This window comes from Gordonia sp. YC-XJ4 (assembly GCF_059511865.1).
On sequence record NZ_CM183447.1, the window covers coordinates 3,050,304 to 3,106,234 of the forward strand.

52 protein-coding genes, 6 pseudogenes and 1 other annotated feature (2 of these 59 cut by a window edge) are annotated in these 55,931 nt (G+C 65.4%); of the genes and pseudogenes, 23 read left to right on the forward strand and 35 right to left on the reverse strand.

Annotated features, from left to right (window positions below):
- From AC5ZH6_RS13375 to AC5ZH6_RS13385, 3 genes and pseudogenes are all read left to right on the forward strand, one after another.
- Positions 1-433, forward strand: a pseudogene (locus tag AC5ZH6_RS13375) (response regulator transcription factor); it begins 268 nt to the left of the window's first position.
- Positions 423-1,655 carry a sensor histidine kinase gene (locus AC5ZH6_RS13380; protein WP_006438349.1) on the forward strand — a complete coding sequence of 411 codons (1,233 nt, stop codon included), beginning with the start codon at positions 423-425 and terminating at the stop codon, positions 1,653-1,655. The pseudogene AC5ZH6_RS13375 and the gene AC5ZH6_RS13380 overlap by 11 nt, the downstream one beginning before the upstream one ends.
- 47 nt (positions 1,656-1,702) lie before the next feature.
- Positions 1,703-2,083: a BlaI/MecI/CopY family transcriptional regulator gene (locus tag AC5ZH6_RS13385; protein WP_006438350.1), complete on the forward strand. Its 381-nt coding sequence runs from the start codon at positions 1,703-1,705 to the stop codon at positions 2,081-2,083.
- 38 nt (positions 2,084-2,121) lie between these two features.
- Here the strand turns inward: AC5ZH6_RS13385 and AC5ZH6_RS13390 are convergent, their stop codons facing one another.
- The 6 genes and pseudogenes from AC5ZH6_RS13390 to AC5ZH6_RS13415 form a co-directional block, all read right to left on the reverse strand.
- Entirely contained in the window at positions 2,122-2,451 is a 330-nt protein-coding gene (locus tag AC5ZH6_RS13390) for a hypothetical protein (RefSeq protein ID WP_006438351.1), read from the reverse strand.
- A 27-nt stretch (positions 2,452-2,478) separates the two neighbouring features.
- Entirely contained in the window at positions 2,479-2,922 is a 444-nt protein-coding gene (locus AC5ZH6_RS13395) for a hypothetical protein (protein WP_288338211.1), read from the reverse strand.
- A gap of 1,333 nt (positions 2,923-4,255) precedes the next feature.
- Positions 4,256-5,515, reverse strand: coding sequence for an IS256 family transposase (locus AC5ZH6_RS13400; protein ID WP_163376561.1), 1,260 nt, complete (start codon positions 5,513-5,515; stop codon positions 4,256-4,258).
- Positions 5,516-6,180: 665 nt separating this feature from the next.
- Positions 6,181-6,507, reverse strand: a pseudogene (locus AC5ZH6_RS13405) (transposase); the annotation flags it as partial.
- The gene (locus AC5ZH6_RS13410) at positions 6,488-7,837 is read right to left on the reverse strand and encodes an IS30 family transposase (RefSeq protein WP_422393741.1); all 1,350 of its coding nucleotides are present in this window, start codon (positions 7,835-7,837) and stop codon (positions 6,488-6,490) included. The gene AC5ZH6_RS13410 and the pseudogene AC5ZH6_RS13405, both read right to left, overlap by 20 nt.
- A 139-nt stretch (positions 7,838-7,976) precedes the next feature.
- A pseudogene (locus tag AC5ZH6_RS13415) lies at positions 7,977-8,671 on the reverse strand (IS3 family transposase); the annotation flags it as partial.
- Positions 8,517-8,648 (reverse strand) — a sequence feature (AL1L pseudoknot). It overlaps the preceding pseudogene by 132 nt.
- A 96-nt stretch (positions 8,672-8,767) precedes the next feature.
- Here AC5ZH6_RS13415 and AC5ZH6_RS13420 point away from each other — a divergent pair.
- From AC5ZH6_RS13420 to AC5ZH6_RS13430, 3 genes are read left to right on the forward strand one after another with little or no spacing between them, the layout of a single operon-like run.
- On the forward strand, positions 8,768-9,889 hold the full coding sequence (locus AC5ZH6_RS13420) for a tyrosine-type recombinase/integrase (protein WP_496167486.1): 1,122 nt from the start codon (positions 8,768-8,770) through the stop codon (positions 9,887-9,889).
- On the forward strand, positions 9,886-12,144 hold the full coding sequence (locus AC5ZH6_RS13425) for a tyrosine-type recombinase/integrase (protein ID WP_496167484.1): 2,259 nt from the start codon (positions 9,886-9,888) through the stop codon (positions 12,142-12,144). Before AC5ZH6_RS13420 ends, AC5ZH6_RS13425 begins: the two co-directional genes overlap by 4 nt.
- 40 nt (positions 12,145-12,184) lie before the next feature.
- The gene (locus tag AC5ZH6_RS13430; protein ID WP_496169215.1) at positions 12,185-12,589 is read left to right on the forward strand and encodes a DUF6262 family protein; all 405 of its coding nucleotides are present in this window, start codon (positions 12,185-12,187) and stop codon (positions 12,587-12,589) included.
- On the opposite strand, the pseudogene AC5ZH6_RS13435 reads toward AC5ZH6_RS13430, so the two are convergent.
- The 4 genes and pseudogenes from AC5ZH6_RS13435 to AC5ZH6_RS13450 all read right to left on the reverse strand — a co-directional run.
- Positions 12,585-12,851: pseudogene (locus AC5ZH6_RS13435) on the reverse strand (transposase); the annotation flags it as partial. The gene AC5ZH6_RS13430 and the pseudogene AC5ZH6_RS13435 overlap by 5 nt on opposite strands.
- A complete protein-coding gene (locus AC5ZH6_RS13440) occupies positions 12,803-14,188 on the reverse strand; it encodes a hypothetical protein (protein ID WP_288338062.1) in 1,386 nt (461 codons plus the stop codon). The gene AC5ZH6_RS13440 and the pseudogene AC5ZH6_RS13435, both read right to left, overlap by 49 nt.
- Positions 14,189-14,204: 16 nt before the next feature.
- Entirely contained in the window at positions 14,205-14,570 is a 366-nt protein-coding gene (locus AC5ZH6_RS13445; RefSeq protein WP_006368700.1) for a helix-turn-helix domain-containing protein, read from the reverse strand.
- Positions 14,567-15,718, reverse strand: a complete 1,152-nt coding sequence (locus AC5ZH6_RS13450; protein WP_006368699.1) for a tyrosine-type recombinase/integrase — start codon at positions 15,716-15,718, stop codon at positions 14,567-14,569. The genes AC5ZH6_RS13445 and AC5ZH6_RS13450 overlap by 4 nt, the downstream gene beginning before the upstream one ends.
- 712 nt (positions 15,719-16,430) lie before the next feature.
- On the opposite strand from AC5ZH6_RS13450, the gene AC5ZH6_RS13455 reads away from it, so the two are divergent.
- The 3 genes from AC5ZH6_RS13455 to AC5ZH6_RS13465 all read left to right on the forward strand — a co-directional run bounded on the left by AC5ZH6_RS13455 (position 16,431) and on the right by AC5ZH6_RS13465 (position 19,411).
- Positions 16,431-17,546: a tyrosine-type recombinase/integrase gene (locus AC5ZH6_RS13455; RefSeq protein WP_020171202.1), complete on the forward strand. Its 1,116-nt coding sequence runs from the start codon at positions 16,431-16,433 to the stop codon at positions 17,544-17,546.
- Between the two features lie 19 nt (positions 17,547-17,565).
- Entirely contained in the window at positions 17,566-17,895 is a 330-nt protein-coding gene (locus AC5ZH6_RS13460; protein ID WP_035734495.1) for a helix-turn-helix domain-containing protein, read from the forward strand.
- 82 nt (positions 17,896-17,977) lie between these two features.
- On the forward strand, positions 17,978-19,411 hold the full coding sequence (locus tag AC5ZH6_RS13465) for a site-specific integrase (RefSeq protein ID WP_020171200.1): 1,434 nt from the start codon (positions 17,978-17,980) through the stop codon (positions 19,409-19,411).
- Positions 19,412-19,422: 11 nt separating this feature from the next.
- Here AC5ZH6_RS13465 and AC5ZH6_RS13470 read toward each other — a convergent pair whose 3' ends face one another.
- Positions 19,423-19,788 carry an Rv2640c family ArsR-like transcriptional regulator gene (locus AC5ZH6_RS13470; protein WP_014362249.1) on the reverse strand — a complete coding sequence of 122 codons (366 nt, stop codon included), beginning with the start codon at positions 19,786-19,788 and terminating at the stop codon, positions 19,423-19,425.
- A gap of 102 nt (positions 19,789-19,890) precedes the next feature.
- On the opposite strand from AC5ZH6_RS13470, the gene AC5ZH6_RS13475 reads away from it, so the two are divergent.
- Positions 19,891-20,385 (forward strand): ArsI/CadI family heavy metal resistance metalloenzyme, encoded by a 495-nt coding sequence (locus tag AC5ZH6_RS13475; protein ID WP_020171233.1) that lies wholly within the window; start codon positions 19,891-19,893, stop codon positions 20,383-20,385.
- Between the two features lie 18 nt (positions 20,386-20,403).
- Here AC5ZH6_RS13475 and AC5ZH6_RS13480 read toward each other — a convergent pair whose 3' ends face one another.
- From AC5ZH6_RS13480 to AC5ZH6_RS13535, 12 genes and pseudogenes are all read right to left on the reverse strand, one after another.
- Complete coding sequence (locus tag AC5ZH6_RS13480; protein ID WP_020171198.1) at positions 20,404-20,814, reverse strand: arsenate-mycothiol transferase ArsC; 411 nt, start codon at positions 20,812-20,814, stop codon at positions 20,404-20,406.
- Entirely contained in the window at positions 20,807-21,895 is a 1,089-nt protein-coding gene (gene arsB, locus AC5ZH6_RS13485) for an ACR3 family arsenite efflux transporter (RefSeq protein WP_020171197.1), read from the reverse strand. Before arsB ends, AC5ZH6_RS13480 begins: the two co-directional genes overlap by 8 nt.
- On the reverse strand, positions 21,892-22,257 hold the full coding sequence (locus AC5ZH6_RS13490; RefSeq protein ID WP_288338061.1) for an ArsR/SmtB family transcription factor: 366 nt from the start codon (positions 22,255-22,257) through the stop codon (positions 21,892-21,894). The genes arsB and AC5ZH6_RS13490 overlap by 4 nt, the downstream gene beginning before the upstream one ends.
- Before the next feature lie 219 nt (positions 22,258-22,476).
- Entirely contained in the window at positions 22,477-22,809 is a 333-nt protein-coding gene (locus AC5ZH6_RS13495; protein WP_079932148.1) for a type II toxin-antitoxin system PemK/MazF family toxin, read from the reverse strand.
- Positions 22,806-23,015 (reverse strand): antitoxin MazE-like protein, encoded by a 210-nt coding sequence (locus tag AC5ZH6_RS13500; RefSeq protein ID WP_026920098.1) that lies wholly within the window; start codon positions 23,013-23,015, stop codon positions 22,806-22,808. The genes AC5ZH6_RS13495 and AC5ZH6_RS13500 overlap by 4 nt, the downstream gene beginning before the upstream one ends.
- Positions 23,016-23,315: 300 nt before the next feature.
- Entirely contained in the window at positions 23,316-23,513 is a 198-nt protein-coding gene (locus AC5ZH6_RS13505; protein ID WP_265076472.1) for a PIN domain-containing protein, read from the reverse strand.
- 139 nt (positions 23,514-23,652) lie between these two features.
- Positions 23,653-23,832, reverse strand: coding sequence for a hypothetical protein (locus AC5ZH6_RS13510; protein ID WP_014362243.1), 180 nt, complete (start codon positions 23,830-23,832; stop codon positions 23,653-23,655).
- A 97-nt stretch (positions 23,833-23,929) separates the two neighbouring features.
- The gene (locus tag AC5ZH6_RS13515; protein ID WP_006368694.1) at positions 23,930-24,721 is read right to left on the reverse strand and encodes an ABC transporter permease; all 792 of its coding nucleotides are present in this window, start codon (positions 24,719-24,721) and stop codon (positions 23,930-23,932) included.
- A gap of 46 nt (positions 24,722-24,767) precedes the next feature.
- A complete protein-coding gene (locus AC5ZH6_RS13520; RefSeq protein WP_288437826.1) occupies positions 24,768-26,036 on the reverse strand; it encodes an APC family permease in 1,269 nt (422 codons plus the stop codon).
- Between the two features lie 134 nt (positions 26,037-26,170).
- A pseudogene (locus AC5ZH6_RS13525) lies at positions 26,171-26,395 on the reverse strand (HAD hydrolase-like protein); the annotation flags it as partial.
- Positions 26,396-26,450: 55 nt separating this feature from the next.
- Positions 26,451-26,852 (reverse strand): HAD family hydrolase, encoded by a 402-nt coding sequence (locus AC5ZH6_RS13530; RefSeq protein ID WP_240523935.1) that lies wholly within the window; start codon positions 26,850-26,852, stop codon positions 26,451-26,453.
- Between the two features lie 117 nt (positions 26,853-26,969).
- Positions 26,970-27,554, reverse strand: a complete 585-nt coding sequence (locus tag AC5ZH6_RS13535) for a TetR/AcrR family transcriptional regulator (RefSeq protein ID WP_210739670.1) — start codon at positions 27,552-27,554, stop codon at positions 26,970-26,972.
- Between the two features lie 83 nt (positions 27,555-27,637).
- Here AC5ZH6_RS13535 and AC5ZH6_RS13540 point away from each other — a divergent pair, with 83 nt between their 5' ends.
- Entirely contained in the window at positions 27,638-28,576 is a 939-nt protein-coding gene (locus AC5ZH6_RS13540; RefSeq protein WP_006368689.1) for an aldo/keto reductase, read from the forward strand.
- Between the two features lie 39 nt (positions 28,577-28,615).
- On the opposite strand, the gene AC5ZH6_RS13545 is transcribed toward AC5ZH6_RS13540, so the two are convergent.
- A complete protein-coding gene (locus tag AC5ZH6_RS13545) occupies positions 28,616-29,227 on the reverse strand; it encodes a class I SAM-dependent methyltransferase (RefSeq protein WP_006368688.1) in 612 nt (203 codons plus the stop codon).
- Between the two features lie 114 nt (positions 29,228-29,341).
- On the opposite strand from AC5ZH6_RS13545, the gene AC5ZH6_RS13550 reads away from it, so the two are divergent.
- The 3 genes from AC5ZH6_RS13550 (at position 29,342) to AC5ZH6_RS13560 (ending at position 32,352) form a co-directional block, all read left to right on the forward strand.
- On the forward strand, positions 29,342-30,103 hold the full coding sequence (locus AC5ZH6_RS13550; RefSeq protein ID WP_006368687.1) for an alpha/beta fold hydrolase: 762 nt from the start codon (positions 29,342-29,344) through the stop codon (positions 30,101-30,103).
- Positions 30,104-30,273: 170 nt separating this feature from the next.
- Complete coding sequence (locus AC5ZH6_RS13555; protein WP_006368686.1) at positions 30,274-31,245, forward strand: alpha/beta hydrolase; 972 nt, start codon at positions 30,274-30,276, stop codon at positions 31,243-31,245.
- A 9-nt stretch (positions 31,246-31,254) separates the two neighbouring features.
- Positions 31,255-32,352 (forward strand): helix-turn-helix domain-containing protein, encoded by a 1,098-nt coding sequence (locus AC5ZH6_RS13560; protein ID WP_231386662.1) that lies wholly within the window; start codon positions 31,255-31,257, stop codon positions 32,350-32,352.
- Between the two features lie 60 nt (positions 32,353-32,412).
- Here AC5ZH6_RS13560 and gdhA read toward each other — a convergent pair whose 3' ends face one another.
- Positions 32,413-33,762 carry an NADP-specific glutamate dehydrogenase gene (gene gdhA, locus AC5ZH6_RS13565; RefSeq protein ID WP_006368684.1) on the reverse strand — a complete coding sequence of 450 codons (1,350 nt, stop codon included), beginning with the start codon at positions 33,760-33,762 and terminating at the stop codon, positions 32,413-32,415.
- Between the two features lie 121 nt (positions 33,763-33,883).
- Complete coding sequence (locus AC5ZH6_RS13570) at positions 33,884-34,312, reverse strand: type II toxin-antitoxin system Rv0910 family toxin (protein ID WP_014362233.1); 429 nt, start codon at positions 34,310-34,312, stop codon at positions 33,884-33,886.
- A 124-nt stretch (positions 34,313-34,436) separates the two neighbouring features.
- On the opposite strand from AC5ZH6_RS13570, the gene AC5ZH6_RS13575 reads away from it, so the two are divergent.
- Positions 34,437-36,077, forward strand: a complete 1,641-nt coding sequence (locus AC5ZH6_RS13575) for an alkaline phosphatase D family protein (protein WP_006368682.1) — start codon at positions 34,437-34,439, stop codon at positions 36,075-36,077.
- Positions 36,078-36,140: 63 nt separating this feature from the next.
- Here AC5ZH6_RS13575 and AC5ZH6_RS13580 read toward each other — a convergent pair whose 3' ends face one another.
- From AC5ZH6_RS13580 to AC5ZH6_RS13595, 4 genes are all read right to left on the reverse strand, one after another.
- Positions 36,141-36,653: a hypothetical protein gene (locus tag AC5ZH6_RS13580; RefSeq protein ID WP_496169159.1), complete on the reverse strand. Its 513-nt coding sequence runs from the start codon at positions 36,651-36,653 to the stop codon at positions 36,141-36,143.
- A 183-nt stretch (positions 36,654-36,836) separates the two neighbouring features.
- Positions 36,837-42,329 carry an ATP-binding protein gene (locus AC5ZH6_RS13585; protein ID WP_496169160.1) on the reverse strand — a complete coding sequence of 1,831 codons (5,493 nt, stop codon included), beginning with the start codon at positions 42,327-42,329 and terminating at the stop codon, positions 36,837-36,839.
- Positions 42,330-42,638: 309 nt separating this feature from the next.
- On the reverse strand, positions 42,639-43,184 hold the full coding sequence (locus AC5ZH6_RS13590; protein WP_006370063.1) for a YceI family protein: 546 nt from the start codon (positions 43,182-43,184) through the stop codon (positions 42,639-42,641).
- A gap of 71 nt (positions 43,185-43,255) precedes the next feature.
- Positions 43,256-44,215: an arsenic resistance protein gene (locus AC5ZH6_RS13595; protein WP_035727934.1), complete on the reverse strand. Its 960-nt coding sequence runs from the start codon at positions 44,213-44,215 to the stop codon at positions 43,256-43,258.
- 249 nt (positions 44,216-44,464) lie between these two features.
- On the opposite strand from AC5ZH6_RS13595, the pseudogene AC5ZH6_RS13600 reads away from it, so the two are divergent.
- Positions 44,465-44,629, forward strand: a pseudogene (locus AC5ZH6_RS13600) (cation-transporting ATPase); the annotation flags it as partial.
- On the opposite strand, the gene AC5ZH6_RS13605 reads toward AC5ZH6_RS13600, so the two are convergent.
- On the reverse strand, positions 44,621-45,064 hold the full coding sequence (locus AC5ZH6_RS13605; protein ID WP_014362225.1) for a PPOX class F420-dependent oxidoreductase: 444 nt from the start codon (positions 45,062-45,064) through the stop codon (positions 44,621-44,623). The pseudogene AC5ZH6_RS13600 and the gene AC5ZH6_RS13605 overlap by 9 nt on opposite strands.
- Before the next feature lie 136 nt (positions 45,065-45,200).
- On the opposite strand from AC5ZH6_RS13605, the gene AC5ZH6_RS13610 reads away from it, so the two are divergent.
- On the forward strand, positions 45,201-46,553 hold the full coding sequence (locus AC5ZH6_RS13610; protein WP_006370059.1) for a VWA domain-containing protein: 1,353 nt from the start codon (positions 45,201-45,203) through the stop codon (positions 46,551-46,553).
- A gap of 57 nt (positions 46,554-46,610) precedes the next feature.
- Positions 46,611-47,564, forward strand: a complete 954-nt coding sequence (locus AC5ZH6_RS13615; RefSeq protein ID WP_006370058.1) for an alpha/beta hydrolase — start codon at positions 46,611-46,613, stop codon at positions 47,562-47,564.
- 22 nt (positions 47,565-47,586) lie between these two features.
- Here the strand turns inward: AC5ZH6_RS13615 and AC5ZH6_RS13620 are convergent, their stop codons facing one another.
- Genes AC5ZH6_RS13620 through AC5ZH6_RS13630 form a run of 3 tightly spaced genes read right to left on the reverse strand, consistent with a single transcriptional unit; the run spans position 47,587 to position 49,352 of the window.
- Entirely contained in the window at positions 47,587-48,201 is a 615-nt protein-coding gene (locus tag AC5ZH6_RS13620) for a hypothetical protein (protein WP_496167344.1), read from the reverse strand.
- A gap of 21 nt (positions 48,202-48,222) precedes the next feature.
- Positions 48,223-48,480 carry a hypothetical protein gene (locus AC5ZH6_RS13625; protein WP_496167346.1) on the reverse strand — a complete coding sequence of 86 codons (258 nt, stop codon included), beginning with the start codon at positions 48,478-48,480 and terminating at the stop codon, positions 48,223-48,225.
- Complete coding sequence (locus AC5ZH6_RS13630; protein ID WP_006370056.1) at positions 48,477-49,352, reverse strand: GNAT family N-acetyltransferase; 876 nt, start codon at positions 49,350-49,352, stop codon at positions 48,477-48,479. Before AC5ZH6_RS13630 ends, AC5ZH6_RS13625 begins: the two co-directional genes overlap by 4 nt.
- 154 nt (positions 49,353-49,506) lie before the next feature.
- Here AC5ZH6_RS13630 and AC5ZH6_RS13635 point away from each other — a divergent pair, with 154 nt between their 5' ends.
- Positions 49,507-49,950, forward strand: a complete 444-nt coding sequence (locus tag AC5ZH6_RS13635) for a Fur family transcriptional regulator (RefSeq protein WP_014362220.1) — start codon at positions 49,507-49,509, stop codon at positions 49,948-49,950.
- 114 nt (positions 49,951-50,064) lie between these two features.
- The gene (katG, locus tag AC5ZH6_RS13640; protein WP_020171175.1) at positions 50,065-52,215 is read left to right on the forward strand and encodes a catalase/peroxidase HPI; all 2,151 of its coding nucleotides are present in this window, start codon (positions 50,065-50,067) and stop codon (positions 52,213-52,215) included.
- A gap of 79 nt (positions 52,216-52,294) precedes the next feature.
- Here the strand turns inward: katG and AC5ZH6_RS13645 are convergent, their stop codons facing one another.
- Positions 52,295-52,828: an FBP domain-containing protein gene (locus tag AC5ZH6_RS13645; RefSeq protein WP_006368022.1), complete on the reverse strand. Its 534-nt coding sequence runs from the start codon at positions 52,826-52,828 to the stop codon at positions 52,295-52,297.
- Positions 52,829-53,163: 335 nt separating this feature from the next.
- Here AC5ZH6_RS13645 and AC5ZH6_RS13650 point away from each other — a divergent pair, with 335 nt between their 5' ends.
- From AC5ZH6_RS13650 to AC5ZH6_RS13660, 3 genes are all read left to right on the forward strand, one after another.
- Entirely contained in the window at positions 53,164-53,757 is a 594-nt protein-coding gene (locus AC5ZH6_RS13650; protein ID WP_006368023.1) for a class I SAM-dependent methyltransferase, read from the forward strand.
- A gap of 130 nt (positions 53,758-53,887) precedes the next feature.
- A complete protein-coding gene (locus AC5ZH6_RS13655) occupies positions 53,888-55,180 on the forward strand; it encodes a GTP cyclohydrolase II (protein WP_006368024.1) in 1,293 nt (430 codons plus the stop codon).
- Positions 55,177-55,931: the 5' portion of a URC4/urg3 family protein gene (locus AC5ZH6_RS13660; RefSeq protein WP_050955230.1), read on the forward strand. Its footprint extends 490 nt past the window's final position; the window shows 755 of its 1,245 coding nt (coding positions 1-755); its start codon is at positions 55,177-55,179; its stop codon lies beyond the right edge, outside the window. Before AC5ZH6_RS13655 ends, AC5ZH6_RS13660 begins: the two co-directional genes overlap by 4 nt.

Consider the following 55,931-nt stretch of genomic DNA (forward strand, 5'->3'; position numbering starts at 1 on the left):
AGCCGACGACTACCTCACCAAACCGTTTCGTCCTCGTGAGCTGATGGCGCGCATCGACGCCATGCTGCGCCGTCCGCGCCCGACCTCGGCGGTAGACACAGCACACCCGCGGACACTGGGGGAGCTGACCCTGGACCCACAAGGCCGTGAAGTGCGGGTAGAAGACACACTCGTGGAACTGACCCGCACCGAATTCGACGTTCTGGAAGCCCTGAGCCGACGGCCCGGTGTGGTGTTCAGTCGAGAACAACTGCTCACCGAAATCTGGGGACCCAACTGGGTCGGCGATGCCCACGTTGTCGAAGTTCATATCGCCAGCCTGCGCCGCAAACTCGGCGACAGCGCCGCGGCCGGTCGATTCATCCGTACCGTGCGCGGCGTGGGCTACCGGATGGGTGACGGCCAACCTCGAGGAGACAGCCATGAACGGTGATCGACGACGGGCACGTATCCCGGGCAGCTTCGGCTCCCGGTTGATGCTGGCCCAGGCCATCGTGATCGGCGGCGGCGGCATCAGCGTCGCGATCGTGGCACTGTTCGTCGCGCCGCACACCTTCCACGATCACCTCGGCCAGTCCAGCCTCGAACCGGGATCAGCACAGGCCGAACACGTCGAGGCCGCATTCACCTTCTCCATCGTCGTCTCGATGACCGCAGCCCTGGTCACCTCGACGATCCTGGCCACGGCCGTCAGCTGGTTCCTGGCTCGCCGCGTACAACAGTCAGTCGCCAGCGTCGCGCGCTCGGCTGTGGCGATCGGCGCAGGCAACTACCGCACCCGTGTTCCCGATCGCCAGCTCGGCACTGAGTTCACCCAGCTCAGCCGAGCCATCAACCAGCTGGCACAACGTTTGAACTCCCAGGAAGACATCCGCAAGCGGATGCTGTCAGACCTCGCCCACGAACTGCGCACCCCGTTGACCACCATCGGCGCGATCACCGACGCCCTCGAGGACGGTGTCCGCGCGCCCGACTCCCACACCTTCGACGTCGTGCGCACCGCCACCACCCGGTTGCAGCGCCTCGCCGAGGACATCGCGACCGTATCCAGCGCCGACGAGCACCAGATGCCATTGCAACCCTCGACGATCACTGTCAATGAACTACTCATCGCGACCTACGAAGAAGCCGCCGAGCTGTTCACCGACGCCGGCGTCACGCTGGGCATCGTCACCACCGCCGCGCGCGTACACATCGATGTCGATGCCGAACGAATGAGCCAAGTACTGCTCAATCTGCTCACTAACGCGCTGCGACACAGCTCCCCGGGCCAGCGGGTCGTAGTGAAAGCCGACACCGCCCCGGCACACGCGGTGCGCATCAGCGTCGTCGACTGCGGGGACGGGATTCCCGCTCAACACCTTCCACACATCTTTGACCGCTTCTACCGCACCGACTCCTCACGGACCCGAGACGCCGGCGGCAGCGGTATCGGACTCACCATCGCCCGCTCCATCGTCGAAGACCATGGGGGCACCTTGCTCGCCGAAAGCCTGGGAACCGGGCACGGAGCCACCTTCACCATCACGTTGCCGACCACAACACGACGTCACATCCACCGCAGCACCCCTGGAACCGAATTCTCCGCAGCCATCGAACACCGCCCGCCTCGCGGCGCTGCCGATGCGCTCCAACGGGACCGAGCTACTAACTGAGGTAGTCCGTCGTAAGATTGACCCGCATCTAGAGATGGTGGGTGAAAATGACTGGGCTGGGTTCGCTGGAACGCGCAGTGATGGACGTGCTGTGGTCGGCCGGTGCGGCGATGTCGGTGCACGACCTAGTCGAGGAACTCCACGACCGCGAACCGGCCTACACCACAGTGCTCACCGTCGTCACCAACCTGCACAAAAAAGGGTTCGTCGGTCGAGAAAAAGTCAGCCGCGCCTACCGGTACTTCCCCATGCAGACCCGCGAGGAGGCCACCTCACGCACCTTGCGTCAGGTCCTCGACGCCAGCGGAGACTCCGCGGCAGTACTGATGCACTTCGCCCAGACCGTGACACCCGCCGAGCGGGAAGTGCTCAGCGAATACCTCAGCCGCAAACCTCGCCACACCCGCGGCGGCGGCACCAAAGCCTAAGCCACAGAAACGTTCCAAGAGTCGAAATCCCGGCCCGACTACTCAACCGGCGCGCGCCCCTTGACTGCGGGAAGTAGATGCGCCGCCAGCGCACCGGCCACACCCGCAGCGAAGGCCGCAGCACTCAGCGCCGACACCCAGTCGTGCACATCCACCGCGGTCAGCATCCGCAGCTCGACCTGATCACCGCGCCCGACTCCTGACGGGTCGGATGGCACGAGATCCGACGTTCGGAGCAGCATCACCAGCCAGAACGCGGCAACCGCCTCAAACATCACCACGGCAAGGCCCACCGCACGAGAGATCGTACGGGCAGGACCGCGCGGGCCGAACCGATCCGTACGCGGCACCTCGACACCGTCAGTCATGCCCACCACCTCCTCCGCACACTCGCATCACGCCCCACTTCTACTAACCACCTTCGTATTTTGTGGGAATCGGGCGTGGGCGCCGGGAACGAGGGCGTCGAAGCCATCACCGCGGGAGGCCGGCCGGGCCAGGCGGAAGACTATCGCGGCCACCAGACCGAAGATCGCGATCACACTGCCTGTGCGGGACCACCTCGGGGTTCGATTGAGCTCCGCCCTCAACGCCAGCTCGGCGATCGGATCAGCAGGCACCGCGCCAATCTCGATCGGCGCGCCCGTGGCGGCGAACACGATGAACACCCACATCGCCGAGGCCATCCACACGAGCGGGTCAACCATTACAGCCAACGACGTACCGTGCAGATGAACAGAAAACAGCACGAGCGCCCCAACACAGAGCATCACCAACACGATCGCCGACGAGAAATCGCCCTGGGGAGCAACCACCATCACGCCGACGGCCGCACTCACGGCCACCGCACACGAAACAAGCGCCCGCCACGCCTCCCCACCTCGATCCGGCTGGCGGGCAGCGGCGACACCACACGCTACGACCGCACCGAACAGTCCCAGGAGTGTCCCTTGGGCCACAATGTTTGCGATCACCACGCCTCCAACAGCCAACCTTGAAACTATGCTAGATAGTAGTTTAGGTGGGCTGGAGGGCGCTGACGGAGGGGGAGTAGCTCTATCTTCTTCGTCGGTGGGACCGCCGCCTGCATCGATGAGTTGGTCCTCGCCCCCGATTTGGAAGCCTGGGACATCGAACTCGACCACGAATCATGGCTCACGACGCGTTCAACCCGCTGCCACCCGCTACGCGCTGACTTCGTTCCTAGCCCGTCCTACCTCACGATCAACGTTTTTGCGACGTCTCCCCGCGGAGCTGTGACGGCTACGGTTAAGCAATGTCGTCGACGGGCGTTGTGCGGGTATGGCATTTCAGTAAAGGGTGGGGTGTGTTCGACTCACCGGACACTCCCGGCGGGGTGTACGCCGACGCTCAATCGCTCAGACTCCTAGCGGTAGCCGATCTGAACGATCCACTCGCTTCGATGGGTTTGCGTCCGGGGACGGAAGTCGAGTTCGTTTGGTCAGATGCTGCGGATGACCCGCTCGAAGGTTTGCGCTACGAAGTACAGCAGGCGTGGCCGATCGGCGTGGCCGCTACTCCGCCGTCGCCGCCGGCCGGGGCGTTCTCCACCACCTTTTGGACCAGCGAGGGTGACGCCGGCCCAGATGGTTTGACATCGATGCGCGAGCACCGCCACGAGCAACACTTCAGGTCCCCGCGATCTCTCGATGTTATGTAAGGAGCGCTTGAAAGATACTCTCCCCCAGTGATTTACTACTGGTAACCACTCGTATCACTTTGTCTCGTGTCACACACGGAACCCGACATTGGCCCAAGACCATCGGCTGAGCAGTTCGTTCTTGAGCCGACGTGGGACACTGCTTGCGTGCCCCCAACCGCGGCGAAGTCACCGACGATCGATCCAAGGCGATCTGCCGTAGTCGACTGCGCGGCCATCGCCGTCGGCGCGGTCCTCGGCGTTGCGGTCGGACTTGTCCTTCCTTTACCGTTGTCGATTTTCTTGCGTCACTGGCTGGGCTTTCCCCCGACCGATGCCACCCCTGGCCCAAAAGCTCTGACGGCGACCTACTGGCTGCCCTGGGTGCTGAGCTGGCTGGCCGCGAACATTGCTGGGGTCGTCCTGGTTTTGTGGCCACGTGCCCGCCTCGTGGGTCTCTGGTATCTGATGATAGTGCCCCGTGATGTGGTGGGAATCGGTTCCGCGTCTGGTCAGTCGCAGTGATCAACGAGTTCCGTGTTTTGATCATATCCGTTGCTGGCGTTGAGGGCGTGCTGCTTGGCGGCGATGACGGCTCGGAGTTCGCCCATGGAGCTCTCTGAGAGGTAGCGGCGACCGACTTGCCATTCGTCGTGTTGGTCGATCACCACCGAGGTCGCCAGCCGCAGGAAGGCCTCCGGGTTGGGGAAGATTTCTACGACGTCGGCGCGGCGTTTGATCTCTTTGTTGAGCCGCTCGATGGGGTTGTTGGACCAGATCTTCTGCCAGTGTCCGCGGGGGAACGCGGTGAACGCCAGCACGTCCGTTTTGGCCTCGCGCATCATCTGGTGCGCCTTGGGGAACGAGCCGGCGAAGGTGTCGGCGACCTGGTCCCACTGCGCGGCCACATCCTTGGGGTCGGTGTGGGCGAAGATCGTCTTGACCGCCGCGGTCACCGCGGGTGCGTGCTTTGACGCCACCGTGCCGTGCAGGTTGCGCATGAAGTGCACCCGGCAGCGCTGCCAGGAGGCGCCCACAAACTGCTTGGCTACGGCCGCCTTGAGGCCCGCATGGGCGTCGGAGATGACCAGGTGCACCCCGGATAGCCCACGGGCCTTCAGGGAGCGCAGGAAGTCATTCCAGAACTCGTACGACTCACTGTCCCCGACCGCCGTGCCGAGCACTTCGCGGGTGCCATCAGCGGAAACGCCAGTGGCCACGACCATGGCATGAGATACCACGTGCGCACCGATACGGACCTTGCAGAACGTCGCGTCAGCGAACACGTACGGGAACTCGGTGTGGGCCAGCGTGCGGGTACGGAACGCCTCCACTTCGGCGTCGAGCTCGGCGCAGATGCGGGACACCTCAGACTTCGAGATGCCAGTGTCTACACCGAGAGCCCGTACGAGATCGTCCACTGCACGTGTAGAGACCCCGTGTACGTAGGCCTGCATGATCACCGCGTACAGGGCCCGGTCGATGCGCCGGCGCCGCTCGAGCAGAGCGGGGAAGAACGACCCCGATCGCAGCTTCGGGATCCGCGCCTCGATATCGCCGGCCGGGGTCGAGACAGTCTTGTTTCGGTACCCGTTGCGGTGCGTGGTGCGGTCCTCGTTGCGCTCGTACCTGCCGGCGCCGATCTTGGCTGAGGCTTCAGCCTCGATCAGCGCCTGCAGGCCGGCCCGCACCAGTTCGGCGAACATCGCCTGCGGATCGGCGGACAGGAGTGCATCCAACTGGGCGTGTACGCCAGAATGGGAGTGGGTCATCGCGTGGTGTGTCCTTCCGTGAGCTACTTGGTCGTAACTCATTGACCACTACGCGATGGCCCACCCCCTTGGCGGGCCGCCACACCGTCGTCAGCCCAAACCCCGGCCCCCAAACCCCACCACTCCAGGGGACTTACCCGTATCTGATCGCGTCCGTGCCGATCAGCACACTGATCACTTTGTTCTACTTCGGGCTCGACTACTACGGGTTCTCACCAGACTGATTGAGCCCATCTCTCGTTCGTGGCAACCACCAGCGTCGTTCCTCAAGGTGACATCGCAATGGCGTTGCCGTTCTGGCTGCCTTCGGTGAAGGGGTGCCTCGGTTTCAGCCTGGGTACGTTAGGTACGTACCCGGTAACCGGTACGTACCTTGTATCCTCCGACTGCGGTCGGAGGGAACGCAATCACGACCCCCGATTTCCGGCGGACTTGGCCGTCAATACGGTTGTCGATCAGGAGTTCGCTTCTGGTGCCCGCTCGGCAACGTAGGCGCCGAATTCACTTGAGCCGCGGAGTGCGTGCTGGAGAGCGGTATTCGGATGTATGCCGAGCGCGTCGGCGAGTATGGGCGGTGGCGATGTCTGTGTGATGGTCTGCCATGTTCCCAAACGCGTTTCAAGGGAGGGAAATCTGAACCGTCCTGGATCGGATGGAGACCTGGTTTAGGCCACCTCCGCTTTGGAGGCGACGGTGTCACGGTAGCGCGTCTCGTATTCGATGGGTGGGCAGTAGTCCAGAGACGAGTGCAGTCGCTCTGTGTTGAACCAGTGGACGTAGGCGGCGGTCTCTCGTTCGACGTGGCCCCGATCGGTCCAGGTGCGGCCGGTGTCGATCAACTCGGTCTTGTAGAGGCCGATCGCCGATTCCATGAGCGCATTGTCGAGAGCATCGCCCACCGATCCGATGGAACCGGTGATGTTGGCCTCGGTCAAGGCGGCGGTGAACGCCAACGACGTGTACTGGGCGGGTTCAATCGGTCCATGCAACACCGGGTTGTTGTAGTGAGTGTAACTGTCCTTCAAAGACTTCGGCGGGGGTCTTCCAGCCGAGGGCCTTTCGGGGACGGTTGTTGAGGGTGTATGCGATGGCTTCGAGGTCGTTTGCAGACCACCGTGACAGGTCAGTTCCCTTCGGAAAATATTGGCGCAGCAGCCCATTAGTGTTCTCGTTGGACGGTCGCTGCCACGGCGAATGCGGATCGGCGAAGAACACCTGCGTTCCGGTATCCATCGCGAACTGGGCATGAGCGGACAGTTCCTTACCGCGATCCCACGTTAACGTCTTGCGCAACTGCTGCGGCAGCGCCGCTATCGACGCCGTCAGTGCCGCGTTCATCGCGATGGCGCCGTAGCCACCGAGTGCCGGCCCGTTCTTCACCGGCGGTTGCTCACCCCACCCTTGCAAGCGTGGGAGATGGACTAGAATCGTTGCGCGACTGCGCCGTTCGACAATAGTGCCGATAGCCGACCGACCCACACCGATGATGAGATCACCCTCCCAGTGGCCGGGGACAGCACGGTCGTGGGCCTCAGGCGGGCGCTGGCTGAGGACGACATCGGAGGTGACGTGACCCTGCGGCTTGTTGCGTGAGCGAGCACGGGGCTCCCGCAATGCCCGCCCGGTCCGCAGGCACGCCACCAACTCGCGTTTGAGCGCGCCACGGCCCTCGATGAACAGGGATTGATAGATTGCCTCATGACTGATGCGCATGGATTCATCATCGGGGAAATCGACCCGCAGGCGCTGGGAGATCTGCTCCGGACTCCATGCCAGAGACCACCGCCGGTCGGCCCGGTGCGGCTTGTTGAGCCCCTTCCACGGCGGCGGCGTGGGGCCGGCGACGATCGTGCCGTAGGGGCTACGGACAGTGCCCGCCAACCGCTCCTGCACGTACTCCCGCAACTCGACGTTGGCCACGAGTTTCGCTGTTTTCGGGCGCTTGGCGGCCTGCTCAGCTTTCCACTGCGCCACCGAGGCTCGATACTCGAGTTTCCCACTCCTGGTAGCGGAGTTGCGGCGCAACTCACGCGAAATCGTTGCCGGACTGCGTCCGATCTGCCGAGCAATCTCTCTCACACCACACTGTTGGGCGCGGAGCAGCGCGATCTCTTCCCGTTCAGCGAACGACAGGTAACGACCCGCCGGCTCGTCCAGACTCAGTGGCGTCATTCCGCCAGCGTGGCGGAACCACCGCGACCCCACCGGCACCGACACGCCGACCGCCACCGACGCCTCCGCCGTGCTCATCCCCGTCGCGATCAACCCCCAAAACTGACGTCGCACCGCCCGCGACGGCTCGGGCCGGCCCGGCGAACGCATCGCCGGCCGCAACGCACGATCAGCTCGCCACTGCCGACGAACCCCCGTGGGCGCATCGCTGGTCTTCTTGCTCCAGTCTGCTGTAGCCAAAGCCAACACCTCCAAGATCAAGGTGTTGCGACGACCAGTTGAATTCACCCTGACTTCCCGCATCGCTGTGATGCACCAAACCCGTTGAAGTAAAAGCGAATCCGGACCTCCGTCGAGTGAACAGTGCTTGTTCGACCACACTGGTCACCAACGGTGTGTGCTTGCTGGTCATGACCCGCCATCCGAGGATGCGCCGTGAGAACACATCGACGAGGAACGCCACGTAGACGAACCCGGCCAATGTCCACACGTAGGTAAAGTCGGCGACCCACCACTGATCGGGATGTGTGGGTGTATTCCACTGCCGCTCAACATGATCAGGGAAGCGCGGTGCCGTCTCGTCGCGACGGGTCGTAGTGATGCGATGCGAGCCACGAACCGCGCCGGAGATTCCGCAGATCCCCATCAGCCGGCCGATCTGGTCGCGTCCCATCATATGACCGGCACGCCACATCGTGTGATACATCTTGCGCACCCCATACACACTGCGGTTCTTCTCAAACTGCTGGTAGACGGCGTGCGCGGCATACGCCTCGGACAGTGTCGCTGCCGAGATCGTGCCCCGCTGTTTGTGGGCGTAGTAGGTGGACGGGGCGATCTGCATTCCGTACTCGGTGAGTACCCGGCAGATCGGATCGACCCCGAACCGGTCGCGGTGAGCGTCGATATACTCGACGATCAACGAAGTCGGCGGTCGATCTCCGCCGCGGCGAAAAACGCCGACGCTGTCTTCAAAATCTCATTGGTTATCTGAGGCCCGACCAAGGTAGTCAAGGATGTAAACGACACGCCGGTCGAGATGCCGGGAAGTGTGCCGTAGACAGGTTATCTTTGGTGTCCATGACGAGCCGTAGTCTGCGAGTGCAGTCGGTGGCGATGCCATTCGGCGATTCGGAATCGTGGACGGTTGTCGATCGCGATTCATCGGTGGTGGCACCGATCGAGGGGTTCTTGTCGCATCTGCACGCGATCGAACACTCACCGAACACCGTCAAGGCCTACGCGTATGACCTGCGGGACTGGTTCGAGTTCCTGAACCAGCGCGCACTGGTGTGGTCGCGGGTGCACCTCGAGGATGTGGGCCGTTTCGTTGCGTGGCTGCGACTGCCGCTGGTGGCACGGGCGGCCGGCGTGGCCGCTTTGCCGACCGCGGAGAGCGTGTGCTCGGAAGCGACGGTGAACCGGAAACTGTCCGCGGTGTCGGCGTTCTACGAGTTCCATCAACGTCACGGCGTGGATCTGGGTGATCTCCTGACAACCTGGCAACGGCGCGAAGTGCACGGTGGGTCATGGCGTCCGTTGCTGGCGCACTTGGGATCTCGACTGGAACGTACCAAACGGATCCGGCTGCGGGACGATCGGAGCATTCCCGACACGCTCGACACCGATCAGGTCTCGGTGATCGTGGCCGCGTGCGATCGGCTGCGGGACCGGTTCCTGCTCGTCCTGCTCGCCGAGTCCGGGCTTCGGGTGGGTGAGGCATTGGGGTTGCGGCACAGTGACATCGACGCTGCATCTCGGCTGGTGTCGGTGGTGCCGCGTGTGAACGTGAATCGGGCGCGGGCCAAGAGCGGACGATCCCGGCAGGTACCGGTACCAGCCCGAGTGATCCGCCTCTATGCCGACTACCTGCACGGCGAGTACGGCGACCTGGACAGCGACTACGTGTTCGTCAACCTGTGGTCCGGTCGGATCGGGTATCCGCTGACCTATCCCAGTGTCTACGACTTGGTCTGCCGGATCCGGTCTCGGACCGGAATCCGATTCGGTCCGCACACCTTTCGTCATTCCTATGCGACGGAGTTGTTGCGTCGCGGGGTGCCGGTGGAGGTGGTACAGCATCTGCTCGGACATGCCTCGATCGCCACCACCAGCGACGCCTACGCACACCTGAAAGTCGAGGATGCGCGGCGAGCGTTGGTGGCAGTGGGCTGGCTTCCGGAAAAGCAGGAACAACAATGAGTGCCGAGGCGGCGGCGAGGACCCTCGTTCCCGCAGCGGCGCGACAGTTGACGTCCGTGGTACGCCCGGAGTTCCGCGTCGATGTGTTGGTGCCGGCAGTCGGTGATCCGATTCTCGGCACGCCCGCGTGCATGGTCCGGGGATGCGTGCACTCGAGCCGTTACGGCGGGCTGTGCCTGGCGCATCGTCATCGGTGGACGCGTGCCGGCCATCCGGACCGACAGACCTGGGCAGCCACCGCGGATCCCGAGGTGACAGGCCATCGACCGCTGCAGTCGTGTTCGATCACCGAATGCGGGTTCGGTCAGCATCGGTATCAGCTGTGCTACAAGCATTCCCGAGACTGGGACAAGGCAGGACGACCACCGGTGGCGCAGTGGCATCCGCACGTGGACGGCGAACAGACTACGATCTGCGCGATCCCGGAATGCCGCTTGTGGGCCGAGTTGGGACAAGGCTGGTGTCGTTCCCACCATGTCCGCTGGCGCCAACGGGGCCGCCCACCTGTCGACGAGTTCATCAGCTACTGCGCCCACTACGGCGAGGACCGATTCGATCTGCGAGCGATGCCACCGCACCTGCGGCTCGAGATCCAGTACACGCTGCAATGCCGGGTCGATACGCACCGGACCCGCACCACACCACGCTCGATCAAACCACTGTTGGACCATCTGGCCACCTCCGGTGTCGAATCGCTGCTCGAGCGTTCACTGACCGAGTGGCTCGCCGGGCTACCGGCCTCCGCCGCGACCAACTCGCCTCGAGCATTTCTCGGCTTCGCGATCGAGCGACTGCACGACCTGCGCGACGACACCGGATGGGACGGTGAATACCGGCGAGATGTGTGGCTGCTACGGCGGCTCGGCATCGCCGCCGGGGACGATGCTCGATGCGATTTCACCCCTGTGCACCCACCATGGCTCCGTGAGCTGGCCAAACGCTGGTGCCGCTGGCGGATATCGTGTGGGCTCGGGGTGGGTCAGCTGCGCAAGGACCGGATCGCGCTGGTGCGACTGTCACAGCTGACACCCGGGTTGACCACGGCGCCCGGCCCGGCGCATCTCGATCGGGCAGCGTTGGAGGGATACCTGGCCCGACTCGCTGTCGAGGTTCCCCACCCGAAGACCCGCAGTAGCGACATCAGTTCCGTCGCCGGGTTTCTGCGTGCTGTCCGTCAGCACCGTTGGGCGTCGTTGTCGGCCGACGCCGAGTTGTATCCCAGTGACCATCCTCGCCGCGACGAGACATCCCGGCCACGGTTCATTCCCGAGTTCGTCATGAACCAGATCGAAAGCACCGACAACCTCGACCGGATCGCCGACCCTCGGATCCGGCTCCTGGTGGAGATCCTCATCCGCACCGGCCTGCGTGTAGGCGATGCGACCCGGTTGCCTCTGGACTGTCTGATTCGAGACCGACAGAGCGCGGTCTATCTGCGCTACCGCAACCACAAGATGCGACGCGACGCGATCGTGCCCATCGACGACGAGCTCACCGCCATGATCGAGGCGCAACAGGCACGCACCCGGCAGCGGTTCCCGACCACCGCGGTGTTGCTGCCGCGCACGACATCCAACCCCGACGGCCGGTTGCCGATGCCCACCGCCACCTTCGTCCGCCAGCTCGGACTCTGGCTTGAAAGTAGAAATATCACAGACGAACTCGGAAGTCCGGTGTATGTCACCGCACACCAGTTCCGGCATACCTACGCGACTCGACTGATCAACAACGAGGTGCCTCAGGAAGTGGTCCGGCGTCTGCTCGATCACACCAGCCATACGATGACCGCGGTCTACGCACGCCTGGCGGACACCACCATCCGTGAGCAGTGGGAACGCGCCCAGAAGATCAACATCCGCGGCGAACCCGTCGACACCACCATCGACGGCCCACTCGCCGATGCCGAGTGGATGAAACAGAACCTGTCCCGAGCCACCATGGTCCTTCCGAACGGCTATTGCGGTCTGCCACTACAGAAATCGTGCCCGCATGCCAACGCGTGCCTGACCTGCCCACTGTTCGTCACCACCGCCGAGTTCCTACCGCACCATCACAAACAACTCGACGACACCCGAACGCTGATCGCCCGCGCCGACGCGGACGGCCACACCCGTCTCGCCGAGATGAACCGCACCGTCGAAACCAACCTGCTCACCATCATCACCACCCTCGAAGGTGACAGTCACTGCCGCTGCGGTGAGGACCCCGCGACCGATACATCCTGCTGCCGAGAGGGATCATCCGATGCCGACTGACAACAGTCACCACCTCGTCGCAGCCGCCCAGCGACGCCGAATGGACACTCTTGCCCGTGCCCGACGAACCCTGCATGAGCTCAAGGAGACCGGGAAAAGGTTCACTGTCACCGACATTGCCGCCCGCGCCGGAGTCTCCCGGGCCTGGCTCTACAACCAGGCCGAGTTCCGCGATGACATCCGTCGCCTCACCACCTCGCCGGCGGTCCCGGCCGCCACCGTCGGTATCGAGCGGGGGTCGGATGCCTCACTGCGGCAGCGTCTCGCTCTCGCGCACGTTCGCATCCGCGAACTCGATACCGAAAATCGTGAATTGCGCGACCAAGTCGCCCGGCTCCACGGCCAACTCCGCACTCATCGCCTCGAAGCAGGCAGTGTCATAGACACTGTTCATGACACGAACTCCCTGTTCAACCATTCAAACGACCGAACAGACCTGAGATAACGTTGGCTCTGCGTAATTCGGCGTTCTCCCGCCGAAGTTCACGCAATTCCGCGTCATGGGCGGCCACCGTCGTCCCCGATCCGGAGACGATCGGAGTGTCCTTCTCGATCCAGTTGCGTAGCGTCGCCGGATTGATGTCGAGCAACTCCCCGACATGACGACGCGCTCCTGACTTGGACTCGCCGGGCTCGGCAAGCCGATCCCGATACATCCTCACCGCCCGCTCACGGGTCTCCTGGTCGAACTTCCGTGGTGCTCCCATATCCGTATTCTCCTGGTGAGATCACGGTCTCCACCAGACCCAGGACGGTTCAATCCGAGAGCCTTGAGCCGCAGTCGCAGGTGGCTCTCGTTGAGATGATTGCCGGGCTGATAGCCGGGGAACACCCAGGGCGATTCGGTGTGTGCTGCGGTTTGCCTGTTGGTGGTTGCTGCGGCGACTTCGGCGACGAGCTGCTCGAGCGGTGACTCCAAGGTGATCGGGTGCGTTCCGAGGGTGATGGTGCACGGCTCCTCACGCCAAATCTGATCCCATCGCAGTGACGCTACTTTGTGGGTGGGTTGCCCGAACACGACGACCAGTGCAGCGGCAAGTCGATCCCGCGGAGTGAGCTCCTCGTTGGAGAATAGGCGAGTGAGTTGTTCGACTTGCTCGGCGTTGGTCTTGGCCGGGGCGGTACCACGCTGATGCGGCGTTATCCTCAACGGCGGCAACTGGTATGTGGCGATTGCCCAGGGGAGAAATCGAGTGAGGAGTCGGTTGGTTTCGGTACCGGATGCGATGAATGTGTCGACCTGGGATTGGTCGACGTCGCCGATGGGGATCTCGAGAATATCGAGGAAGTTGAGGAAATCGATTGCCACGGTGACGCCTTGCTTGGCCGCGAGAAATGTTCCGTTGGTGCAGGTGTCGTCGAATCGCCGCGACAGGTGCCACCGTATGTAGCTGCGCATCACGAGCTGATTGTCGGGACTGGTCAGTGTTGCGAGCTTGTCGTCGGCCCAGACGCTGAATCGGGTTCGGTAGTCGAGGCGGGCGCCGGCGATTCCGTGCTCATCGAGCAGCGCGCGGATATGTGTGGCTGATCGGTTTACCGGCAGCGAGGCCAGCAGGTGCTGATCGATAGCGTCGGCGGCGGCTATCTGGCGGAGCACGGTGCGCACTGTTGGGCTGCGCAGCCAGGTGACACCGCTGTTCGGGCGTGGCATCTGCTTGATCGCCTGGGCCAGGCCGATCAGGTGTGGGTTGATGGTGCCTGTCTGCGGATGGGTGAGCAGCTCGTCTACCTGGTGGGCCAGTTCGCATCGCCAGCAGTGCCCGCGCCGGTAGAGTTCGGCCTCGGCACCGCATTCGGCACAGTCGACGTTGAGTCGGATCCCGCTACAGCCACGGCACAGATATCGGCCGGTCGGTGTACGGCCCGGAACGATACCCACATGACCGCACTCAACACATTGTCCGACAACACGTTTGGCTTGGTTGTAGCAGTAGCAGCAGATCGGGGTGTCTTGCCACCACGCCGCGGTCAGGTAGGCCTGTCCGCACCGTTCGCACGGTTCGTAGCGATCAGGTTCAGGTGCGGGCTTGGGTCGTGCCATCGACCATCACCGTGCGCTACGCATGGTCTGGACCCTCGTCGGACTCCACCACACGGACCCGACGAACCCCGGGAGCCCGCTTCGGCCTGGCGTCCCCAGCGGGCACGATGTCGGGGGCCGATGCGGTGGCTCGTCCCTGCATGACGACCACGGGCTCGAACAACTCGGCGGGGGAGCAGTCGAGGATGTCGCAGAGCGCGGCGAGCACCCGGCTGTTGATGCGTTCCGGTTTGCCCGTCATCAACCGGTAGGCCTGGGGTTGGGACAACGTGACCCCGCGGCTGCGCAGCAGGGTGACCAATTCTGTTGACTTCCAGAGGTTACGCTCGGCCATGAGTTTTCGGAGGTTCCAATGGAAATCGACGCGCTTCTGAACGTTCATGCGTGGCTGCTTTCGCCGTAGGGGATGTCTGCGGAAGCCAGGCGCTCCCGGATCATGCGCTGCAGGGTTTTCTGCCGGTAGTCCGAACTGACTTGGGTGTAGAGCGCAGTGGTCGATGAATGCTCGTGGCCCACTTGCTGTTGCACGAACAACGGGTCGTAGCCATCTTCGATCAGGTGAGTGACGTAGGAGCGGCGAAATCCGTGCAGCGACAATCCATCTGATAGTCCGGCACGTCGGCGATAGTTGGTGAACCGTGTGGCGTAAGAGTTCAGGGTCAGTTGCTGACCGCGTTCTGACGGCCACAACCAGGGCGAGTCGTCCGCCTGGCGCATCAGTTGCCGACAGCCCTGGGGACCTGCCCAGGCCTCGAGGACGTCGGAGGCCCAGTCCATCAGCGGTACCGTCAACACGGTGCGACGCTTGTGTGCCGATCCTCGTGACCCTTTGCCAAACCGAACATAGACGGCGCCATACGCTTTATATTGTGGCACATGTGGATTCGGGCCAAAGTCGTGGATCTGTAGACGCAAGACCTCCTGACGGCGCAGGCCGTAGGCGTAGGCGACCTTGGCGATACAGGAATCCCGCAGAGTGGTCAGCCATGCCTTGCTGTTCTGCGCGTACAGTCGTTCGACCTCGTCGTCGAAGAAATCGAACAGAGTCTGGACTTCACTGCGGGAGAACGCTCTTCGCTGCGGTTCTGCCTCGTTGTCAGAGACATGAACCGGCAAGTTGTAGGCAAAGCAGATCTGCGACGGGTACTCGCCAAAGACCTCCGCGCACAGATCGGGCCACCGATACGCCGGCTCGCAGAGGAAGCTGCAGAATCCTCGGATCACCATCAGGTAGGCGCGGACTGTCGACTTGGCGGCCGTTCCGCCGTTGCGTGCGTGCAGGGTGGTGACGTAGTCGTCGACGTCCTGCGGCATCCACCGCCAGGGGTAATCGCCGGCGACATCCTGAAAATCGCTCAGCACACGTAGGTACCCATGGATCGTAGAGGCATTCAACGTTCGGGCCATCAACGCGGATTTCCACCCCTCGAGCATCTCCGTCCACACTTGCTCGTCAGGGCGGAGCAACTCCGCGCCGGACGAGATCAGGCGCAACGGAGCACTGCCTGGCAGTGGATGCTCACCGCTCATAACCGCGTATCCTACGCTTGCATTCATCTAATGAATAGACGTGCGCGGATACCCCCGTCGGGCCACGGCATTTCCAAGGCACGTCTCGGTCCCGGCGGACGACCACACTCGGATCCAACGGCAGGAACCGCCAGATGACCTGTTCAACAGGTAAATACACCGCAGTGAGAAACGTCACTGTGACGAATATCGAACCTAGTAGACGCGCTGAAGTGCGGGAACCGGACGGACACCCAATCGCCGCGTACGGGTGCATCGGCGCGTAGATCCCATTCATTAGATGAATGATCTCAACATGTCTGCACGTCATCGTTACGGCAGCCCGGCCATAAGGCGCCTCCGGCCAGTTCGGCGAGGACAATGATTGCTGGTCAGCGGGTTTTAGCACTCGTCTCGAGTATTCATCTGTTTTCGAACTCGATAGGTAAGTTCGCCGATAAGACACATTATGTCAACTAAAAGCTGTAGTATTGCAACAGATGCAGGTGGACACGCTGCCTCTGCTCCGGCGGTTTGATTATCGGCGCGAGCCGACAACCTGCACTGACGCGGTCCCCGGCGCGTGAGATGTCCGTGAGATCGAGTTGCGAGAATGAAATGTGCGGGTGCGAGGGCCTCCTGAGTGCGTTTGTGTGACTTGGTGATTGACTTCGATCCTGCGTTTGATGCAAGATATGAGCATCTGATGCAGCCGTGTGGGAGGTGATGTCAGGTGGCCGTTGATGAAGCCGGACGGTTGGTTCTGGTTCCCGGTGTGCGCTATCTGAACAGCCAGGATGTGGTGTTCGCCGAGATGCTCGAGGGTTGGCGCAATCAGCAGTTGTCGCGGAACCTGTCGTTCGGCACGATCGAAAAACGCGTGAAGCTGATCAGCCGGTTCGCTGACTATGCGAACGAGTATCCGTGGCAGTGGACGCCGGCGATGGTCGACGAGTTCTTCGGGGATCTGCGGGGTGTGCGCCACCTCCGCCAGACCTCCGTGCGCAACTATCAGGCATCGCTGCGCCTGTTCTGCGACTACGTGTCGTCCTCGGACTACGGGTGGACCGAGCTGTGCCTCGAGCAGTTTGGTTCGCATCCGGTGCAGGTGTGTCACGACTGGAACTCCGCGCGGCACGTCCAGGAAGCTGAGTCGAATCCGACGAAGCGTGCGTTCAGTCGCTCGGAGCTGCAACGCTTTTTCGATCACGCCGATAGTGAGGTGGATCGGATCGCAGCGAGCGGTCGCAAAGGCTGGCGGGCGGCCTACCGCGATGCGACCTGGTTCAAGGTCGCCTTCGGCTGGGGGCTTCGGGGTAACGAAGTTCGGCACCTGCAGACAAGGGACTTCTACCGGAATCCGAAAGCACCCGAGTTCGGTAAGTACGGTGTTGTGCATGTCCGCTACGGAAAGCCCCATCGGGGTTCTCCCCCGAAGCCGCGATCGGTGTTGACGGTGTTCGACTGGTGTCCAGAGGTGGTCGACGACTGGATCTCGGCCGCACAGCTGGGCGGTGAGGACAGTCCACCGGATCTATTCACCAGCGAACGCGGCACGCTGGTGACGATCAATTGTGTATGGCAACGCTTTTCCCGGTATTGCGACGAGCTCGGTTTGGCGCCAGGCTTGGATATGCACTCATTTCGGCGGTCGTACACGACGCACCTGATCGAAGCGGGCGTCGATCCGAAGTTCGTGCAGGATCAGCTGGGTCACGAATTCGCCTCGACCACAGGGATCTACGACTGCACCACGACCCACTTTCGTCAGAGCACGCTGCGCGAGGCTCTGGACTCGACACTGCGCGACGCGATGAACACCGGCATCGACGACGACACCCGGCGATAACCTCGAGGAGGGCGATTAGGTGGCTGCACGGACGGTGGAATATCGCTGGCGACTCGCGGAACTGATGGCGGCGGCCGGGATGCACAACAGCACCGACCTGGTGCCGCTGCTGCGCGAACGCGGCATCGACTTGTCCGCGTCACAGGTCTACCGGCTGGTGGCCGGTCAGCCCGAACGGGTCTCGTTGCAAGTGATGGCCGCGATCTGCGATGTGTTCGCCTGTACACCAGCCGATCTCGTGACCGTCACCGCAGCCGATGCCCGACGCCGCAAGACCGCATCCGACAATGTTGTCGACCTCAGCCGCAGCGCCCGCCCGAAACGAGCCCGGGTGATCCGTGATGACTGAGGACGCCGCGCCACCGCGGCGACCGCGGGGACGTCCCAAACGGACCACCGGCGACTACACCTGCGATCGATGCGGGCGGATCATGGGCAAACCACGGGTGCACTGGCCGGGCGAGCGGCTGTGCAACAGCTGCTTCTATACCGGGATGCGCACCTACGGGCAGTGCCCGCGCTGTGGTCACGACGGTGTGCTTCCCGCCCGGGCCCGCCACGACGATCCACGGCCATGCTGTCTGGAATGCGGCGGCGTCGACCCGGACGCCTACCGGTGCCGGACCTGCGCCCACGAGGGAGAGATCTACCGCGACGGACAGTGCGCCCGCTGCGCGCTGCGGGACAATCTCGACCACCTCACTCCCAGACCTCGCCGAGCCGACATCAAGCGCGTGCGGTCGGAGATGATCGAGGCCCTGTGCCAGGCGCAACGACCCGAAAGCGTGATGACCTGGATGCGCAATGCCGACGCCCGCAATGTGCTGACCGGCCTGATGACCGGGACGATCGCGTGCACGCACGAATCGTTCGACGAACTCCCTCAGAGCAAGGTCACCGAACACATCCGGTCGATCCTCGAACAGCACGGTCTGCTGCCCCGCCGCGACCACTACCTCGCCCTGTTCGAAGAGTGGTTGGCCACAAAGGAGGCGGCAGCCGACACCCCGGAGACCTGGGCGATGGCTCACCGGTTCGCGACCTGGCATCACCTGCGCCGCATCCGCGCCCAGTCAGTTCCCGGTGATTCCAGCGAGGGAGCCGTCCGCTCGGCGAAGCAGGAGATCACCGAGGTGATCAAGTTCCTCAACTGGCTGCACCACACCCACGCCCGCACAGCCCAGACCGCCACCCAACTCGACGTCGATCAGTATCTCCAGTCCGGACCGACCACCCGACATCTGATCCGGACGTTCTTCGTATGGTGCCGCGCGAACCACATCAACACCAGCGTCCAGATCGCACACCGGTACGCCAAGACGACACCCACGTTGACCGATGAGCAACGGCTGCAATGGATTCAGACACTGATGCGCGGCAATGTCACCAGCCTGCATCAACGGGTCGCCGGCCTGCTGATGCTGCTCTACGCCCAACCACTGACTCGCACCGTCGCACTCGAAATCGGCGATCTGCAGCTGACACCCACCGAGCTGCGTATCAGCCTGGGCACCGAACCGACTCCCGTCCCGGCACCGTTCGCCGTCCTGATCTACGAACTTCTCGAACACCGCCCGAACCTGCAGACCACCGGCAGCGACACCATGTATCTGTTCCCCGGGTACCGACCGGGCCGCCACCTGCACTCACAAACCGTGATGAAAGAACTTCGTCGCCTCGGGATCAACCTGCACGGTGCACGCAACAGCGCCCTGGACAACCTCGTCAAACTGGCACCACCACCCGTCGTCGCCGACATGCTCGGCTACAGCTATCAGGTGACCGAACGCCACGCCGCGCTGGCAGCCACCACCTACTCCCGCTACGCCCAGTCACTGACCGCGACGATCGCGACCGTGAACTGACCTCAGGGTGCTCAGCAGCAGCCGGTGCTCGCCCCCAGAACAGCGCACAACGCCTGCAACGATTCCGGCCGCGCCCGGTAATACACGTTCATCCCCCGCCGTTGCCCCACCACCATCCCAGCCTTGCGTAGCTGCCCCAGATGATGACTGGTCGTGGCCTCCGTCAGCCCGACCGCCGTCGCGAGATCACAGGTACACACCCCCTCACCCGCCTCATCGGTCAACAACATCGACACCAACTTGATGCGCACCGGGTCAGCAAGTGCCTTGAGTCGCAACGCAATTTCGAGCGCGTCACCATCATTGAGCGGACCCGACGACACCGGGGCACAGCAAATCGGTGCACTGATATCCACCATCGGCAATGTCTTCGGCATCCCCCCAGCCTACCCAGAGACCTTGACATATGTCGAAAAGGTGGCATCCTGGCCCCACGTCAAGTAGTTCGATATATGTCTTACAGGTGAAGGTGGTTGGTCATGTCCCGCATTCAACTCGCGCTCAACGTCGATGACCTCGATGCCGCGATCGTGTTCTACTCGAAGCTGTTCAACACCGCCCCGGCCAAACGCAAGCCGGGATATGCGAACTTCGCGGTCGTCGAGCCGCCCGTGAAGCTGGTGCTGATCGAGAGCCCGGGCCAGGGAGGCACCATCAATCATCTCGGCGTCGAGGTCGAATCCAGCGACAAGGTCCATGCCGAGATCGCCCGGCTCTCCGAGGCGGGCCTGTTCACTCAGGAGGAGATCAACACCACCTGTTGCTTCGCCACCCAGGACAAGGTGTGGGTCAGCGGCCCGGCGAACGAACAGTGGGAGGTCTACACCGTCCTCGCCGACTCCGAGACCTTCGGGTCGAGTCCGAAACTGTTGGAACGCAACACTATCGATGCTGATTCTGATGCTGATGCTGGCGCCGTCTGTTGTGCTGGCAGCGCGACCGGCGACCCCGAATCGAGCGCCGCCTGCTGCTGACCGGCACCGCTCGGTTCGCTACCGGTCCAGGCGGTCCACGAGATCGCGGATCCGGTCGGCGATGTCGTCACGGATCAGGCGCATCCGGTCGATCCCGTCGATACCCCGTCTCGACGGTTCGTCGGTGGCCCACACCTCGAGCTCAACCCCCGGCGGTGCGGTGACCTCGGCGTCACCGACCACGACCACCAGGTCCGCGGCGTGCATCAGCTCGTCGGTGAGTTGACGGGGTTCGTGGTCGTCGACGACGGCACCGACCTCCGCGAGGGCCTGCGCGGACAGCTCGTTGACCCGCCCACCGAGCGCCGCGGTGGTGCCGGCCGATGAGGCAACGATCCGGTCGGTGAGGGTGGGCGTGAGGTACTCGGCCATCACTGATTTGCCGCGGTTGCTCACGCACACGAACAACACGGTGGTGGGATCAGGCATCGAGCATCGGCCCTCTCGACGCGCTTGGGGCGGTGGGAAATCGGCGACGCAACGCCAAGGACACATAGACCAGGGCGACGAGGACAGGCACCTCGATCAACGGGCCGATCACCCCGGCCAGCGCCTGGCCCGAAGTTGCACCGTAGGTGGCGATCGCGACGGCGATGGCCAGTTCGAAGTTGTTGCCGGCCGCAGTGAACGCCAACGTCGTCGTCCGCTCGTAGCCAAGCCCGAGGCCGGCACCGAGGACAAATCCACCGCCCCACATCACCGCGAAGTAGACCAACAGCGGCACCGCGATCCGCACGACATCCCATGGCCGCGAGGTGATCTGCCCGCCCTGCAGGGCGAAGAGGATGACAATGGTGAACAGCAGGCCGTACAGCGCCCACGGACCCAGTCGCGGCAACAACGCCGTTTCGTACCAGTCACGCCCCCGGACCCGTTCACACACCCGACGGGTCAGATAGCCCGCAACCAGGGGAAGACCCAGGAAGATCAGCACCGATTTCGCGATCTGCCACGCCGAGGTGGTGATGGTCGTTTGCTCCAGACCGAGCCAGCCGGGCAGCACCGACAGATAGAACCACCCGAGCACGGCGAACATGAGCACCTGGAACACCGAGTTCAACGCCACCAGAACCGCGGCCGCTTCCCGATCCCCGCACGCAAGGTCGTTCCAAATGATGACCATCGCGATGCACCGGGCCAGACCGACGATGATCAGGCCCATCCGGTACTCCGGCAGATCCGGTAGCAGCAACCACGCCAGCGCGAACATTAATGCCGGTCCCACAACCCAGTTCAACACCAGAGACCCGATCAGCAGCCGCCGGTCACCGGTGACCGAGTCGAGTTTGTCGTAGCGCACCTTCGCCAGCACCGGATACATCATCACCAACAAGCCGACCGCGATCGGTAGCGAGATACCGTCGACTTCCACCTTCGCCAGCTCCTCCCCCAAACCCGACACGCCACGCCCGAGTAGCAGCCCGGCCACCATTGCGGCACCGATCCACACCGGCAGGAACCGATCCAGCAGCGACAGCTTCCCCGCGACCGCCGAACCCTGCCTGCTCATTCGGGGTCCTTGCACGAACTAGGCTGGCCGACCACCGCTGCCAGCCCCGCCACAAGCTCCGACAATTGATCGAGCACAACACTGTTCACCCGGTAATAGACCCACGTGCCCCGACGTTCACTGGTCACCAGACCGGCCTCCCGCAACACCTTCAAATGATGCGAGATCGTCGACTGCGACAACCGGATCGGCCCCGAAATATCACACACGCACGCCTCACCACCCGGCCGCGACGCCACCTCCGACAACAACCGCAACCGCACCGGATCCGCCAGCGCCTTCAACGCCGACGCGAACCGCGCAGCCCGCTTCGCACTCAAACCACGGCCGCCGCCCGCAACCAGCACCTCTTGATTCGACATACATCAATATTGACACACATCGAATCAGCAGCCAATCAAACCCCCACCATCAATCGCCACCACACGACTGCAGACCTCGAAACCCCCTGCTGGGGAATATGATCAGTTCGATATTGACGGTATCCAGTAGACGACTAGATGCTGCGCTGCCCCGCAACACTATCTAAAAGCCTACCGTCGATCGGTGCCTGTCGTCGGCGTCGACTCCCACGGCTCGAATCATCGCGCTAGTCCCAGAAACGCCATCAACGAGCGCTCGACTTCAACGAGTTGGTCGGATGTCAGACGACCGACACGCGTCTGAACATTCGACCGTCGTACCGCGGTTAGCTTGTCAACCATCACGTCACTGTCCCGCTCGAGGCCCGAGATCGAATCGCGATCACCCGGGATACGAATCCGCAACAGGGGCGCATCGATGAGCTGGCTCGTGATCGGAGCAACTACCACCGACAGAGTTGAATCGAACAGGTCATCCTGCACGATGACGGCCGGCCGCGGCTTGGATGCATACACACCACCCGCAACGGTCCAGATTTCGCCGCGAATCACGCCTCGTCGTCCCAAGGCGCGGCGACAGCCTCGACGAAATCCTGCTCATCCCCATCGGCGTCTGCCTCTGCCACGAGAACCGATTGCCTGTGGGCTTGCGCGGCAAACTCTGGCGTTCGTACGTCAGGAACCCAGACCTGCAACGGGCGCATTCCGCGCTCACGCATCCGACGTCGGTACTCACCGACCCTGTCCCTCACTGCCATGTCCAGATGTTACATGTAACGCTCCGGCCTGGCCAGGGTGAGCAGCCCCAGCTGGTTATACAGGAATCGAATATGCAGGCTTGCCAGAAGGCCATCGCGGATGGCCCTTCGTTGCAGCGCTATTCGCGCGTGACGCGTCATCGTGGACACTGCACCTCACACCGCAGGCCCGGGCGCCCTACCGATGCGACGGTCCAGCGTGACGAGCGGTGCACCTGCCAATTCAGCGACCGCGACGTAACTGGCTTCGTATCCAGACAAGTTGCTGCGGAGTTCCCACACCCGCGAACCGAGAAGCGCTTACGGCCACTGCTCGATCGACAAGTCGAGCAGATCACCATGAGCCTGCACCGCCTGATCGGCACTGACGACTCCGGCCATTTCTTGTCTGCGAATGATGTTACTTACTTCAAACATCACCAGTTGCGGTGCGAGCAAGCGAGTGCCGGACAGTTGCCCAACCGCCCAGCGACCGTCCGGACCGTCGTCGAGCAACAAGCCACGAATGCAATGGATTCAGCACCGGCCGCCTCGTGAAGTTGCTCTACGGATTTCGCAGGCTCGGACGACATTTCCGCGCGAGACCCGTACAGGCGCGCCTCGGACACCTGAATCCCGTCTACGATCGCGGCCCGAGTCAGTCGTTATCGGTGGCGGGATCGTTGTCCGTTGCGGGACCATCCTCGGTTGCCCCGCCTTCGCCCGACCAGTCACCAGACGATTCGCCTTCGGCTGGATCGGACTGTACGTCGGATTTCGCACCCTCTGGTCCGGTGCCGACATCTTCGGTGTGTGGATCGGTCTTCTTCTCGGTCATGTTTGCTTCTGTACCCGAAGCGGCTGTGATCCACACCTGCACGGATCATTCGCTCCACCTCCAGATCGTCGCCCTCGGAGACATCACGCCCGTCCGATCAGAGGATGCCGCGAGCGACGAGTTCGGTGGTGACGACAACTGCGACGGCGCTTACGGCAAGCAGCGAGATCAGCACGAACAACTGCATGATCGCCGCGGTGGTGACCGACGCGCCGCCCAGGACCATGCCGACGAACGCGCCCGGAATGGTGACCAGCCCGACCGAGCGTGTCTGGTCGATGCCGGGGATCAGCGCGGTCGCCGCGGCGCTGCGGCTGATCTCCATCCTCGCCTCGCGCGGCACGAAACCCAATGACAGGGCGGCATCGACTTCGCCTCGCCGGGTGGTGAGTTCGTCGTGAGCGCGACGGCCGGCCAACGACGTGGTGTTCATGGCACCACCGAACATGATTCCGGCGGTAGGGATGATCGCCAGACCGGTGGCCGGGAGCACCCCGAGCGCGACGATGCCGGCCACCACGACGATCGTGGGCACCGCAACCGGCAGCAAACACCACAGCGTGTTTCCGACGCCGGCCCGGATCGGCGTACGACGACCGACGATCCGGCCGGCCGATGTTGCCGCGGCCACCGTCGCCATGACTGCCACGAACAGCGTCGAGGCCCACAGCGTGCCGATCACAACGGCGAGGACAGCGGCGAGGGCGGCCAGCTGTCCGGCTGCCCGAATGGCCGCGATCACCACCTGCCGCGTGTGTCCGGTTGCGCCGAGGTAGTTGACCAGTGCTGCGGCAACCACCAGCACAACCACCACAACCCCGAGCGCCGGTCCGATCCGCACCACCGCATTGCCGATATCGTTCACACCTTCATCATTGCCCTGCCGCATCGGCGGGCTGCGGTGGGCACGGGGGCGCCGCCGGATCGACTCAGACTCAAGCTCGACGCCGGGCGCTGACGAGGTAGACGATCGTGCCGCCCATCAGGACGGCCGCACCGGACACCACCGACGCAACAGGCAAACACACCGCCAGCACAAGCGCACCAGTTGCGCCCACCATGGGGATCACCCGCGGCGGACGCCCCTCTTGCGGCGAGAGTGTCCATGCCGCGGCATTCGCGATCAGGTAGTAGACCAGAACACCGAACGACGAAAAGCCAATCGCGTCACGCACATCCGCGAATCCCGCAACGACGGCAACCACGACGGCCACGGCCACCTCGGCACGATGCGGGACACCGAATCGGTCATGAATTGCGGCCAAAGCACTCGGCAGGTGACGGTCACGTGCCATGGCCAACACGGTGCGCGAGACGCCCAGGAGAAGCGCAGCAAGCGAACCGAGCGCTGCGATCGCAGCTCCGAACCGCACCACCGAAACCAGCCAGTCCGCGCCGACCGAACGAACGGCGTCGACAAGCGGAGCCGTCGCCGACGCCAGCCCCGCTGGGCCGAGAGCCGCGAGTGCGGCCACTGCCACCGCCGCATAGACGATCAAACTGATACCGAGGGCGATCGGAATGGCCAGGGGGATAACGCGTGCCGGGTCTCGAACCTCCTCCCCCAAGGTGGCGATGCGGGCGTACCCTGCGAACGCGAAAAACAACAGCCCGGCAGCTTGCAGTACCCCTCCGACGGAGACATCTCCGCCAAGGGCAAGGCGGGCCGGGTCTGCCGACGACGACGCTGCGACGCTGACCACCGCCGCGGCCAGCACGGCGAGTACCACCGCGACGATGACCCTGGTGAGAAGAGCTGATTTCTGTATACCGCGGTAATTGACTGCGGTGATCGCGACCACGGCGGCGACGGCCACGCCGTGCATATGGCTGGGCCAGAGATAGCTGCCGACGGTCAACGCGATCGCCGCGCACGATGCGGTCTTACCAACGACGAAGGACCAGCCGGCCAGGTAACCCCAGAAGGGTCCGAGACGGTGCCTGCCGTAGACGTACGTACCGCCCGCCGACGGATACCGAGCGGCGAGGCGGGCCGACGACGTCGCGTTGCAGTACGCCACGATTGCCGCGATCGCCAGACCGATCAGCAGCCCCGAGCCCGCAGCCGCCGCGGCGGGCCCCATCACGACGAACACTCCCGCGCCGATCATCGATCCCAAGCCGATCATCACCGCGTCGAACAGACCGAGACGCCGGCGCAGCCGGGGACCCGAGTCCTCGAAATGCGGGTTCTCCGAAGTCATACCGGCTCCTCGAGTTCGTCAGGATCACAGAATCGTCTACAGGGCGAACGAGCCCTTGTCGCAATGGTGAACTCCAGATGAAGAGCCAATCGCCACCGATACGGCAATCTCTGTAGCAGCTAACTTCGTAGCAGCTAACCCCTCAGCGCCGTCGCGAGCTCGTCCAGCCCGTCGAAGTATCCATCGAACCTGTCGGTGTGAGACGGCGCATCTCCGACGGGGCGGTGAACATACGCGGCTCGCATGCCGGCCGCCTGGGCCGCGCGGAGATCCCACGCGTGGGCAGCGACCATCAACATGTGGTTCGGGGGTGTGCCCGCGGTCTCGATCGCCAGGCGATACACCTCGGGCGACGGCTTGTACGTACGTACCTCTTCTGCGGAAAGTGCTCGATGCCAACGGAGTTCGGCATGGTCACCTAGTTCTCAGCGTCGCGACGCTGGAATTCGACAGTGCGAACACAGTGACGTGCTGCGCCAGTCGGTCGACTCCGGCCGGAGCATCTGCCCACGGACGAAGACGTCGAGTCGCGGCGGCGAGGTGGTCACGTCGTGCGGGATCAGTGATGTCGGCGCGATCCATCACCAGACCGGCCGCCTCGGCATCGAGTTGGTCACTGTTGGCGTAGTCGCGGAGCCCGCGGAGAATTCGTTGCTGCTGTTGCTCTATATGTCCCTGCCACACGGCCAGCAACTCGGCAACATCCTGCTCGTCGCCCGCAGCCTCGGCGATCGCGGTTGTCAATCCCCCGGGCTCGTCGACAAGAGTGCCGAGCACATCGATGACGACAGTCGTGATCACTCCGAGTTCAGACATCGCTGAGCAGCCTACCGTCCCCCACTGGGCGTGTCGGAGACGAATCCAGGCGCGGTAACTGCCGGCCTCCCGGTGGATGACGACGCAGCGATTCGCCGGCACATCACGCGTCGTACGTCAGCCCCGCCGCCGCAGCGCGTCGACGTAGAGGTCGAGCACGCGTCGCCGCTGCGCGTCGTCACGGCTGCGGGTCAGGCCGAGGAACACCCCGAGTAGCGCGACGACGGCGTCATCGGCGCGCACGTCGGTCCGCAGGGTCCCATCTTCCGCGCCCGCAGCAAGTATGCGTTCGAGCGTCTCGCCGATACGTTCGCGCGTATCCCCCGCCACCACCGCACCTGACGCGATCGCTTGCGTAAAGGCTTCGGCCATACCGTGTTTGGTGGCAACGAAGGTGGCGTAACGATCCAGCCAATGCCGCAACGTCTCGTCGGCGGAGTGCTTCTCCAACAGGCCGTCCGCGTAGTGGACGACGTCGTCGAGTTCGGACCGGTAGACCGCCTCGACGAGTGCTTGTCGTGTCGCGAAGTTGCGATACAGCGTGCCCACCCCGACCCCGGCTCGACGGGCCAGTGCATCAAAGGTGATGTCACCTTCACCGGCGGTGAACGCATCACGAGCCGTCTCGATCAACTTGGCCCGGTTGCGCACGGCATCAGCCCGCGGCTTTGCCGCAGTTCCGCGTGAACGATCGACGATCAAGTGGAGGGTCCTCCGGTTGTGTACACTTCAGGTAAGCGGAGGTTCCTCCACTTGCCTCGAGTATTCCACACCAAGGAGCCAACATGAGCGAGCTCGCATCCACCCCCGGCGGTTCGGCGACGCTGGCCGGCCACCGGGTCGCCCGCATCGGTTACGGCGCAATGCAACTCGATCGCCATCGACAAGACCCCGAGGTTGCGATCAGAGTTCTCCGCCATGCCATCGATCACGGCGTCGACCACATAGACACCGCGCAGTTTTACGGAGACGGTTTCGTGAATTCCGTGATCGCCCGAGCCATCGACGCCGACAGCGACGTCGTCATCGCCTCGAAGGTCGGCGCAGCCACCAATCCCGGCGGTGCTCATCCCATGCGACCTGCGCAGCGTCCGGCCGAGTTGCGCGCCGCAGTCGAGGACAACCTGCGTGCACTCGGGCGCGAACGCCTCCCCTTGGTCAATCTCCGACGACTGGAGATCGGCCCGGGGCTCGCCGCGACCGGCGAGCAGATCGTCGACGTCGACGATCAGATGGCCGAGATGGTCGCGATGCGCGACGAGGGCAAGATCGGTGAGATCGGTATCAGTGCAGTACGCATCGAAACGGTGCGTCACCTCCTGCCAGCCGGAATCGCCTGTGTCCAAAACCCTTACAGCGTCCTCGATCGGCGTTTCGAGAGTCTCCTCGACCTGTGCCTCGAGCACGAGATGGCGTGGGTTCCCTACTTTCCACTCGGTTCCGCATTCCCCGGCATCCCGAAGGTGGGCGAGAATCCCGTCGTCATCGACATCGCCCGAGATCTCGATGTCACCCCCGCCCAGGTCGGCCTGGCGTGGCTACTGGCCCACTCGCCGAACACCCTGCTGATCCCCGGAACATCCGACATCAGACACCTCGACGCCAACCTCGCTGTCAGTGACATCACCTTGAGTCCAGAATCCATCACCACTCTCGACGGGCTGGGCGCCGCAACCACGACGGCCCCCATCGACGCGCCGCAATGGCCGGCCCAGGCACACTGAGCAACGAACGTTCGGCAGTTCCTGGTCCCACGTCCCCGGCTACCCGGCGCTCGGCTTCTGCCAGATCAGTGCATAGCGGAACATCGCCAGTCTCCGAAAACGCGCTCCCGGCAACTGTTCTCGCGCACATCGACGCACCTCGGAATAGGAGTGCGGTGGGGGCCACACGATGGGTGCGGAGTGCTCCCAATAGCCGCGACGCCGCGACAGCCACCGATGTTGGAGTATGCCGACCAGGTGGAGTGCATAGTCGGTGGGCCGTGAGGAGTGAGCCAGACCGACGACAGCGACGACACCACCGGGCGCGGTGAGGTCCGCCAGCCGCTGCAGACCCGCTCGGAGATCGGGTAGATGGTGCACCGTTGCGACCGACGCGACGACATCGAAGGTCCGCCCGAACGGGTGGGTCATCACGTCGCCGCACATCCACTCGACCCCCTCGGCTTCGCCTCGTGCCCGATTCAGCACTGCGGCATCGGCGTCGATCGCCGACACGTCGTCGAGGCGAGCGGACAGGTCGACGGCCAGGAGCCCGTCACCGGTTCCCACGTCGAGTGCTGATCGGGCATCCGCGGGAATCGCACCCAGGATCACCTGGTGATAGTGGATGTTGTGATTCCACCTTCGGCGGGCCGGATCGGTACGCGACACATCTCGACGGTAGCAATCGCCACGTCCGCAATCGCCACATCGGCGACGATGAATTGCGCGGCCCGGCCGAGTCAGTACCGGCATCACATCCACAACAACGTCCGGAGGACCACGATGCCGTTGGCACTGTATTACGAGAAGCACGGCAACCGCGGTGGGCCACGGCCACCGCTCGTCCTCATCCACGGTGGCGCGGGCTCGATAGCGACCAACTGGGAGTACGTGACCCCCGCACTGGCCGCCGATCGGCTCGTCATCGGCGTCGAGCTCCAGGGTCATGGCCACACCCCGCATGCCGATCGCCCCTACACGTTCGAGAATTCCGCCGACGACATCGCCGCACTCCTCGGTGACCTCGACATCCCGCGCGTCGACATCCTGGGATTCAGCAATGGTGGGCCGACCGTGTTGCGCTTCGCCCAGCGACACCCGGCACTGACAGGACGATGTGTGGTCGCGTCGGGATTCGTGCGACGCGACGGAATGATCCCCGGATTCTGGGACAACTTCGACGCCCCCGCAATCGACTCCATGCCTGCCGCGCTCGCCGACGCGTATCGGGCGATCAATCCCGATCCCGACGATCTCCGACGGATGTTCGACCTCGACGTCGCGGTGATGCGCGAGTTCCGGGACTGGACCGACGCGGAGCTGTCGGCACTCGAGGCACCGGTTCTGTTCGTCAGTGGCGACCACGACGTCGCCCTTCCCGAGCACACCCTGTGGATGGCCTCGGCTGTGGCCCGCGGCCGGGCGCTGATACTGCCCGCGGCGCACGGCGACTTCCTCGGATCGGTGGAGACCGGAGAACCCGACGCGGTGCTCACCCGCGCGTGTGTCGACCTGATCCGCCGTTTCCTCGACGAAGACGACTGACCCGCCCGCAGCCCACGACAGTCCCCTCCCCACAGTCGGGTTACACACCGGGACCCTCGGAGCCGCCGCGTCGGATGGGCGACTCCGAATTCCCGACACGTGTCGGGTGACGCACACCACAACGCGGACGAGACTGGCGTCACCGATTGACCGCAAGGAAAGGTGACGTCATGGCCGACCTCAAGAATCTGGACCCAGAACTCGCAGCAGCGGTGACCATGCTCCCCCAGCTGGGCTTCGACGATCTCGAGGGCGCCCGAACGGGCTTCAACGCCCTGGTGCAAACCATGCTGGACGGTCTCGACCGAACCGGCGTCGAGATGAAGCTCCTGTCCGCACCCGGCCTCGACGGCGACCCGGAGGTGCCGATCCGGTTCTTCACTCCGGCCGGCGCCGCCCGAGCCCTGCCGACACTGGTGTGGATTCATGGTGGCGGTTTCGCTGTGGGCACCGCCGAGTCCAGCGATCCACTGTGCGTGGCGATCGCTCGCGAGTTGGGCATCGCCGTCGCCAATGTCGAGTACCGCCTCGCCCCGGAGACGCCCTTCCCCGGGCCCGTCAACGACTGCTACGCCGCGCTCGCCCATGTGCACGCCCACGCCGCGGAACTGGGCGTCGACCCGTCGCTGATCGCGGTCGGCGGGCAGAGCGCCGGCGGCGGACTGGCGGCGGGTACCGTTCTGATGGCCCGCGACCGGGGCGAGGTACCGGTGGTGTTTCAGCTGCTCGACATCCCCGAACTCGACGATCGGTTGGCCACGACCTCGATGACCGAGTTCACCGACACCCCGATGTGGCATCGCCCGAACGCGATTCTGTCGTGGCAGTACTACCTCGGTCCCGACTACTCGGGCCCGTCCGATGCGTCGGTGTCGAGCTACGCCGCTCCGTCACGCGCCACCGACCTGTCGGGCCTGCCGCGCACCTACGTCTCCACGATGGAACTCGATCCTCTTCGAGACGAGGGCATCGCCTACGCCGTCGCGCTGCTGCACGCCGGGGTCAGCGTCGAATTGCATTCGTTCCCCGGGACATTCCACGGCTCGTCGCTCATCGACGCCGCCGAGGTCAGCCGCCGTCAGACCGCGGAGCTGATGGGCGCGCTGGCACGAGCCTTGCGGGTGAGTTCACCGGTCTCGTAGCGTGGTTGTGTGCAAGGTCTGATGTACCGCCTCGCCGAGCTCGACGCCGACTCGGCGGGGATGGTACGGATCATCGACTACTTCGACGCACTCCTGCGTCACGGCGCCGACGTCACCGAACTCCTGCGCGCCAGTGCGGTGCTCGCCGATTGCGTCGTCGGTATCAGGGCCAATGGACTCGTCACCCGGCGATGCACACCGCGGGGCGAATGGCGGCGTCCGTTGGAGGCGTCGGCGGCAACAACCTCCCGCGACATCGTGCTCGACGACCACTGCATCGGGACGGTGTGGATCGAACGTCCGGGTACCGCCCTACCGCTCGATGAGATGCTCGTCGACCGCTTGGCGCTGACGGCAGCGGCGATCATCCGGCCACACCGCGCGCAGTCCGACCTCGAGCAGTCCGCCGCTTTGCTGAACGCCGACGGGGCCGCCACCGCGCTCGATGCCTGCAGTGCGCTCGACGTCGACCCGACCCTTCGTGCGCGCGTCGTGAGCCTGGCCGATCCGACCGATCAGTCCGACCACGTCGCGCACGTGGCCCAGCGACTCGCCCGGCAACTCTCACCCGGGCGGCTGACCGCCGTCGCCACCGATCGCGATCATCTCGTGGTCGTCACCGACCTCGACGAGACCGTGGCGGCTCTGTCGGCCGACCCCGCGGCGCGGACCGTCGCATGCGGGGCATCGCTGGAATCCGACGCCGCCACCCTCCATCGCTGGGTCGGCACTGCCCGGCTGGCGCAAAAGCACTGCGGCACAACGAATATGGTGTTCTGCGCCGACGAAATCGGCGCCCTGAACCTGTTGCTGACCGTCGCTCCGGAATCGCTGTCGGCCATTCCGGACGTCGCGCGGTGCGACTACGTGCGCCAGAGCAAGAACGGCGCGGACCTGTTGGACACGCTGCGTGTCTACCTCCAGGTCGGCACGCTCAGAGACACCGCAGAGCAGATGCACATGCACCACAGCAGCATCGCGACACGCCTGAAATCACTGTCCGCCGCCGTGCACTTCGACGTCACCGCAATCGAGAACCGTGCTCGGGCAACGGCGATGCTGCTCGTGGACGACCTACGCCGCGACGCCGAGCCGCCGACCCCCTGAGTACCACATCCGACACGCCCCGGGATCCGCCCAGGTTCTCAGACCCAGCGCCGAATCCCGTCAGATCACTCCGAGCGCCAGCATCGCATCGGCGACGTGGGTGAAGCCGGCGATGTTGGCGCCGAGGACGTAATCCCCCGGAACCCCGTATTCGTCGGCTGTCCGCACACACGTCTGGTGGATGCCGCTCATGATCTCCGACAACCTGCTTTCGGTGTATTCGAAACTCCAGGAGTCCCGAGACGCGTTCTGCTGCATCTCCAGAGCACTGGTCGCCACGCCACCGGCGTTGGCGGCCTTTCCGGGGGCAAACATCACACCGGCCTTGGAGAGGGCTTTGATCGCCTCCGGGGTGGCCGGCATGTTGGCGCCTTCGGCGACGACCCGGCATCCGTTGCCGATCAAGGACTCCGCGTCGGTGGCGTCGAGTTCGTTCTGTGTCGCGCAGGGCATCGCAATGTCGGTGGGCACCTCCCAGATGGACCGCCCGGCGACGAAATGTGCTGTTACGCCCCGTGTCCGAGCGTAGTCGGCAATTCGCGCCCGGCGCACGTTCTTGACCTCGCGGAGGAGTTCGAGATCGATGCCGGCCTCGTCCACCACGTAACCACCGGAATCCGAGCACGCCACCACACGTCCGCCGAGTTGGTGCACCTTTTCGATCGCGTATTGGGCGACGTTGCCCGATCCCGACACGACGATCCGACGGCCCTCGAGATCCTCTCCGCGCGCGGCGAGCATCTCCGCAACGAAGAACACCACGCCGTAACCGGTGGCCTCGGGACGAACCTGCGAGCCACCCCACGTCAGTCCCTTGCCGGTGAGCACCCCGGATTCGTATCGGTTGGTGATGCGCTTGTATTGCCCGAAGAGATACCCGATCTCGCGGCCGCCGACCCCGATGTCGCCGGCCGGGACATCGGTGTACTCACCGATGTGGCGATACAGCTCGGTCATGAAGGACTGGCAGAAGCGCATCACCTCTCCGTCCGACCGGCCCTTCGGATCGAAGTCGGCGCCACCCTTGCCCCCGCCGATGGGCAGCCCTGTCAACGCGTTCTTGAAGATCTGCTCGAACCCGAGGAACTTCACCACCCCGAGATAGACACTCGGATGGAATCGCAACCCGCCCTTGAACGGTCCGAGAGCGGAGTTGAACTCGACGCGGAAACCGCGATTGATCCGCACGCGTCCGGCGTCGTCGACCCACGGCACGCGAAAGATGATCTGGCGTTCGGGCTCGCACAGTCGCTCGATGATCCCGGCGTCGGCGTAGTGGGGATGCGCGGCCAGTACCGGTCCGAGGCTGTCGAACACCTCGCGGACCGCTTGATGGAACTCGGCTTCGCCGGGATTTCGCGCGACGACCTCGTCGTAGAGGTCCTGCACCTTCTCCTCGAGCCTTGCCATCTCTGCCACCTTCCGCCGACGCGTCGAACCACGACGATCCGGGGACACCGGACGTCTCGCGCCGAGCCTATCGGTAGACAGATATAGCGCCCATTTCGGGCACGATCGACTCGACCTTCCCTCACACGAGGGTGGCGAGATTCTCGATCGACTTCTTCACATCGGACTCGACGATCTTGGCGACGAACCGGCCGATCGGTCCGCCGAGCACGCCCCCGGCCAACTCGGCATTCAGCGCGAACCGCGAACCGTCGGCGCTGCCGGAGACGGTCATCGTCAAGGTGATCCGCACCCCGCCGCGCCCGTGACCCCGCAAAGCGATGACACGCGGTGCATCGTAATCGGTCACCTGCCAGTGAATGATGTTGCGAAATCCCTTGACCCGGATCACCGACGACACCTCGGTGCCTTCGCCGATGTCGGTGGGTACGTCACTGCGCCAACCCCCGAAGATCGTCATCCACTCAGGAAATCGGGAGAGGTCCGAGGCCAGGTCCCATGCGGCCTGCGGGGCCAGATCCGAGTCGATCTCCACGTCGACGTCTGCCATGAACACCCTTCGTCGTCACATCAACTCCGAGGCGACCATACCCACCGGGACGAGCAGGCAAACATCGACGCGACGCATCGAGGACACCCCGACACCGGACAAGCCGGACACGTAGCCTGGTGCGATGGCATTGCTCCTCGGCCCGATCCTGCGGCATGTCGACGCAACGACGGCGTCGGTGTGGATGCAGACCGATCGTCCCGCCGAGGTCGAGGTCCTGGGTTGCCGCGCATCGACCTTCGAGGTCGCGGGCTTTCATTACGCGCTCGTCCGCGTGACCGGCCTGACCCCCGACGCCACCGTCGCCTACGAGGTCACCCAGGACGGCGCCACGGTGTGGCCCGACCCCGGATCGGCGTTTCCGCCCAGCGTCATTCGGACCCGCGGCCCCAACACGGCTGATCGGCTCCGGGTGATCTTCGGATCCTGCCGCTATCCGCGGACCGGTGTCGCCGACCTCGACGACAAACTCGGTGTCGACGCCCTCGACGCCTATGCCACCGCGATGGCCACCCGGCCCACCCCGGAGTGGCCCGACGTGCTGATCCTCCTCGGCGACCAGGTCTATGCCGACGAACTGACCCCACAGGCACGCGCGCACCTCGCGGGCCGGCGTCAGGGATCGGTGCCCAACAAACGACCCGCAGACGAGGTGGTCAGCTACTCCGAATACGAGGGCCTGTACCGGCACACCTGGGGCGACCCGGAGATCCGTTGGATTCTCTCGACCGTACCCACCGCGATGATCTTCGACGATCACGACATCCGCGACGACTGGAACACCTCGGCCACGTGGCGGGCGCAGATGAACGAGCTTCCGTGGTGGCGCGATCGCATCCGTTCGGGCCTCGCCGCGTACTGGGTGTACCAGCATCTGGGTAACCTCTCCCCCACCGAACTCGACGCCGACCCGGACTGCCGGCGAATCGTCAACTCCGACACCGATATCTGGCCGCTGCTCGTCGATCTCGCCGACCGCGCCGACGCCGACACCGCCGAGGACAAGGGCCTGCGCTTCAGCTATCGCTGGGATCTCGGTCGCAACCGCCTGATCATGATCGATTCACGTAACGGCCGAGTTCTGACCGGCGACACCCGAAAGATGCTCAGCGACAGAGAATTCGCATGGCTCTCCGATCAAGCCACCGACGACATCTGCGAGATCGACCACCTCATCCTGGGATCGTCGCTGCCGTGGTTGCTGCCACCGGCGGTAGCCGATCTGCAGTCCATCGACGAGGCGCTCGCCGCCCGGCCGGGACTTCGGGGTCGGCTCGGCGAAAAGATCCGGCAGGCCGCCGATTTCGAGCACTGGCCGGCGTTCTTCGAGTCCTTCGTCACCCTCAGCGCCCTGATCACCGGACTTGCTCGCGACAGACGACTGGCATCGATCACGGTGCTCTCCGGCGATGTGCACCACAGCTACGCCGCGCGCGCCGAGGTGCCGGTCGCCGACAACTGCACCGCCGAGGCGACGCCGGTGTATCAGCTCGTGTGCTCACCGGTCCACAATCATGTTCCGGCATACGTGCGTCCGGTGTTCCGGTTCGGTTGGTCGCGCGGGTTCGCACGCGTCACCCGCACCTGGGCGCGACGACTAGGAGTGCCCGAGCCGCCGCTGCGTTGGAGCGACGAATGCGGTCCGTTGTTCGGTAATACGATCGCGACGTTGACCACCGGTGGCCGGACCGCGACCGTCACCTTCTCCCAACCCGATGGCGACGGAACGCTTTCCGACGTCGCCGTCCTGCGCCTGACCGGCTGAACGCCGGACCGACTGACCCGGACGGCCGCTTCCCCGGGACCGTCTTGCTTTGCAGCGCGTGGGTCAGTCCCCGATCGCACTCCACGGGGCGTAGGCCCACCCCACCAGCTGCCAGGAGCCGAGATTGGCGCTCGGCAGGATCTGGATGTCGGTGCCGTCGCCCCAGCCGGGGGCGAATCCCTGCACGCCGCCACTGAGGTAGTGCCCGTCGCCCATGGAGATGTCGACGTGGCCGCCGTCGGAACCCTCGGAGAAGACCAGAGCCCCGGGTGGGGCGGGCAGCGTGCTGTGGCCCTGCCCGCGAGCGGCCAGCTGATCGTAGAAGGCGATCGCCCCGTTGTGCGGGATGGCGTGGGCGGTGGTTTGTCCGTAGGCGGCGTCGACGAAGTCCTCGCACCCGTATTCGCCGAAATCATCGGTGTGCAGCATCGTCGACCCCCGGGCGATCGCGATGCCGCCGTTGCCGACGTCGACGGCCTGGGACACCACCCCGGCAGGCGTGACGGCGGCGGCGGTACCTGCCGCCAGACAGGTGAGCGCAGCGACGGATCCGACGGTGATCAGTAAACGTTTCATGACTTCCTCGATGTGGACGATCAATCCACATCGACGCTGCCACAACAATTGTCGAATTCAGGGTGCTGACAAGACACCCACAGCTCACCCGTAGATCACCCAAGGCGAGTGAAACGGACGACACGGCCCCGCCGTCACCGTGATCGGTGAGGGCGGGGCCGCGGCCTCGAACGGGATGGGCGCTCAGAAGGTCGCCATGCGGTCTCCTGCACCCGCCCAGACGGGGTTGCTCTCGATGGCGGCGATGATGCGCGGACGCAGTTCCGCGGCGTCGATCACCGCGTCGACCGAACCGACCTCGACGGCACGACGGATACTGTGCACCGAGTCGAACTCGGCCGCGAGCTCGCTGATCTTCTCCGCACGCACCGACTGACGGATGTCGGCGAGCTCGGCGTTGATCGCGGGACGGTCGGCACCCGAGGCCTGCGCGAGGCGGGCCTCGACCTCACGAACCCGCGGGTCGGCGGCCGTGCGCTTGCCTACCTCACCGGCGAACACGACCGCGGCCGCGGGCGCACCACCGAGCACCGACGCGAACGACCCGTCGATCGCGAGCACGGTCATGTTGGGGTTCAACGCCTTCGAGAACACCACGAACGCGCCGCCGTGGTAGCGCGAGATGACGCAGAAGACGATCGGTCCACGGAAGTTGACGATCGCCCGACCGATCTCGGCACCGTACTCCAACTGCAGTTTGCGCATCGATTCCGGCGATCCGTCGAAGCCGGAGAGGTTGGCCAACACCACCAGCGGACGGTTGCCGCTGGCCACGTTGATCGCCCGCGCCGCCTTCTTCGACGACTGCGGGAACAACGTGCCTGCGGTGTAGGTGTCGGGCCCATCGGTCGGCTTGTAGCCGCGGCGCTGCACCTCGCGGGACTCGATACCCAACAGACACACCGGGATTCCGCCGAGATGGACGTCGCAGACCACGGCGGTCTCGGCGTCGGCCATCCCCGCCCACCGCTCGAGGACGGCGTGGTCCTGGTCGGCGACGGCCCGCATCACGGTCCGAATGTCGAAGGGCTTCTTGCGATCCGGGTTGTGCGCGGGCGAGAAGATCTGCCCGACCGTAGTGAAGTCGCTGCCGGACAACACATGTGGGTAATCGGAGATGTCGCGGGCGACTGGATCTGAGGATTCGGCACGCCGCGGCGTCTGCTCGCCGGGAACGATGTAGGTGTGATCGTAGTGCGACATCAGCACATCGCGCGCCGAGACGAGATTGGGCGCCCAGTACTGGGCCTGGCCGTTGGGGCCCATCACCCGGTCGTAACCGCCGATACCGAAGTTGTCCTCCGCCGACACGCCACCGGAGAAGTCCAGGGACTGCTTGCCGGTCAACACCATTGCCGAATCCGGGGTCATCACCAGGATGCCCTTGGTGTGCATCAGCATCGTCGACTCGGCATTCCAGTACGGCTGCGCACCGACGTTGATACCGGCGACCACGATGTTGATCTCGCCGCCCGCCTGGGTGAACTCGACAACCCGCTTGAGCGCACGAGCGACCCAGTCCATGTTCTCGGTACCGGAGTCCATCGAGATCCGGGCACCCGAGGACAACGCGTACCACTCGAGCGGCACCTGCATCGACTCGGCGAGGTCGAGGGCCGCGATGACCCGGGCGCACTCCGGTTCGGAGAGGGCACCGAGCGACTTCGTCGGATCACCGAGCAGCACCACCCGGGTCACGCCCTGCGGGTACTTGTCGGTGGGCGTGGTGATCACGCCGGCGACGATCGCCGCGGAGTTGCGACCCTTGGGCCGGTCCACCGGCACCAGTCGTTGCTCGTCGTCGAGGTCGTACTCGTCGAAGGACCCGAGCAATCCCACCAGCTCGTAGGGGTAGACGGTGTTGCGACGCGCGGCGCGCAACACCTTCTGCCGGAACGCGTCGACCGGTTCGATCGGCTCGTCGGACGGCTCACCGACGATCACGTCGAAGCCGCCTGCCGCGTTCACCGCGAACCGGACGGCGACCTTCGTCAGCTCGCCGGTCTCGCGATCACGCTGACGCGCGATCAGCAGGACCTCTTCGAGTCCCACCCCGGCGGCGGTGCCGCGGATGTGGTCGGCGATGGTCTGCAGGTTGTCGCGGGCACCGTCGATCGGCGGCCAGACGTACATGACGATGCGGTTGGTGGTCGAGGTCAGGTTGGACCGGCGTTGCGCACGGCGGATCGAGTCGACGCACGACGAGAGGATGCTCTCGGCACGGGGCAGCGTCAGCAGTTTGCCATCGGTCTCGCGCAACGCGGTGAGATCGCGGACCTGGGCGAAGGCGATGAGCCGCTCGTCGGACGGATTCTCCTTGGCCACACAGTGGAACAAGTAGACCTCTTCGTCGTCCGCCGACGGCAGACGCGTGAGGTCGAACTTGCGCAGCCGCTCCATCTGCATCCGCTGGGCGATGTACGGGTGCAGCCCGCGGATGAGACGCTCCTCGGCCATGCCCGTCGACGACGGCCGGAACGTGAAGTGGTGATGCATGAGCGCCTCGTTGCTGCCGGCCACCGCGATGGTCAGCCGGTGCACCTGCTGCGGCAGCGAGGCCGCGGAGATGCGCTCGTGCAACGCATCGGCCATGGCGTCGAAATCGCTGGGCTGCTCCTCCCACGAGAGGTAGACGTCGGCGTCGACCGAGGCCACCCCGCGCGCCATCTCGGCGAGACCACCGAGCACCGTGTCGAGTTCGTCGAACCGGACCGCGGCCGAGACGAGGCTCAGGCCGTTGCGCTCGGCGATGACGAAGCTCGCACCACCGAACTCCTGCACACGAACGTCGCGCAGTCCCTTGTTGCCGTAGTAGCGGCGGGTCAACACCTCGAGCATGACCGTGTTGTCGGCGATCCCGCGCACCATCCGCTGGCCGAGCAGACGGACCAGCGGCTCGGTGGAGCGGACCATGTCGGCGATGTGCTCGTCACGGTCGGCGGCGTCGGGATTGGCGTCGAGGTAGCGCAGGTGTTCGCGCAGCTCGCCATACACCCGGGCCCTGTTACGGCGCAGCAGTGGCTGGCCGTACCAGGAGTAGACGACGCCACGGGCGAGGTCGGCGATCGCCGGGAACCGCAGCTGCGTCGCGGAGACGAGCTTGTCGAGGGCAACCCCGACACGGTCCTGCAGTTCCTCGCGCGGGGTGGGCTCGCCGAGCCACTCGCGCAGCAGGGTCGAAACCGAGGTGACCGAGTCCGACGGATTCTGCAGGGCCAGGAACACGCGGAAGACCGCGGCCTCGAGTTCGGGGGTCCGGTCGAGATCGGTGACCCCGTAGTGCGCGAGAGCCCGGCTCAGCTGATCGTGGAACGACTGCGGGAGCCCGTCGCGTTCGACGTCGAGGCTCTGCAGGTAGGTGTGGAAGTTCTCCCGCGCGCTGTGGACGTGCTCGACGCCCATCTGGTCCTCGGAAGGACGATTCTGGCTCAGCTCGGCGAGATCGGCGAACACGGTGATCAGTTCGAGTTCGTCGGACAACGGCCGCCGACCGGACTCGATGACCGCGTGCCGGACCGCCAGATAGTCGTCGAGCAGCCTCGTCCGATCGTGCGGATCGACGTCGTAGCCGAGTAGTTGGCTGCGCAGGTCTTCGAGGGTGCGGGTCGAGCGTTCGTGCGGCTCGATGTCGGTGGGCATCGACGGCAACTCGAGTTCGACGCCCTCGGTGGCCTCCTCGGCCGCATCCGCGTCATCGTCGTCGGCGAGGGGTTCCAGGCGCATCAACGCCGCGCCGGTCTCGACCTGGGTGCCGACGGAGACCACGCACTCCTTGAGTCGTGAACGGACCGGCGCCCGCAGCACCGTCTCCATCTTCATGCTCTCGAGCACCAGCACCGGGGCGCCGGCCTCGACCTCGTCACCGACCTCCAGCGGAGTCGCGACGACCAGCGCGGGAGCGGGCGAACGCACCACGCCGCCCTCGTCGCGGCTGACGCGGTGGGTCACGCCGTCGACGTCGACGAGGTGGACCGGGCCGTGGGTGTCGGTGATCAGGCGGTAACGAACATGATTGATGACCAATTGAGCGGCGTGCTCGTCGAACCGTTCCAGGTCGACGTCGGCGCTGTAGGTCTGGTCGCCGGATTCGATGCCGACGCGGAAGCGGTGCGCACCGATCCGCGCCACGCGCACGCGGTAGGTCGCGCCGCGCAGTTTCAGATCCAGCGGTCGGCCACTGTCGTGCTGCACCTGCGGGCGACCGCCCGACGCCGTCGACAACAGGCGCTGCCGCTCGACGAGTTCCTCTTCCTCGTAGGCGTCGATCGCGGCAGCTGCCAGCGCGATCGCCGAGTGCCGATGGGCGACGAGGCCGCCCTCGGCACGGACGCGGTCGATCCAGCCGGTGTCGGCGCTACCGTCGATCACCTCGGGCTGATTCAGCAGTTCGAGGACGAAGCTCTTGTTGGTGGCGCCGCCCTCGATGATGACGCGGGTCTCGGTCATCGCGCGGCGCAGTCGCCCGAGGGCCTCGTCGCGGTCGCGGCCGTAGGCGATGATCTTGGCGATCGTCGAGTCGAAGTCGGCGGGGATGGTGTCGCCGGCGCTGACGCCGGTGTCGACGCGGATGCCCGGGCCCGCGGGCAATTCGAGACGCGCGATCCGACCCGGCGCGGGCGCGAAGTCGCGGTCGGGATCCTCGGCGTTGAGCCGCGCCTCGATCGCGTGACCGCGCTCGGCGGGCGGCTCGCCTTCCAGCTTGTTGCCGGAGGCGACGTGTAGTTGCGCCCGGACGAGATCGAAGCCGGTGGTGGTCTCGGTGATCGGGTGCTCGACCTGCAGTCGGGTGTTGACCTCGAGGAAGGCGAACAGCTTCTCGCCGGGGTGATAGAGGAATTCCACGGTCGCCGCACCGCAGTAGCCGACGGCGACGGCGAGTCGTTCGGCCGAGGCCTTGAGGTCGGCGACCTGCTCGGGCGACAGGACCGGCGACGCGGACTCCTCGATGATCTTCTGATTGCGGCGCTGCACCGAGCAGTCACGCACACCGAGCGCCCATGCGGTGCCCTGACCGTCGGCGATCACCTGGACCTCGACGTGACGGGCGCCGGTCACCAGACGTTCGAGGAAGACCACACCGCTGCCGAAGGCGCGTGCGGCCTCGTCGCGGGTGCGGGCGTACGCCTCGCGCAGGTCGTCGTCGTTGGTGATGACGCGGATACCGCGACCACCGCCGCCGGCGGTCGCCTTGAGCATGAGCGGATAGCCGATGTCGGCTGCCGCGGCGACCGCCTCCTCGACGCTGTCGACCGCACCGCGACTCCACGGGGCGACGGGTACACCGACCTCTTCGGCGATGAGCTTGGCGCCGATCTTGTCGCCGAGTTTGCGCATGGCCTCGGCCGACGGGCCGATGAAGGTGATGCCGATGCGGTCGCACAGTTCGGCGAACAACGGGTCCTCGGCCACGAACCCCCAGCCGACCCACGCCGCGTCGGCGCCGGTCTCGAGCAGTGCGCGCTCGAGCACCTTGAGGTTCAGGTACGGGCGCTCGGCCGCCGGGCCGAGGTCGTAGGCGATGTCGGCCTCACGGACGAAGGTCGCGTTGCGATCCACATCGGTGTGCAGTGCGACGACCTCTATCGACTGTCCTGTTTCTGCGCACAGGCCCCGAACGGCGTGAATGAGACGGACGGCCGACTCACCCCGGTTCACGATGGCAATGCGAGTGAACATCACCGACTCCTCATCTTTTGTCATACCCAACGATTGTCCGCGCGCGGGGCGCGGATGCGGCCACGATCGTCCCCACCCGAATGGCGCGGGGTGGATCCGGCGGGCGCTGTGAACGCGCCGACAACCGATCGGGGACGATTCTTACGAATGATTTCGCTACGCGCGAGTACGTACCCGACACACCGAGAAGATCACACCGATCCGCGGGCGTCGGATCCGCGGATTCGCGAGCGTGTAACTGCGACAACGGATATTGATTTACCCGTCGGTAAGCACCGTGTCGATGCCCCGCGCACTTCCCATCGTCGGTCACGCGGGGTGGTCCACCTCGACCGTCACCGTCACCTCGTCGGCGACCTTGAGCGCACCCATCATCAGGGCGTACGGCTTGATTCCGAACTCGGTCTGAACCAGCGGTGTCTCGGTGGTGATGTGCCACCGACCCGAGGCGTCGGTGACCGTCAGCTCCAGCGGGTGAGGACGGCTGCGGCCGAGGATGCACACCGCACCATCCACGCGATAACCGTTGTCGGACTTGATGATCGAGCTGGATTCGTATTCGATCTCACGAAACTTGTCCGCCTTGAGCGATTTCAGGGCATTGGACCTCGCCACCGAACGCTCCGGACCGGACATCGGCGTGAGTCCACCTTCGCCGGAACGGACCTGCAATGAATCGACGACGATCCTCGCGGTCAGCGATTCCGGCTCGGAACCGGCCCACCGCACCTGCGCGCTCCATTCGGTCATCTCGATCGTCAGTCGGTGTCCAGTACGTGCTGCCGGGCCGGTCACGTCGGTACGAACCATCACCGTCCCGTCGGCAGCGGACAGCTCCCACGTCGTCGAAACCATGACCGCGACTCTAGTCGGCCGAGGAACCATGATCGCCGACCTGAGGAAGATTGCCTGCCCACGGCACGGACTCACCGCTGCACCGGCAGGAGACGCGGCACCACCCGCACGCAGACCACCATTCCGATGACCTCGACGAGCGTCTGGGTGACCACGACGACCGCGGCCGCCTCGAACCCCACGGGTAGGGCCAACGCCAACGGCAGGACCACGAGCGAGTTGCGTGTCACACCGCTGAACATCACCGCCCGGCCGGCCGGAACGTCGAGGCGCGCCCACCGGGCGATGATGAGCCCGATCCACGGCATCACGATGAGAAAGGCCACGTAGAACGGAACCGCGGCGAGCACCGAGCCCGCGGCGTCGCCGACCGTCGGGATCTGCGAGGCGACGACCACGGCGAGCACGAGCATCATCAACGGAACCATCGTCGTCGACACCGCCGTCGAAAAGCGCTGCCCCCGAGAATGTCCCGGCCGAGAATGCCCCGACGACCACCATTGCGTCGCCCAGGCGAGCCCGAGCGGTATCACGATCAACACGACAAACGCCTCGAGGAACGGCTCTACGTCGACCACCGCCGCGAGGTCGGCACCCAGGAATGTCATCAAGAACAGTGGCAGCGTCACCATCTGCACGATGAGCAGCAGGGGCGTCGACACCAGGAGTCTGCGTCGGTCGCCGTCCGCCAGGCCGGTGAAGACGATGACGTAATCGATGCACGGACACAGGAGCACGAGCAGCATCCCGATGCGGATCGCCTCGTTGCCCGGCAGGAACGGATACATCGCACCGACGACGAGCGGGACGGCAACGAAATTGACGACGAGCACCGCACCGAGAAATCGGAGATCACGCAGCGCCGTGATCACCCCACTCGCAGGCACCTGCAGAAAGGTGACGTAGAGCAGGGCCGCCAGCGCAGGGGTGACCAGGTGGGTGAGCACGGGAGCGAGGCCGGGCGCACCGACGCCGATCACTCCCCCGACGATCAACGCGAGGAGATACAGCGGGACCTGACGGTGTTCCATCACAACCAGGGTTCCATCACAACCAGGGCTCCATCACAACCAGGGTTCCATCACAAGCGCCGCGGCGTTATGCGAGATCGCGCGATCCGCGGTCACCGGAATGCAAACGCTCGATGTGATGGACGGCCTCATCGAGGAGTGCGGCGACATGCCCGAGCTGAGCGCTGTTCGACCGGCACGCCCACGGTTACCGCCGTCATTGAGCTCGACAACCCGAATCGATGGCACCGCAACGAGATACCGGCACTCGCAACCACCATCGCGGTCCTCGTCACATGGGACATCGTCGGAACCCTGCCCCTGCCGCTGGGTGTTGCCGGCCACGAGGGATCGACGATTCTGGTGGCGCTCAACGGTCTACGCCTGCTCTCGCGTCGCGCGTGGCCGGCCGACACCGGCGGCGGGTCAGCGTAACTTGGCCCCGTACACCCGGGTGATGGCCAACTCCATCAGCACCCGCCGATCGGTCACCATCACCTCGCGGTACTCCGCCCAATCCGGATGTTCCCCCGCCCCGCGCCGGTAGTACTCGACGAGGGCGTCGACCTCCGGTCCGTCCGGGTCGGTGCCCGGCCCGGTGAGGGTGGCGGTGCCCTCGGCGGTGGCCCACGTGTACCCGTCGGCACTGGTGAACTCGATGGCGGCGCGGGGATCCCGTCGCAGATTGGCGGTCTTGGCACGCCCCTCGGTCATCGACACGTAGATGCGGTCGGCGTCACCGTCGTAGACCACGGTGACGGGCGAGAGTTGGGGAATACCGTTGGCCTTGATGGTCGCGAGGATCCCGATCGAACTCTCTGCGATGAGAGTGCGCGGATCGAAGGCTTCGGGAGCGGTCTCGGTGGTCATGGCTGTGCCAACCATGGACCGCCACGGCGGTATTCCATCGACCGATCGACATCCGGGGATCACAGCGAGCGGTCCACGTAGGGTCATCGTGACCAGACAGCCCAGACACTCGGTCGACATCTTGGGAGGACCAGGCATGACCCCACGCATACTCGGACGCGGCGAGAACACCCCGCTGGCGTCTGATCGGCTCACGGTGGCGGTCGGTGCAACCGCCGGTGGATCGGCGCTCGATGTGGTGGCGTTTGTCCTCGGCTCCGACCGCCGCGTCCGCAACGACGCCGACTTCGTCTTCTACAACAATCCCCGCAGTCCCGGCGCCGAGGTGACGCTGACCGGCCCGGCCACGCTCGACATCGATCTGACCCGAGTCGCCGATGACGTCGAGCGCATCGCGATCGGCGTTTCCGTCGACGCGCCCGCCACGCTGGGCGGGTCGACCATCGAGACCACGCTCACCGCCGGAGCCGACACCATCGTCGCGCCGGCGCAGGGGCTGCGTTCCGAACGTGCAGCGGTGCTGGTGGAGATCTATCGACGCAATGCCCAGTGGAAGGTCCGCAGCGAATCAGCCGGATGGGACGCCGGTTTCGCGGCGCTGGTGCGCGAGCACGGGGTGATCGTCGACGACGCCCCGCCATCTCAGACCTCGACACCCGACGCCCCGACACCCCTGACCCCGGTACCCGCGTCTCCCACTCCCACTGCTCCGGCTCCCGCACCCGGCATCCGGATGGTCAAGGGCGAGGAGAAGCTCTCGCTGGAGAAACGTCAGAAACTCAACCTCCGCAAGGAGCAGGTCCATCGGGTGCTGCTCACCAAGGGGGCCGCGGGTGCCACCGCGCGGGTCGTGCTGGTCATCGACAAGACCATGTCGATGCGCAAGCTGTACAAGAAGCAGACCGTGCATCGGGTCGTCGAGCGGATGATCCCGGTCGCGACACAGCTCGATTCCGACGGCAACCTCGAGGCGTACCTGTACGGCTCCGGTTACGCGAAGCTCCCCGACGTCACCGTCGCCGATACCGAGATCTGGATGGACACCTATATTCATCTCACCGGACGCCACGGTGCGCCGCTGGGCCCGGAGATCGATTACGACCGGCAGATCGGCGGGGTCAACGAGGAACTCCCGATCATGAATGCGATCCTCGACGACGCCGCGGGTGGCGAACCGGTGTTGGTCCTGTTCTTCACCGACGGCGGATTCCACTCCAAGGTGCCCGCGATCCGCACGCTGATCCACACCGCATCGGCGCGGCCGGTGTTCTGGCAGTTCATCGGGTTGGGGCGCAACCGATTCGGCATCCTCACCGAACTGGACACCCTGGCGGGCCGAGTGGTCGACAACGCCGGATTCTTCGCCATCGACGACGTCGACGCGATGAGTGACGCCGACCTGTACGAGCAGTTGCTCTCCGAGTTCCCCGAGTGGCTGCGCGAGGCGGTCCGCCACCGGATCGTCGATCCCCGGTACGCGCCGCGCTGAGCGGGTTGGTGCCTCCGAACGGCTACCATCCGCAGAAGGGCGGGTGATACTGGCACGGTGCCCACACCGATCCCCCACGACACCCGCCCCGACGACGACGTCGACACCGATGGCTTCCACCCCGACCTCGCCCTGGCGGCGCGGCTGCTGCCCCGCACGGTCGTGACCTCGCTGACGATGCGCCCGCTGCAGGTGCTCTCGGGAGCGCTGTCGCGTCATGTGCCCGACGATGTCGAGGTGGCCCACCTCGGCGACGGGGTGAGCGTGCGGCTTCATCGCCCGAACAACCCGCGCGGTACCGGTCACGCGCTGTTGTGGATTCATGGCGGTGGCTATGTCATCGGTACGGCGGCCGAGGACGACGCACTGTGTCGGAAGTTCGCCGACCGGCTCGGAATCCCCATCGCTGCCGTCGACTACCGTTTGGCACCCGCGCACCCCTACCCGGTTCCGGTCCAGGATTGTCATCGCGGCCTCGATTGGCTTGCCGCACAGGATGATGTGGACCCCGAAAAGATTCTCATCGGCGGCGCCAGCGCCGGCGGCGGGCTGACCGCGGCATTGGCGTTGCGGTGCCGGGACATGGCCGGTCGAGACTCCGGCAGCATCACTCCGGTGTTCCAGTTGTTGGTTTATCCGATGCTCGACGATCGGACGACGGCGGGGACCGGCGATCCGAAGGACTATCGCGTGTGGAGCCCGTCGTCGAACCGGCTTGGCTGGGCGTCGTATCTCGGCGGCGCCGACCGCTCGATCGCCGTGCCGGCGCGCCGCGCCGATCTGACCGGATTGCCGCCGGCGTGGATCGGGGTGGGCACCCGTGATCTGTTCTTCGCCGAGGACCTTGCCTACGCCGAACGCCTGAAGGACGCGGGTGTACCCGTCACCGTGGACACCGTCCCCGGCGGTTTTCATGCGTTCGACATGTTCGCACCACGGGCCGCGGTGTCGGAGAGCTTCTTCGACCGTCAGTGTGAAGTGCTCAACGAGGCCATGAGACCCGCCGAGTGAGTTGAGTCGAGCCGACCTCGCCTCACCGCGGATCGTCGAGCTCGGCCAACTCCTGCTCCAGTGCCGCCACGCGTGCGGATGCCGCAGCCGATTCCTTTGCCGCGGAGGCATATTCATGCTCGGCGGCCGTCACGCGACGGCGCGCGAAACCCCATTCCTGCTCCACCCGGGCGAGTTCTGTGCGCAACCGATCGGCGTCGGCGGAGAGCGCCTCGGCAGCATCGCGGGCAGCCGCTGCCGCCGTCTGCGCTTCGGTGGCGCCACGCTGAGCGCTCGTCGCGGTTTCGCGCGCTCGTCGTAGCTCTGCGCGGGTGTGCTCGCGAGCCACGGACCGTTCGGCCTCACCATGTCCGGCCCGGCCGTCGCCGGTACCGCGTTGTGCCTCTTCGGCGGTCGTGGTCGCCGGAACCGCCACGATCCCGGCGGGCCCGAATCCGGTGTATTCGGCGGCGGCCACCATGCGGCCACGATGCAGGAGGGTTGCGGTGGACTCGTCGGCCACGACAGCTCGCAGCGTGGCCACGATCTCGCGGTCGGTGGCGCCGGACACGGTCACGCCCAGATCGGCGGCGAGGTGCGCGACCCGGCCCGCCACGTCGGCGATCACCTCCTGTCGACGTGCGGACAGGTCACGCATCCGGGCGGCATCGACACGACGCTACGCATCCCGAAGTGCCGCAGCGAGTTCGGTGATCTCGTCGGCACCGTCGGGGTGGCGGCGGATCCACTGGTTGAGCAACCACGCCGACTGGGTGGGACGACGCAGCGCCGCGATCGCCGTGGCGAGATCGCGGTCTCCCGCGCCGCGCGCCTGGCGAGCGAGCGCATTGCGCCGACCGGTGAAGTCACCGGGAGGTAGTCCGTACAGTTCGTCGGCGACCTCGTCGAAGTCCAACCCGGACTCGGACGGTGTCATCTCTGCTCCCCCTGTACCCGATTCCCCTGGCCGGGCACCGGAAACCAGGTCAGTCGTCGCTGCGCATAACGCGCGAACCCGATCCGTTGGAGTATCGGCGACGAGGTCTGCTCGGCGTGCACGAGTGCAAGTCGCGCTCCGCACCCCAGCGCGTCACGAAGGCGTGCGGCCACCAGCGCCCGGTAGGCCCCACGGCCACGATATGCCGGCAGGATCGCCGCACCCCAGAATCGTGCGGTCGACCCCGCCAATTCGTATCCACCGGCGCCGACGTGATCACCCACGGGTTTTCCCGGCACAGAACAGGTTGCGCTGGAATTACCTTCGGCGACGAACAGGCGCGTCGTGGGATCCGCGACGTCGAAGTCGGGGTCGGCGAGCACCGGTGGCGCGAAACCCCAGGCACGCTCGGAGATCGAGGCGAACAGCGCGAGGTCCTCGGCCGTCCGCACGCGACGCACCGCGATGTCGGTCGGCACCGGTATGGAGTCCGGCACCGACGCGTCCACCGCGCGTGCGACGACATCGACCACAGCGACGAGGGTTCCGCCGCGGCGCGCTACCTCGTCGTCGTCGAGATCGGCAAAAGTGCCCAATCCCACCGTGATTCGCAAACCGGACGCGCCGTGGACGGAGACGGTTCGCAGCGCGTCGTCGAGTATCCGTCGCGGATCGCCGTCGGGGCCGTGGAACCGCAGCAGGGTGGCGTCGGCGCCGTCCACGTAGAACTCGAAGGCCCCGTCGACGATGTGGCGCGAACCGTCGGGATGCCACGACGAACGCCACGCCACCGACTCCGAGAGCACGGTGCGCGCGATCGGGTCGAGGAGCGTGTCGGCACCCGCGCCCAGCCCGTTTTCGTCGACGTCCACGGCTCCACTCTCTCATGACCGATGGGGCCACGAGAGTGGGCCTGTCGTCACCATCCCGCCCGATTTCGGCCCGTGACCAGCGCCAACAGCCTTGTGCGCGTCTCATTTTGCGAAAGTTCTGAATCATTCCAGAAAAGCGTGCATACTGTGCGTCGTGACCTCATCGTCGGACTTCGCGGGCATGTTGCGCTCCGTGGAACTCCGCGTCACCCGTCCGCGGGTGGCGGTGCTCGAGGCCGTCCATGCGCACCCCCACGCCGACACCGAGTCGATCTTCCAGGCCGCCCGCGCGGACCTGCCGGACGTCTCTCGGCAGGCGGTGTACGACATCCTCGCGGCACTCACCGATGTCGGACTCGTCCGCCGTCTGCAACCGTCGGGCCACCTGGCCCGGTATGAGGCGCGGGTGGGCGACAACCACCACCACACGGTGTGCCGCGGCTGCGGGGCCATCGCCGATGTGGACTGCGCGGTCGGCGAACGCCCGTGCCTGACCGCCTCCGACGACAACGGTTTCCTCCTCGACGAGGCCGAGGTCATCTACTGGGGTCTGTGCGCAGAATGCGCAGCCTCCTCACACCCCGGGTCACGACCGTGATCACAGCCCGGATCACCCATCACCGAAAGGAACGTCGTGTCTGACGAGCAAACCGCACCCCCCATCGGGGAGGCCCAGACCCCCGCCGGAGAGCCGTCGGGCTCAGGATGTCCCATGCACATCCGCCCACCGGTGGAGGGCGGCGGCAACAACCAGTGGTGGCCGGACAAGCTGAATCTGCGTGTCCTGGCCCATAATCCCGATGTCATCCGCCCGCGCGGCGGCGACTTCGACTACGACGCCGCACTCGCCGACCTCGACGTCGACGCACTCGTCGCCGACGTCAAGGCGGTCATGACCGACTCGAAGTCGTGGTGGCCCGCCGACTTCGGTCACTACGGACCCTTCTTCATCCGCATGTCGTGGCATGCCGCGGGTACCTACCGCGTCGAGGACGGCCGCGGCGGTGCCGGCACCGGCATGCAGCGTTTCGCACCGCTGGACAGCTGGCCGGACAACGTCAGCCTCGACAAGGCGCGCCGGCTGTTGTGGCCGGTGAAGAAGAAGTACGGCAAGGCGCTGTCGTGGTCGGACCTGCTGGTCCTCGCCGGCAATGTCGCCCTCGAGGACATGGGTTTCCACACCAAGGGATTCGCGTTCGGCCGCCCCGACGAATGGGAAGCCGAGGAGGTGTACTGGGGTGCGGAGTCGACCTGGCTGGGCACCAATCTGCGCTACTCCGGTGAGCGCAACCTGGAAAAGCCGCTGGGCGCCACCACGATGGGTCTGATCTACGTCAATCCCGAAGGGCCCGAAGGCAATCCCGACTATCTCGCCGCCGCGCAAGACATCCGGGAGACCTTCGGCCGGATGGCGATGAACGACGTGGAGACCGCCGCGCTCATCGTCGGCGGACACACCTTCGGCAAGACCCACGGCAACGGTGACGCCGAGAAACTCGGCCCCGAACCCGAGGCCGCACCGCTGGAACAGATGGGGCTGGGCTGGAAGAACCCGCAGGGCACCGGCGTCGGCAACGACACCATCACCAGTGGCCTGGAGGTCACCTGGACCCACACCCCCACCAAGTGGGACAACTCGTTCCTGGAGATCCTCTACGGCAACGAGTGGGAACTGACCAAGAGCCCGGCCGGAGCCAACCAGTGGAAGCCCAAGGACAACGGCTGGGCCAACTCGGTGCCGATGGCCCAGGGCGACGGCAAGACCCACCCGTCGATGCTGACCACCGACCTCACGATGCGGTTCGATCCGATCTACGGCGAGATCACCCGCCGCTGGCTCGATCATCCCGAAGAGCTGGCCGACGAGTTCGCCAAGGCCTGGTTCAAGCTGCTGCACCGTGACATGGGCCCGGCCATCCGCTACCGCGGTCCGTTGGCCCCCGCCGAGACCTACCTGTGGCAGGACAACGTTCCCGCACAGCAGGGACCGACGATCTCCGACGCCGACGTCGACTCGCTGAAGTCGTCAATCCTCGAGTCCGGTCTGTCGGTGGCACAACTGGTCTCGACCGCGTGGAAGGCAGCGGCGACGTTCCGCGGCAGTGACTTCCGCGGGGGCGCGAACGGCGGCCGGATCCGGTTGCAGCCCCAATTGGGTTGGGAATCCAGCGAACCGGACGAGCTGGCACAGGTCATCAGCACCCTCGAAGGAATCGCCGACGCCTTCAACAAGGAGTCCGGTCCGAAGGTCTCCTTCGCCGATCTCGTGGTGCTCGGCGGTGTCGTCGGCATCGAGAAGGCGGCCAAGGCCGCCGGATTGTCGGTGTCGGTGCCGTTCACACCCGGTCGTACCGACGCCTCGCAGGACGAGACCGACGTCGAGTCGTTCGCATACCTCGAGCCGCGCTACGACGGTTTCCGCAACTACGAGGGCAAGGGCAACGAACTGCCCGCCGAGTACAACCTGGTCGACAAGGCCAACCTGTTGACCCTCTCGGCACCGGAGATGACGGTGCTCGTCGGTGGTCTGCGCGTGCTCGGCGCCAACTATCAGGGTTCGTCACTCGGTGTGCTCACCGAAACGCCCGGCACGCTGACCAACGACTTCTTCGTCAACATCTGTGACATGGACGTCGAGTGGGCACCGTCGCCGGCCGATGACGGCACTTATGTCGCGACCGATCGGGCGACCGGCGCGCAGAAGTGGACCGGCACGCGGGTGGATCTGGCCTTCGGGTCGAACTCGGATCTGCGGGCATTGGCCGAGGTGTACGCCGAGGACACCTCCACGGAGAAGTTCGTGGCCGACTTCGTCGCCGCGTGGACCAAGGTGATGGAACTCGACCGGTACGACCTGCACTGACCTGGCCGGTCATCGCACCCGATCGGGGGCATCGTCGCGCATGTCGCGTCGGTGCCCCCGATCGTCGTACGTCACCGGGTCACCGGGTCACCGGCTCCCCGACTCGGGCGACGAACCGTGCGACCCGCTCGCGCAGCGCACCGATGCGCAGCCGACGTACCCGCTCGGGATCGTCACCGGCCATCGCCGACGACGGCTTGCGTCGCACGTTCTCCGAGCATTCGAAGTTCGCACAGATGAGGGTTCCGACGGTGTCACCCTTGCGACCCGCGGCGCCCGCGCGCCGCGCGGCGAAGAGGATCACCTCATTGGGTAGCGAAATGTCTTCGCACAGTGCGCATTGCGGTCGCGTGCGGGCCGGGACGGCGCCGGCACGCAGCATGATCCCGGTCGGCTCGGCACCGCCGCCCTCCCCGGAGTCGTCACCTGCGTCGGGCGCGGGAGCGAGAACGAGATACCCGGTGCCCGGTGATTTGGGATCGCGCCAACCGAGATAGTCGAGCCGGTCCCACCGGATGGCGTCGAATCCGTCGGGCATGGTGATCGCTTTGCGTTCACGCACCGAGGTGTTGACGAACGATGCGCGGATCTCTGATTCGGTCATGGGTCGCATGGAAGACTCCTGGGAGATGTGCACCGCGCGAGGGTGAGCTGCCGTGCAGGCGCGGCGTCGACGGCCGATCGCACGGTGGTGACGTCGCACGGTGGTGAAGGGACGCGGAGCGTGTGTCCGCAGAAATGACTCATCGCGCGAACGCCTCTGTCGGACGTTCGCGGCGTATGCCTGCGGCTATCTGCGGCCGGCGCGTACGCCGGCGACCTCCCGTCGATTCACGTGCGCCAGTGTCATCGTCCGGGGTGCCCGGAGTCAACACGTTTCCCGCCGACAGGCGTGTTGGTTCATGTGCCGTCCCGGGACGTGGGCTCTTCACGTGACACACTCGGCTCATGACCCGATGGGACGGCACGGCGGCGCCACGTGGTGACGACTACGACGACCGCTGGTCTTGCCTGGCCGCCGCGGGCGAGAACATCCACGGTGAAGCCGACCTGGTCGCCGATCTCGCACGCGGGATCGGCGGTCGGCGCATACTCGACGCCGGGTGCGGCACGGGGCGGGTTGCCATCGAGCTGGCCCGCCGCGGTTTCGAGGTCGTCGGCGTCGACGCCGACCCCTCGATGCTGGCGACCGCCCACCGCAAGTCCGGCGACATCCGTTGGCTCCGAGCCGATCTGAGTTCACTCGACGCCCACCTCGACGAGGTCTTCGATCTCATTGTGCTCGCCGGGAACGTGATGATCTTCCTCACGCCCGGCACCGAGGCCGGGGTGCTGCGCCAGTGCGCGTCGAGGCTACGGCCGGGCGGGCTGCTGGTCGCCGGATTCCAGCTCCGCCCGGACCGTCTTGCACTGTCCGACTACGACATCCACGCCCGCTCCGCCGGCCTCGAACCGGTCGGGAGATTCGCCACCTGGGACCGCCGGCCGTTCGCCGGCGGGGATTACGCGGTGTCGGTGCACTCGCGCCCGGCAGACCGCTGAGATCGGTGCCGATGCCCCGCCCGCTCGCCCGGCGGCAGCCGTCGGCAGTGGCTATGCTGGCGGTTTCCCCGAGGGAGGCATCCGGGATACCGGTACCACCGAATGCCGGGGTAGGTGAAAGGAGTCGCCGATGCCTGCCGCATCCGACAGTTCTGTGCCCGCGGATTCTCGGCCGTCGGCGGTGCGCACACCCGGGCACATCCGCCTCACCTCGCACAGCGGCGGTGCCAGTGCCCCGGCCATCACCTGGGGTGCGCCGACTGCCCGAGAGCGGGGGCCGGTGATCGCAACCACCACCGACCGCGCCCACCGCAACGTGATCGGGACGCACTCCGGCTCCTACAGCGTCTATCGCGCGCTCGCCGTCGCCTCCGGCGCGCTGTCGCGGGAGCATCGGGCCGACCTCACCAACACCTCCCCCACCGACGTCGTCGGGCCGCACCCACAGTGGGCCGACCGCAACGCCATCGTCAGCATCGATCCCTGGGGCGCACTCGTCGCCGAGTCGTTCCCGGAACCCCTCGCCGCGGGATACGACATCCGTCCCACGATCGCGATCACCAAGGCCCATGTGATCCTGCCCGAGATCATCGATGCCATCGCACAGGGTCGCCTGCAGCCCGATGGCGAGGTCCTGCTGCCCGCCGGCGCGGCGCTGGTCACCAAGGCGGCCGTCGAACCCGTGTGGTGGTTACCCGGCATTGCCGATCGATTCGGCTGCAGCGACACCGAATTGCGCCGTGTCCTCTTCGAGGAGACCGGTGGCATGTACCCGGAGCTGGTGACGCGACCGGATCTGGAGGTCTTCCTGCCGCCGATCGGTGGCCAGACCGTCTACATCTTCGGCGATCCGCAAGGCCTGTCCGATCCCGCTGTCGAACTGACCGCGCGGGTGCACGACGAGTGCAACGGCTCGGACGTGTTCGGCTCGGACATCTGCACCTGCCGCCCCTATCTCACCCACGCGATCGAGGAATGCATCCAGGGAGTCCAGCGCGGCGGGGTGGGTCTGGTCGCCTACTCCCGCAAGGAGGGGCGCGCCCTCGGCGAGGTCACCAAGTTCCTGGTCTACAACGCCCGCAAACGACAGATCGGCGGCGACACCGCCGATCAGTACTTCGCTCGCACCGAATGCGTTGCCGGCGTTCAGGACATGCGTTTTCAAGAACTCATGCCCGACGTCCTGCACTGGCTTGGTATCACCCGTATCGACCGGCTGGTGTCGATGAGCAACATGAAATACGACGCCATCACCGGCTCGGGCATCGAGGTCGGCGAACGCGTCGACATACCACCCGAACTCATCCCGGAGGATGCGCGCGTGGAGATCGACGCCAAAACAGCCGCAGGCTATTTCACCAGCGGCGCGGTGCCGACCACCGACGACCTGCGTCAGGTGAAGGGCCGGGGGCTGAGCCGATGAGCTCACCCGCTGGCCGGTCCTCGACGCCGTCGGTGGGCACCCTCGACGGGCCCGCCGCTCTTCGGTCGACCGCCGAGATCCGGCGTCGCGCAGGTGATCTCCTCGCCTCCGCCCGTGCCGGCCGATCCGCCCATTTCACGGTCGACGACTCACGCATCGGCACGGTGGTCGAGTTCGTGTCGGCGCTGACGCGCGAGCGCTACCCCGACCTCGACATCCCCTTCCACAGCCGGTGGCGCCACGTCGAGGCCGGCGGCATCGATCGCCGCGCGGAACTCGACGCGCGACTCGGCGACGTCGATGCCGCCGAGCGCGCCCGCACCCACATCGATCTCGCCGTGGTGAGTGTTCTTCTCGACGCCGGCGCCGGAGCCGACTGGTACTTCGACGAGCCGGGCACCGGACTGCGGTTCACCCGCTCCGAGGGACTCGCGGTGGCAAGCGTCCACGCGTTCTTCGGCGGCGTCTTCTCCGGCAGCCCCGAAAAGCCCCTACGGGTAGATGCCGACGGTCTGCGCCTTCTGGATTCGGCGCGCCTGTCAACAGCTTTCGGCATCACCGAGACCACGCCGCTCGTCGGTCTCGACGGTCGGCTGCAGGTACTGACCCGGCTCGCCGACGCCATGGCGGCACGACCAGACGTGTTCGGCACCGGACGTCCGGGCGATCTGTTCGACCACCTCGGAGGCGGCACACGAGAGATCCGGGCACACGAGATCCTCACCGCACTGCTCGATCTCTTCGCCCCGAT

What these genes read in the sequence shown, in the direction of transcription:
- AC5ZH6_RS13380 (WP_006438349.1), top strand. Translation starts at nt 423, where the DNA reads ATGAACGGTGATCGACGACGGGCACGTATCCCGGGCAGCTTCGGCTCC.
- AC5ZH6_RS13385 (WP_006438350.1), top strand. Translation starts at nt 1,703, where the DNA reads ATGACTGGGCTGGGTTCGCTGGAACGCGCAGTGATGGACGTGCTGTGG.
- AC5ZH6_RS13390 (WP_006438351.1), bottom strand. Translation starts at nt 2,451, where the DNA reads ATGACTGACGGTGTCGAGGTGCCGCGTACGGATCGGTTCGGCCCGCGC.
- AC5ZH6_RS13400 (WP_163376561.1), bottom strand. Translation starts at nt 5,515, where the DNA reads ATGACCCACTCCCATTCTGGCGTACACGCCCAGTTGGATGCACTCCTG.
- AC5ZH6_RS13410 (WP_422393741.1), bottom strand. Translation starts at nt 7,837, where the DNA reads ATGCGTTCGCCGGGCCGGCCCGAGCCGTCGCGGGCGGTGCGACGTCAG.
- AC5ZH6_RS13420 (WP_496167486.1), top strand. Translation starts at nt 8,768, where the DNA reads ATGACGAGCCGTAGTCTGCGAGTGCAGTCGGTGGCGATGCCATTCGGC.
- AC5ZH6_RS13425 (WP_496167484.1), top strand. Translation starts at nt 9,886, where the DNA reads ATGAGTGCCGAGGCGGCGGCGAGGACCCTCGTTCCCGCAGCGGCGCGA.
- AC5ZH6_RS13430 (WP_496169215.1), top strand. Translation starts at nt 12,185, where the DNA reads ATGGACACTCTTGCCCGTGCCCGACGAACCCTGCATGAGCTCAAGGAG.
- AC5ZH6_RS13440 (WP_288338062.1), bottom strand. Translation starts at nt 14,188, where the DNA reads ATGGCACGACCCAAGCCCGCACCTGAACCTGATCGCTACGAACCGTGC.
- AC5ZH6_RS13445 (WP_006368700.1), bottom strand. Translation starts at nt 14,570, where the DNA reads ATGAACGTTCAGAAGCGCGTCGATTTCCATTGGAACCTCCGAAAACTC.
- AC5ZH6_RS13450 (WP_006368699.1), bottom strand. Translation starts at nt 15,718, where the DNA reads ATGAGCGGTGAGCATCCACTGCCAGGCAGTGCTCCGTTGCGCCTGATC.
- AC5ZH6_RS13465 (WP_020171200.1), top strand. Translation starts at nt 17,978, where the DNA reads ATGGGCAAACCACGGGTGCACTGGCCGGGCGAGCGGCTGTGCAACAGC.
- AC5ZH6_RS13470 (WP_014362249.1), bottom strand. Translation starts at nt 19,788, where the DNA reads ATGCCGAAGACATTGCCGATGGTGGATATCAGTGCACCGATTTGCTGT.
- AC5ZH6_RS13475 (WP_020171233.1), top strand. Translation starts at nt 19,891, where the DNA reads ATGTCCCGCATTCAACTCGCGCTCAACGTCGATGACCTCGATGCCGCG.
- AC5ZH6_RS13480 (WP_020171198.1), bottom strand. Translation starts at nt 20,814, where the DNA reads ATGCCTGATCCCACCACCGTGTTGTTCGTGTGCGTGAGCAACCGCGGC.
- arsB (WP_020171197.1), bottom strand. Translation starts at nt 21,895, where the DNA reads ATGAGCAGGCAGGGTTCGGCGGTCGCGGGGAAGCTGTCGCTGCTGGAT.
- AC5ZH6_RS13490 (WP_288338061.1), bottom strand. Translation starts at nt 22,257, where the DNA reads ATGTCGAATCAAGAGGTGCTGGTTGCGGGCGGCGGCCGTGGTTTGAGT.
- AC5ZH6_RS13500 (WP_026920098.1), bottom strand. Translation starts at nt 23,015, where the DNA reads ATGGCAGTGAGGGACAGGGTCGGTGAGTACCGACGTCGGATGCGTGAG.
- AC5ZH6_RS13510 (WP_014362243.1), bottom strand. Translation starts at nt 23,832, where the DNA reads ATGACCGAGAAGAAGACCGATCCACACACCGAAGATGTCGGCACCGGA.
- AC5ZH6_RS13515 (WP_006368694.1), bottom strand. Translation starts at nt 24,721, where the DNA reads ATGCGGCAGGGCAATGATGAAGGTGTGAACGATATCGGCAATGCGGTG.
- AC5ZH6_RS13520 (WP_288437826.1), bottom strand. Translation starts at nt 26,036, where the DNA reads ATGACTTCGGAGAACCCGCATTTCGAGGACTCGGGTCCCCGGCTGCGC.
- AC5ZH6_RS13530 (WP_240523935.1), bottom strand. Translation starts at nt 26,852, where the DNA reads ATGTCTGAACTCGGAGTGATCACGACTGTCGTCATCGATGTGCTCGGC.
- AC5ZH6_RS13540 (WP_006368689.1), top strand. Translation starts at nt 27,638, where the DNA reads ATGAGCGAGCTCGCATCCACCCCCGGCGGTTCGGCGACGCTGGCCGGC.
- AC5ZH6_RS13550 (WP_006368687.1), top strand. Translation starts at nt 29,342, where the DNA reads ATGCCGTTGGCACTGTATTACGAGAAGCACGGCAACCGCGGTGGGCCA.
- AC5ZH6_RS13555 (WP_006368686.1), top strand. Translation starts at nt 30,274, where the DNA reads ATGGCCGACCTCAAGAATCTGGACCCAGAACTCGCAGCAGCGGTGACC.
- gdhA (WP_006368684.1), bottom strand. Translation starts at nt 33,762, where the DNA reads ATGGCAAGGCTCGAGGAGAAGGTGCAGGACCTCTACGACGAGGTCGTC.
- AC5ZH6_RS13570 (WP_014362233.1), bottom strand. Translation starts at nt 34,312, where the DNA reads ATGGCAGACGTCGACGTGGAGATCGACTCGGATCTGGCCCCGCAGGCC.
- AC5ZH6_RS13575 (WP_006368682.1), top strand. Translation starts at nt 34,437, where the DNA reads ATGGCATTGCTCCTCGGCCCGATCCTGCGGCATGTCGACGCAACGACG.
- AC5ZH6_RS13580 (WP_496169159.1), bottom strand. Translation starts at nt 36,653, where the DNA reads ATGAAACGTTTACTGATCACCGTCGGATCCGTCGCTGCGCTCACCTGT.
- AC5ZH6_RS13585 (WP_496169160.1), bottom strand. Translation starts at nt 42,329, where the DNA reads ATGTTCACTCGCATTGCCATCGTGAACCGGGGTGAGTCGGCCGTCCGT.
- AC5ZH6_RS13590 (WP_006370063.1), bottom strand. Translation starts at nt 43,184, where the DNA reads ATGGTTTCGACGACGTGGGAGCTGTCCGCTGCCGACGGGACGGTGATG.
- AC5ZH6_RS13595 (WP_035727934.1), bottom strand. Translation starts at nt 44,215, where the DNA reads ATGGAACACCGTCAGGTCCCGCTGTATCTCCTCGCGTTGATCGTCGGG.
- AC5ZH6_RS13605 (WP_014362225.1), bottom strand. Translation starts at nt 45,064, where the DNA reads ATGACCACCGAGACCGCTCCCGAAGCCTTCGATCCGCGCACTCTCATC.
- AC5ZH6_RS13610 (WP_006370059.1), top strand. Translation starts at nt 45,201, where the DNA reads ATGACCCCACGCATACTCGGACGCGGCGAGAACACCCCGCTGGCGTCT.
- AC5ZH6_RS13620 (WP_496167344.1), bottom strand. Translation starts at nt 48,201, where the DNA reads ATGCGTGACCTGTCCGCACGTCGACAGGAGGTGATCGCCGACGTGGCG.
- AC5ZH6_RS13625 (WP_496167346.1), bottom strand. Translation starts at nt 48,480, where the DNA reads ATGACACCGTCCGAGTCCGGGTTGGACTTCGACGAGGTCGCCGACGAA.
- katG (WP_020171175.1), top strand. Translation starts at nt 50,065, where the DNA reads ATGCACATCCGCCCACCGGTGGAGGGCGGCGGCAACAACCAGTGGTGG.
- AC5ZH6_RS13645 (WP_006368022.1), bottom strand. Translation starts at nt 52,828, where the DNA reads ATGCGACCCATGACCGAATCAGAGATCCGCGCATCGTTCGTCAACACC.
- AC5ZH6_RS13650 (WP_006368023.1), top strand. Translation starts at nt 53,164, where the DNA reads ATGACCCGATGGGACGGCACGGCGGCGCCACGTGGTGACGACTACGAC.
- AC5ZH6_RS13655 (WP_006368024.1), top strand. Translation starts at nt 53,888, where the DNA reads ATGCCTGCCGCATCCGACAGTTCTGTGCCCGCGGATTCTCGGCCGTCG.